General features: G+C 47.2%; 57 protein-coding genes and 3 tRNA genes (2 of these 60 running past the window's edge). 31 read left to right on the top strand and 29 right to left on the bottom strand.

Annotated features, from left to right (window positions below; translation table 11 throughout):
* From MHM89_RS05710 to MHM89_RS05740, 7 genes are all read left to right on the top strand, one after another.
* A protein-coding gene (locus tag MHM89_RS05710; RefSeq protein ID WP_152441604.1) for a hypothetical protein crosses the window boundary here: on the top strand, nucleotides 1-562 show its 3' portion. 29 nt of this gene lie to the left of the window's left edge; 562 of the gene's 591 nt are visible here — the last part of the coding sequence; the start codon falls outside the window, past its left edge; the stop codon is at nucleotides 560-562.
* A 240-nt stretch (nucleotides 563-802) separates the two neighbouring features.
* A complete protein-coding gene (locus MHM89_RS05715; protein WP_239408328.1) occupies nucleotides 803-1,390 on the top strand; it encodes a hypothetical protein in 588 nt (195 codons plus the stop codon).
* Nucleotides 1,391-1,597: 207 nt separating this feature from the next.
* A complete protein-coding gene (locus tag MHM89_RS05720; RefSeq protein WP_239408329.1) occupies nucleotides 1,598-2,182 on the top strand; it encodes a hypothetical protein in 585 nt (194 codons plus the stop codon).
* Between the two features lie 10 nt (nucleotides 2,183-2,192).
* Complete coding sequence (locus MHM89_RS05725; protein WP_239408330.1) at nucleotides 2,193-2,786, top strand: hypothetical protein; 594 nt, start codon at nucleotides 2,193-2,195, stop codon at nucleotides 2,784-2,786.
* A gap of 400 nt (nucleotides 2,787-3,186) precedes the next feature.
* Entirely contained in the window at nucleotides 3,187-3,807 is a 621-nt protein-coding gene (locus MHM89_RS05730) for a hypothetical protein (RefSeq protein ID WP_022944450.1), read from the top strand.
* A gap of 149 nt (nucleotides 3,808-3,956) precedes the next feature.
* On the top strand, nucleotides 3,957-4,787 hold the full coding sequence (locus MHM89_RS05735; protein WP_151174078.1) for an Imm49 family immunity protein: 831 nt from the start codon (nucleotides 3,957-3,959) through the stop codon (nucleotides 4,785-4,787).
* A 155-nt stretch (nucleotides 4,788-4,942) separates the two neighbouring features.
* On the top strand, nucleotides 4,943-5,275 hold the full coding sequence (locus MHM89_RS05740) for a carboxypeptidase-like regulatory domain-containing protein (protein WP_022944452.1): 333 nt from the start codon (nucleotides 4,943-4,945) through the stop codon (nucleotides 5,273-5,275).
* A 24-nt stretch (nucleotides 5,276-5,299) separates the two neighbouring features.
* Here MHM89_RS05740 and MHM89_RS05745 read toward each other — a convergent pair whose 3' ends face one another.
* The 5 genes from MHM89_RS05745 to MHM89_RS05765 all read right to left on the bottom strand — a co-directional run bounded on the left by MHM89_RS05745 (nucleotide 5,300) and on the right by MHM89_RS05765 (nucleotide 9,847).
* Nucleotides 5,300-6,676: an aldehyde dehydrogenase family protein gene (locus MHM89_RS05745; protein WP_239408331.1), complete on the bottom strand. Its 1,377-nt coding sequence runs from the start codon at nucleotides 6,674-6,676 to the stop codon at nucleotides 5,300-5,302.
* A gap of 17 nt (nucleotides 6,677-6,693) precedes the next feature.
* Entirely contained in the window at nucleotides 6,694-8,706 is a 2,013-nt protein-coding gene (locus tag MHM89_RS05750) for a TonB-dependent receptor (protein ID WP_239408332.1), read from the bottom strand.
* Between the two features lie 64 nt (nucleotides 8,707-8,770).
* Nucleotides 8,771-9,049, bottom strand: a complete 279-nt coding sequence (locus tag MHM89_RS05755; protein ID WP_239408333.1) for a hypothetical protein — start codon at nucleotides 9,047-9,049, stop codon at nucleotides 8,771-8,773.
* Nucleotides 9,050-9,137: 88 nt separating this feature from the next.
* Entirely contained in the window at nucleotides 9,138-9,389 is a 252-nt protein-coding gene (locus tag MHM89_RS05760; protein ID WP_022944456.1) for a hypothetical protein, read from the bottom strand.
* A gap of 53 nt (nucleotides 9,390-9,442) precedes the next feature.
* Nucleotides 9,443-9,847, bottom strand: coding sequence for a DUF1761 domain-containing protein (locus tag MHM89_RS05765; RefSeq protein WP_022944457.1), 405 nt, complete (start codon nucleotides 9,845-9,847; stop codon nucleotides 9,443-9,445).
* A 176-nt stretch (nucleotides 9,848-10,023) separates the two neighbouring features.
* Here MHM89_RS05765 and MHM89_RS05770 point away from each other — a divergent pair, with 176 nt between their 5' ends.
* Complete coding sequence (locus tag MHM89_RS05770; RefSeq protein ID WP_239408334.1) at nucleotides 10,024-12,051, top strand: TonB-dependent receptor; 2,028 nt, start codon at nucleotides 10,024-10,026, stop codon at nucleotides 12,049-12,051.
* Nucleotides 12,052-12,112: 61 nt separating this feature from the next.
* Here the strand turns inward: MHM89_RS05770 and MHM89_RS05775 are convergent, their stop codons facing one another.
* From MHM89_RS05775 to MHM89_RS05790, 4 genes are all read right to left on the bottom strand, one after another.
* Nucleotides 12,113-12,637: a response regulator gene (locus MHM89_RS05775; protein ID WP_239408335.1), complete on the bottom strand. Its 525-nt coding sequence runs from the start codon at nucleotides 12,635-12,637 to the stop codon at nucleotides 12,113-12,115.
* Complete coding sequence (locus MHM89_RS05780) at nucleotides 12,618-13,895, bottom strand: ATP-binding protein (RefSeq protein WP_239408336.1); 1,278 nt, start codon at nucleotides 13,893-13,895, stop codon at nucleotides 12,618-12,620. The genes MHM89_RS05775 and MHM89_RS05780 overlap by 20 nt, the downstream gene beginning before the upstream one ends.
* Nucleotides 13,896-13,982: 87 nt before the next feature.
* Nucleotides 13,983-14,390: a nuclear transport factor 2 family protein gene (locus tag MHM89_RS05785; RefSeq protein ID WP_022944460.1), complete on the bottom strand. Its 408-nt coding sequence runs from the start codon at nucleotides 14,388-14,390 to the stop codon at nucleotides 13,983-13,985.
* A complete protein-coding gene (locus MHM89_RS05790; protein WP_239408337.1) occupies nucleotides 14,377-15,684 on the bottom strand; it encodes an amidohydrolase family protein in 1,308 nt (435 codons plus the stop codon). The genes MHM89_RS05785 and MHM89_RS05790 overlap by 14 nt, the downstream gene beginning before the upstream one ends.
* Nucleotides 15,685-15,846: 162 nt before the next feature.
* Here MHM89_RS05790 and MHM89_RS05795 point away from each other — a divergent pair, with 162 nt between their 5' ends.
* Together MHM89_RS05795 and MHM89_RS05800 are read left to right on the top strand one after the other, a co-directional pair.
* A complete protein-coding gene (locus MHM89_RS05795; RefSeq protein WP_026111037.1) occupies nucleotides 15,847-16,917 on the top strand; it encodes a ketoacyl-ACP synthase III in 1,071 nt (356 codons plus the stop codon).
* 95 nt (nucleotides 16,918-17,012) lie between these two features.
* Nucleotides 17,013-17,390 carry an STAS/SEC14 domain-containing protein gene (locus MHM89_RS05800; protein ID WP_239408338.1) on the top strand — a complete coding sequence of 126 codons (378 nt, stop codon included), beginning with the start codon at nucleotides 17,013-17,015 and terminating at the stop codon, nucleotides 17,388-17,390.
* Nucleotides 17,391-17,429: 39 nt separating this feature from the next.
* On the opposite strand, the gene MHM89_RS05805 is transcribed toward MHM89_RS05800, so the two are convergent.
* Nucleotides 17,430-18,800 carry a leucyl aminopeptidase family protein gene (locus tag MHM89_RS05805; RefSeq protein WP_138587516.1) on the bottom strand — a complete coding sequence of 457 codons (1,371 nt, stop codon included), beginning with the start codon at nucleotides 18,798-18,800 and terminating at the stop codon, nucleotides 17,430-17,432.
* A 72-nt stretch (nucleotides 18,801-18,872) separates the two neighbouring features.
* On the opposite strand from MHM89_RS05805, the gene thpR reads away from it, so the two are divergent.
* Nucleotides 18,873-19,406 (top strand): RNA 2',3'-cyclic phosphodiesterase, encoded by a 534-nt coding sequence (gene thpR / locus MHM89_RS05810; RefSeq protein ID WP_239408339.1) that lies wholly within the window; start codon nucleotides 18,873-18,875, stop codon nucleotides 19,404-19,406.
* 124 nt (nucleotides 19,407-19,530) lie between these two features.
* On the top strand, nucleotides 19,531-20,676 hold the full coding sequence (locus MHM89_RS05815; protein WP_239408340.1) for a glycosyl hydrolase family 28-related protein: 1,146 nt from the start codon (nucleotides 19,531-19,533) through the stop codon (nucleotides 20,674-20,676).
* A 36-nt stretch (nucleotides 20,677-20,712) separates the two neighbouring features.
* On the opposite strand, the gene MHM89_RS05820 is transcribed toward MHM89_RS05815, so the two are convergent.
* Entirely contained in the window at nucleotides 20,713-21,114 is a 402-nt protein-coding gene (locus MHM89_RS05820) for a hypothetical protein (RefSeq protein WP_239408341.1), read from the bottom strand.
* A gap of 204 nt (nucleotides 21,115-21,318) precedes the next feature.
* On the opposite strand from MHM89_RS05820, the gene MHM89_RS05825 reads away from it, so the two are divergent.
* The gene (locus MHM89_RS05825; RefSeq protein WP_045979007.1) at nucleotides 21,319-23,901 is read left to right on the top strand and encodes a TonB-dependent receptor; all 2,583 of its coding nucleotides are present in this window, start codon (nucleotides 21,319-21,321) and stop codon (nucleotides 23,899-23,901) included.
* Nucleotides 23,902-24,009: 108 nt separating this feature from the next.
* Nucleotides 24,010-25,500 carry a sulfotransferase gene (locus MHM89_RS05830; protein WP_239408342.1) on the top strand — a complete coding sequence of 497 codons (1,491 nt, stop codon included), beginning with the start codon at nucleotides 24,010-24,012 and terminating at the stop codon, nucleotides 25,498-25,500.
* Here MHM89_RS05830 and MHM89_RS05835 read toward each other — a convergent pair.
* Nucleotides 25,433-26,338 carry an alpha/beta fold hydrolase gene (locus MHM89_RS05835; RefSeq protein WP_022944470.1) on the bottom strand — a complete coding sequence of 302 codons (906 nt, stop codon included), beginning with the start codon at nucleotides 26,336-26,338 and terminating at the stop codon, nucleotides 25,433-25,435. The two genes, MHM89_RS05830 and MHM89_RS05835, sit on opposite strands and share 68 nt — an antisense overlap.
* A 250-nt stretch (nucleotides 26,339-26,588) precedes the next feature.
* Here MHM89_RS05835 and rlmF point away from each other — a divergent pair, with 250 nt between their 5' ends.
* Nucleotides 26,589-27,497, top strand: a complete 909-nt coding sequence (gene rlmF / locus MHM89_RS05840; RefSeq protein ID WP_138587522.1) for a 23S rRNA (adenine(1618)-N(6))-methyltransferase RlmF — start codon at nucleotides 26,589-26,591, stop codon at nucleotides 27,495-27,497.
* Here rlmF and MHM89_RS05845 read toward each other — a convergent pair.
* The 10 genes from MHM89_RS05845 to MHM89_RS05890 form a co-directional block, all read right to left on the bottom strand.
* A complete protein-coding gene (locus MHM89_RS05845) occupies nucleotides 27,467-28,084 on the bottom strand; it encodes a thymidine kinase (RefSeq protein ID WP_053910801.1) in 618 nt (205 codons plus the stop codon). The two genes, rlmF and MHM89_RS05845, sit on opposite strands and share 31 nt — an antisense overlap.
* A gap of 88 nt (nucleotides 28,085-28,172) precedes the next feature.
* Nucleotides 28,173-28,859, bottom strand: coding sequence for a hypothetical protein (locus MHM89_RS05850; protein WP_239408343.1), 687 nt, complete (start codon nucleotides 28,857-28,859; stop codon nucleotides 28,173-28,175).
* A 143-nt stretch (nucleotides 28,860-29,002) separates the two neighbouring features.
* The gene (locus tag MHM89_RS05855; protein WP_040643080.1) at nucleotides 29,003-29,470 is read right to left on the bottom strand and encodes a methylated-DNA--[protein]-cysteine S-methyltransferase; all 468 of its coding nucleotides are present in this window, start codon (nucleotides 29,468-29,470) and stop codon (nucleotides 29,003-29,005) included.
* Nucleotides 29,471-29,472: 2 nt separating this feature from the next.
* A complete protein-coding gene (locus MHM89_RS05860) occupies nucleotides 29,473-30,822 on the bottom strand; it encodes an AlkA N-terminal domain-containing protein (protein ID WP_239408344.1) in 1,350 nt (449 codons plus the stop codon).
* Nucleotides 30,823-30,914: 92 nt separating this feature from the next.
* On the bottom strand, nucleotides 30,915-31,529 hold the full coding sequence (locus MHM89_RS05865) for a superoxide dismutase (protein ID WP_239408345.1): 615 nt from the start codon (nucleotides 31,527-31,529) through the stop codon (nucleotides 30,915-30,917).
* Nucleotides 31,530-31,542: 13 nt separating this feature from the next.
* Nucleotides 31,543-32,040 carry a hypothetical protein gene (locus tag MHM89_RS05870; protein ID WP_239408346.1) on the bottom strand — a complete coding sequence of 166 codons (498 nt, stop codon included), beginning with the start codon at nucleotides 32,038-32,040 and terminating at the stop codon, nucleotides 31,543-31,545.
* A gap of 100 nt (nucleotides 32,041-32,140) precedes the next feature.
* Entirely contained in the window at nucleotides 32,141-32,632 is a 492-nt protein-coding gene (locus tag MHM89_RS05875; RefSeq protein WP_022944477.1) for a GNAT family N-acetyltransferase, read from the bottom strand.
* Between the two features lie 31 nt (nucleotides 32,633-32,663).
* Nucleotides 32,664-34,904: an aminotransferase class V-fold PLP-dependent enzyme gene (locus tag MHM89_RS05880; RefSeq protein WP_239408347.1), complete on the bottom strand. Its 2,241-nt coding sequence runs from the start codon at nucleotides 34,902-34,904 to the stop codon at nucleotides 32,664-32,666.
* 187 nt (nucleotides 34,905-35,091) lie between these two features.
* Nucleotides 35,092-36,195 carry an AI-2E family transporter gene (locus MHM89_RS05885; protein ID WP_138548336.1) on the bottom strand — a complete coding sequence of 368 codons (1,104 nt, stop codon included), beginning with the start codon at nucleotides 36,193-36,195 and terminating at the stop codon, nucleotides 35,092-35,094.
* Between the two features lie 4 nt (nucleotides 36,196-36,199).
* Entirely contained in the window at nucleotides 36,200-36,418 is a 219-nt protein-coding gene (locus MHM89_RS05890) for a sulfurtransferase TusA family protein (RefSeq protein ID WP_239408488.1), read from the bottom strand.
* 187 nt (nucleotides 36,419-36,605) lie between these two features.
* Between MHM89_RS05890 and MHM89_RS05895 the strand changes: the two genes are divergently transcribed.
* The 5 genes from MHM89_RS05895 (at nucleotide 36,606) to MHM89_RS05915 (ending at nucleotide 40,247) form a co-directional block, all read left to right on the top strand.
* Nucleotides 36,606-37,274 (top strand): hypothetical protein, encoded by a 669-nt coding sequence (locus tag MHM89_RS05895; RefSeq protein WP_239408348.1) that lies wholly within the window; start codon nucleotides 36,606-36,608, stop codon nucleotides 37,272-37,274.
* A 1-nt stretch (nucleotide 37,275) separates the two neighbouring features.
* Nucleotides 37,276-38,721, top strand: a complete 1,446-nt coding sequence (locus MHM89_RS05900) for a M48 family metalloprotease (protein WP_239408349.1) — start codon at nucleotides 37,276-37,278, stop codon at nucleotides 38,719-38,721.
* A gap of 178 nt (nucleotides 38,722-38,899) precedes the next feature.
* Entirely contained in the window at nucleotides 38,900-39,247 is a 348-nt protein-coding gene (gene arsC, locus MHM89_RS05905) for an arsenate reductase (glutaredoxin) (RefSeq protein WP_045979065.1), read from the top strand.
* Nucleotides 39,248-39,799 carry an NAD(P)H:quinone oxidoreductase gene (gene wrbA, locus MHM89_RS05910; protein WP_022944483.1) on the top strand — a complete coding sequence of 184 codons (552 nt, stop codon included), beginning with the start codon at nucleotides 39,248-39,250 and terminating at the stop codon, nucleotides 39,797-39,799.
* Nucleotides 39,792-40,247, top strand: coding sequence for a DUF2069 domain-containing protein (locus tag MHM89_RS05915; RefSeq protein ID WP_045978995.1), 456 nt, complete (start codon nucleotides 39,792-39,794; stop codon nucleotides 40,245-40,247). The genes wrbA and MHM89_RS05915 overlap by 8 nt, the downstream gene beginning before the upstream one ends.
* A gap of 67 nt (nucleotides 40,248-40,314) precedes the next feature.
* On the opposite strand, the gene MHM89_RS05920 is transcribed toward MHM89_RS05915, so the two are convergent.
* A complete protein-coding gene (locus tag MHM89_RS05920) occupies nucleotides 40,315-41,652 on the bottom strand; it encodes an ankyrin repeat domain-containing protein (RefSeq protein ID WP_239408350.1) in 1,338 nt (445 codons plus the stop codon).
* 108 nt (nucleotides 41,653-41,760) lie between these two features.
* Here MHM89_RS05920 and MHM89_RS05925 point away from each other — a divergent pair, with 108 nt between their 5' ends.
* On the top strand, nucleotides 41,761-41,949 hold the full coding sequence (locus tag MHM89_RS05925; RefSeq protein ID WP_022944486.1) for a DUF2897 family protein: 189 nt from the start codon (nucleotides 41,761-41,763) through the stop codon (nucleotides 41,947-41,949).
* On the opposite strand, the gene MHM89_RS05930 is transcribed toward MHM89_RS05925, so the two are convergent.
* On the bottom strand, nucleotides 41,946-43,310 hold the full coding sequence (locus MHM89_RS05930) for a YjiH family protein (protein ID WP_026111042.1): 1,365 nt from the start codon (nucleotides 43,308-43,310) through the stop codon (nucleotides 41,946-41,948). The two genes, MHM89_RS05925 and MHM89_RS05930, sit on opposite strands and share 4 nt — an antisense overlap.
* A gap of 106 nt (nucleotides 43,311-43,416) precedes the next feature.
* Nucleotides 43,417-44,475: an outer membrane protein assembly factor BamC gene (gene bamC / locus MHM89_RS05935; RefSeq protein ID WP_053910813.1), complete on the bottom strand. Its 1,059-nt coding sequence runs from the start codon at nucleotides 44,473-44,475 to the stop codon at nucleotides 43,417-43,419.
* 344 nt (nucleotides 44,476-44,819) lie between these two features.
* Here bamC and MHM89_RS05940 point away from each other — a divergent pair, with 344 nt between their 5' ends.
* Together MHM89_RS05940 and bcp are read left to right on the top strand one after the other, a co-directional pair.
* Nucleotides 44,820-45,353: an ACT domain-containing protein gene (locus MHM89_RS05940; RefSeq protein WP_045978992.1), complete on the top strand. Its 534-nt coding sequence runs from the start codon at nucleotides 44,820-44,822 to the stop codon at nucleotides 45,351-45,353.
* A gap of 9 nt (nucleotides 45,354-45,362) precedes the next feature.
* Nucleotides 45,363-45,839, top strand: a complete 477-nt coding sequence (bcp, locus tag MHM89_RS05945) for a thioredoxin-dependent thiol peroxidase (protein WP_151174049.1) — start codon at nucleotides 45,363-45,365, stop codon at nucleotides 45,837-45,839.
* A gap of 71 nt (nucleotides 45,840-45,910) precedes the next feature.
* Here the strand turns inward: bcp and queE are convergent, their stop codons facing one another.
* Entirely contained in the window at nucleotides 45,911-46,576 is a 666-nt protein-coding gene (gene queE / locus MHM89_RS05950) for a 7-carboxy-7-deazaguanine synthase QueE (protein WP_022944491.1), read from the bottom strand.
* Nucleotides 46,577-46,669: 93 nt separating this feature from the next.
* Between queE and queC the strand changes: the two genes are divergently transcribed.
* The 3 genes from queC to MHM89_RS05965 all read left to right on the top strand — a co-directional run bounded on the left by queC (nucleotide 46,670) and on the right by MHM89_RS05965 (nucleotide 49,076).
* On the top strand, nucleotides 46,670-47,377 hold the full coding sequence (gene queC, locus MHM89_RS05955; protein WP_268743718.1) for a 7-cyano-7-deazaguanine synthase QueC: 708 nt from the start codon (nucleotides 46,670-46,672) through the stop codon (nucleotides 47,375-47,377).
* 99 nt (nucleotides 47,378-47,476) lie between these two features.
* The gene (locus MHM89_RS05960) at nucleotides 47,477-47,707 is read left to right on the top strand and encodes a hypothetical protein (protein WP_022944493.1); all 231 of its coding nucleotides are present in this window, start codon (nucleotides 47,477-47,479) and stop codon (nucleotides 47,705-47,707) included.
* Nucleotides 47,708-47,729: 22 nt separating this feature from the next.
* A complete protein-coding gene (locus MHM89_RS05965) occupies nucleotides 47,730-49,076 on the top strand; it encodes a diguanylate cyclase (protein ID WP_239408351.1) in 1,347 nt (448 codons plus the stop codon).
* Here MHM89_RS05965 and MHM89_RS05970 read toward each other — a convergent pair whose 3' ends face one another.
* From MHM89_RS05970 to MHM89_RS05980, 3 genes are all read right to left on the bottom strand, one after another.
* A complete protein-coding gene (locus MHM89_RS05970) occupies nucleotides 49,077-49,799 on the bottom strand; it encodes a transporter substrate-binding domain-containing protein (RefSeq protein ID WP_151174045.1) in 723 nt (240 codons plus the stop codon).
* 122 nt (nucleotides 49,800-49,921) lie between these two features.
* Nucleotides 49,922-51,928 (bottom strand): excinuclease ABC subunit UvrB, encoded by a 2,007-nt coding sequence (uvrB, locus tag MHM89_RS05975; RefSeq protein ID WP_022944495.1) that lies wholly within the window; start codon nucleotides 51,926-51,928, stop codon nucleotides 49,922-49,924.
* Between the two features lie 12 nt (nucleotides 51,929-51,940).
* On the bottom strand, nucleotides 51,941-53,311 hold the full coding sequence (locus MHM89_RS05980; protein ID WP_239408352.1) for an MATE family efflux transporter: 1,371 nt from the start codon (nucleotides 53,309-53,311) through the stop codon (nucleotides 51,941-51,943).
* A 719-nt stretch (nucleotides 53,312-54,030) separates the two neighbouring features.
* Here MHM89_RS05980 and MHM89_RS05985 point away from each other — a divergent pair.
* The 5 genes from MHM89_RS05985 to MHM89_RS06005 all read left to right on the top strand — a co-directional run.
* Nucleotides 54,031-54,107 (top strand) — tRNA-Asn (locus MHM89_RS05985).
* Nucleotides 54,108-54,134: 27 nt separating this feature from the next.
* Nucleotides 54,135-54,211, top strand: a tRNA-Asn gene (locus MHM89_RS05990).
* A gap of 20 nt (nucleotides 54,212-54,231) precedes the next feature.
* Nucleotides 54,232-54,308 (top strand) — tRNA-Asn (locus MHM89_RS05995).
* Between the two features lie 292 nt (nucleotides 54,309-54,600).
* Complete coding sequence (locus MHM89_RS06000; RefSeq protein WP_138548324.1) at nucleotides 54,601-56,535, top strand: EAL domain-containing protein; 1,935 nt, start codon at nucleotides 54,601-54,603, stop codon at nucleotides 56,533-56,535.
* Nucleotides 56,536-56,757: 222 nt separating this feature from the next.
* Nucleotides 56,758-57,671: the 5' portion of a TonB-dependent receptor gene (locus MHM89_RS06005; protein ID WP_239408489.1), read on the top strand. The gene runs 1,180 nt beyond the window's last position; the window shows 914 of its 2,094 coding nt (coding positions 1-914); it begins with the start codon at nucleotides 56,758-56,760; the stop codon falls past the right edge of the window.

Consider the following 57,671-nt stretch of genomic DNA (forward strand, 5'->3'; position numbering starts at 1 on the left):
ACTATTACCAGCCACCTTAAGCGCAGCAGGGCCACGCTGGGATCACTCTATCAAGATTGACGATCCTAAGCTCACCGCCGAGGTGGCCGCACGGCAATGCCATAAAAGTTTGATCAACGCCCCAGAGCTTTTAGAAGATTGGTGCGAAAAAGCCTATGAGATGGGTTACTGGAGCGCTCTTCAGCTTATCGGCTTGCATACTGGAGATGGTAGCCGCTATATCGCGGAAGCGAGAAAACATGCTGCACAAGGCTCTCCTGGAGGCATTATCGCGCTTGCTTATGCCTATAAATTAGGACGTTTTATTGATAGAGATCTCCAAAAATCTATTGTGTTGTTTAAACGATATTTAAATGAATACGGTGATGTCGAGAGTGAGAAAATGAGAGTGGGTAGCACCCATGAGGAGCTGCTTGCTATTTATAAAGAGCTCGGAAATTCGGAAAAAGTCGCTGAGCATAAGCGTTATCTTGAGCAAAGCAAATACGCTGAAGCTAAAAAAGCCATGTTTAAAAGGCAGCTTGAAGACGCCGGTATTTCTTTGGGCAAGCAAAACCAGTAGTCGTGTCAATAGAGCAAGAAAGCTGCCTTTACTCACGTAAGCTGTATTTTCATTACTAATATTGCCTCAAGTAATTTCCAATAACATTTATCATAAAAACGCGTGGTCGACTTCCGTGTGATTATAGAAAGCATAATTGGCTTGTCGATGAAATAGGTTCAGGCGTATAGATTATAATGACGGCTTAGCTTGCTTTAGCAAAAGCTATTGTGAAGGACAATCGGATGAAGGAGCTCAACCATGATAAAGGCAATAGCGATGCTGTTAGCATTAATATCTAGCACTTTAATCGCTGCGGGCCCTCGCTGGGATCACTCTATTAAGATTGACGACCCCAAGCTTACCGTCAAAGAAGCTGCGCAGCAGTGCCACAAAAGTTTGATAAATGCACCAGAACTCTTAGAAGCATGGTGTGAAAAAGCCTATGAGATGGGTTACTGGTCTGCTCTGGTACCTATAAGTTTGCATACAGGTGACGGTACTAGGCTGGTAGCAAAGGCCAATGAAAGACTAAAAAATAAAGAGCCAAAAGCATACACAGTGTTGGCTTGGCTCTATGGCTCAGGGCAGTTTGTAGAGGAAGATATTGAACGCGCAATATCTTTAAATAGAGAGCTGCTAAATCTAGCTCATGCCGGAGTTACACCAGCAATAAGAACCTCTGCCCATAAAGAGTTAGCCGATTTATATCAGCTACAGGAAAATTGGCCTGCGGTAATCAAACACGCTAGCTACGTCAAAAAGCACAGCCGCTTTAAGTTTGATATTGATGCTGCTCAAAGACAAATAGCCAAAGCGCAAAAACATACCCAACCAAGCACTCAATGACAATGTAATTTATCGCAGTACTTACTCATACTTAGGTAGTATCCTCGCTTGATTTTTGTAAACAAGAGTCAAGCGAATCACTCCATATTTATTCATAACCGAACAGTATGTTGGAGGCTCAAAGAAATAAGTGGACAGGAAAAGCGTAAGATATAAGTTGTACACTTTATCGTTATCTATTGGTTACTAAGACAATAAGGCTTTCACATGGTAGTAAACGCTCCTTGGGTAACAGTACCCTTGCTCTTTATTTCGTGTTTAGCGCAAGCAAATTGGCAAGAACCTGACGCCAATGACCCAACACTCACAGCCGACAAACTCATGAGACTATGCGATAAAAGCTTTTATTACCGTCCTGACAGGGTGCTTTTTTGGTGTGAAAAAGCAGCCGAGGCTGGATTTGCACAGGCACTGCTTAATATTGGTTACCACACCAAAGATGGTTCGCGTTACATTGAAGAGTTAAATAAGCGTATTAAGGCAGGTGACTCCGTTGCCCTACTTTCACTCGCTTGGCTTTATGAAAGTGGTACGTTTGTTCGGCGCGACGAGAGTCGCTCCTTAGCTCTTTATAATGATTACCTAGAAGGTATTGATCCTTCACAGCCATGGTATGGGCAGACTCATCTGGATTTAGCCAAAATATATCAAAAACAAAACAATTGGCCTCTCACTCTAAAACACGCAAGTGTTGCGGCCAAGTATATAAACGATAGTAACAAACGAGAGTATGCAGCCTCTATTATTGAAGCAGCTAAAGCTAAAATACGCAGTCAAAAAGATACCAACTAAGGCCTGTAGAATGTCACCTTCACTAGTTCTCTTTATTATTTTGTTCGCGTTATATACGCATATAGCTATGGCAGCGGGCCCTCGCTGGGATCACTCTATTAAGATTGACGACCCCAAGCTCACCGTCGAAGTGGCCGCACAGCAGTGCCACAAAAGTTTGATAAATGCACCAGAGCTTTTAGAAGCATGGTGTGAAAAAGCCTATGAGATGGGTTACTGGTCGGCTTTGGTACCTATAAGTTTGCATACAGGTGACGGTACTAGGCTGGTAGCAGAGGCCAAAGAAAGGCTAAAAAATAAAGAACCTGGCGCTTATACTACGTTGGCTTGGCTTTATGGGTCAGGCCAATTTGTGAAAAAGGATATCGCTAAAGCAATAGCACTTCGTGAGGAGTTACTGGTCTTAGATAAAAGTTTTACCCCTAATCAAATTGCCTTGAACCATATGAAGTTGGCAGATTTATATATACAAGATAGAAACTGGAAGAAAGTAGCTATCCACGCTGAACATGTTCTAAAGCATACCCAATCAAACTTTCAGAAAAAGTATGCTAAGAGACAGCTGGAATCTGCTGAGCGGCATTTGTCCTCAAACGAGCTCTAACTTTTTATGAAGCACTTTCCCCTGCTAGTGTGGCGTGATAAACGCTTAGCTAGCAGGATACACTTAGTTTAACAGCTAAAATAATACGCATTTCATTATTTCAGGCGCTAAATTAAGCATTCACAAAGAGATAACCTAAACACGACTTATCACTGAGCGTTTATATAGTAGTCACCCAAATAGTAAATCTATAAGTCTGCTCTATCGTCATAAGTATATAGCTTGTATTTGCCCGTGCACTCAGAGCCAAACCTTACATTACCTCACCCATTATTTGCGCTAGATCAAAGTCTTTGCTGAGCAAAGTCTTCAGCGGGTCTGGACCTGATATAGATCAAATTTTTACTGGTCGTATTTGCTAAAGTTTGACCAATACATATAAGAACTCCAAGGACAGATAATGGCGCACTCAGACTTTCATACCCCAGTTGAACCTATGCCGCAGGCTACCGTAACTCCTATTGGCCAAAGTAGTGGCGAGCCTTCCCTGAGTGAGCAACTGCACCTTTACAAGCAACTGCTACAAGAAAAAGAGCGGCAAATTAAGCAGCTAGAACAAGCTCATGCCCCTTTAGTTCAGCAGATAAACCAAGCGGAATCATTAAATAAAAAAGCCCTTGCGCATATGGATAAAATGGCAGAGCAGATGCAGCAAGTGCAAATGCAGGCCAAACGCGATGTGCAAATTGAAATGGCCGAGCTTGAACAGCAACTCGAGGAAGCGAGCACCAGTAAGCATGTAATGAAGCATCATTGCCGTGACTTACAAGAGCGCAACAAAGAATTACATGAATTACTTAAAGCGTCGAACAGTCAAGTTGATGAACTACAAAGCCGATTAGATAGCCAAAGTATTGATGTAAAAAACCTGCGTGAAGAAAAAGTAAAACTGAGCATGCAAGTTATTGAACAAAGTGAACAGCTTAAACGCTGCGAACGGCAATTAAACGAGGCACTGCACGGTTATTACTCGGGTGTAATGAATAAGAATAAAAAACTCAGTAAAAACTTACCAAGATAGCTAACACGCCCCCGATAAAGGCTCTTGCGGTCATTACCTACTTGATGGCTAAAAGAGCCTTTGCTATTTAAAGTACAGTTGCGCTACTGCGATGGTGTTGTTTACAATAGTGGCTTAAGGATAAGTTCACCCCCGAACAAGGATATGTCATGCTAAACATTGAGCGCCCTACTACAATTTCTGAAATTGACGAGAAGATAAACACCAGCCGCAAAAAGTACCAAGACACCCTTAACTTCGTGCATGTGCAGCGCGATAACCTGATGTGGCTCGCTAATCACGCGCTCACTTTAGCGCAGTATCTTTCATATGAGCAAAGCCCAGAGCACAACGCAGAGGCGAAACAAGCCATTGCTCACTGTGCGCAGGCCTATGCATTATTATTTAGCCTCGCGAACGACCCTGAACGTGTTGTGGAGCTAGAATTTAACGGTGAACAGCACGACACCCAGTACAACGGCGTCGGCCTAGTTGAACAAGGCCGGATCAATGCACAGAATTGGCAAGAAGCCGTCTTTTGTGCGCTCACAGTACGCGACCACGATGCCCTTTCCTCACTGTTAGCGTTTGATTTGTCTCACCTAAGAGAAAGCCGTGCCGTGTGCCCGGAGGTTGAGCTTATGTTGGCCGAGCTGCTGCAAAAAGTGTTGTTGGGAGAAGAGGTCTCGCAACCAGAAATCATCGCTCTGAGCCAGCAAATTGCCGCCGACACTAACCCGCTAGTGCAACATTGCACCAATGCAAAATTAAGCCTGATTAATAATGCCTTGATCAGTAAAGCAACTGATCTAGATGAGACCTTCCTAGGTGCATTAAATCATTATTGGCAATACCAAGGTCAGCACCTTTACGCCGACCATGCCCACACTAACTTCTACATGCCTATTGAGCTTTTAGGCACAGCCTGTTTAGTGCAAGACCAAGGCCGCAGTGTAGATATTGATACCGATTTTATGCCACGTTTTTATATTGTTAGTTAGCGTATATTTTTTTGGATTTATCTCAACTGCGTTGACTATATCGCTGTGAGTAAGCTACAGTGCGCAGCTGTATCTAAAATTAAACCATTAACGAAGAGATCCCTGAAAGTTCGTACGAACCTACTAGGAAGTGAAGCCACAGTTAAGGAAAATCCATGAAAAAGCTATCTGTCCTTGCCCTGAGTTTAATGCTTGCAGCGTGTCAAAATACCCAAGCGCCAGCACCTGCTGAGCCACAGACTAATACCGAGCCAAAAGAGCAAGTCGTTGAGGTAGTCAAGCCTGAGATCACGCAGTTAACCGTGAATACCACCCCTTCGGATTCACGCGTAAGAATTATGAATATTCGTCCGAAATACCACGATGGGATAGAGCTGCAACCTGGTGAATATGAGGTTGAAGTGAGTAAACCCGGCTACGAAACCTTCCGCGAATGGGTCATGGTAGAGAATAACACCGTGATTGATATCGAAATTAAACAGCTATAAATATGCTTAGGAGGGGTAACCCTCCTATTTTTTTAAGTAAAGCCAAGTCACTATTTTTAATAACCAAGGCGAGCGATGTAACAACAACTTCGCTCGCGGCCACCAATGGGGTGTTTTGAGAACCGAGCGCGCATGGGAAAAAGTATAAAACCCCTCAATACCATGATACTGGCCAAATCCCGATGCTCCTACCCCACCGAAAGGTAAATCAGTTGCGCTGACTTGCATGAGGGTGTCATTCACCGCCAACGTACCACTTTGTACTTGCGCACTCACTTTTTGCCAATGGGCCCGCTTGGTCGCGAACAAATACAATGCCAATGGTTTGGGCTGCACTTTTAACGCTGCACAGGCGTCTTCAATATGCTCATAAGTTTGGATAGGCAGTAACGGCCCAAAGATCTCCTCTTGGCAAACACGCATGCTATCATCGACATTTAAAAGCAGGGTTAACACATGTTGATCCCCCCCATTGATGAGCTCCAATGCCTTGGCTCCTTTGCTGAGGGCATCCTCTTTTAACGCCCTTAAGCGATTAGCCTGAGCCTGATTAATCACCTTCGTTGGGAGATGGCCTAACTGCGCCACCTCGGCTTTGATGTAAGTGATAAAAGAATCTAATTGTGAGGTATGTAAAAGGACAAAATCTGGAGCTACGCATATCTGCCCAGCATTAGTCGATTTACCAAAGGCAATCTGAGTTGCCGCATGATTGACCTGCGCACAAGGCAACATCACCGCCGGCGACTTACCACCGAGCTCTAGGGTTACCGGTGTGAGATTCTCAGCAGCGCTGCGCATTACCTTTTTGCCGATTTGACCGGAGCCAGTAAACACGAGGTGATCCCAAGGCTTAGCGCTAAACTCAGCCCCTACTTGTGCATCTCCTTCAATGAATGCCACATAGCGCTTCAACTCAGAGCTAAGCAATGTTTTTAATACTTGATTCACAGCAGGGGTATATTCGCTCAATTTCACCACCACTCGATTACCCGCTGCGAGGGCAAAAGCAAGGGGCGATAACGCCAAATTCACTGGATAATTCCAAGGCGATACAACGCCCACCACGCCTTTGGCCTCATAATGTACGTGTAATGACGAGGGAAAGTGCGCAAAACCACCCTGGCGCTTTTCCGGTTTAGCCCATTTAGCGAGGTTTTTACGGCAGTAGTCCAATGCCTCTATCGTAGGAAGAATGTCGCTCACCAAGGTGTCAAAGCGCTCGCGATAGCCAAAATCTTCGCTGGCTGCTGCAATCAATGGCTCTTGTGCATCAAGTAGTGCATGCTTGAGCGCTAATAGCGCCTGCTTGCGTTGTACAAGACTCATTATTGGCTCTTGTTCATGGGCTTGTTTAAACTGCGAAAACACCTTATCAAGCACACACAACTGCTCGCTCACTAGAATATCCCTGCTCTTTAAAACTGATAAGTATAGGTTAGACTGGACTGACGTCCGTACCCGGGTACGCGGCCATCAAACACGCGCGCATCGAAGGTATCGTAATCTTTATCGGTAAGGTTTTCTACTTTTAAGCTCAGCCGTGTATGTTCATCCATCTGCCAATGCAGCGCTGCGCCGAGCAACACATACGCATCTTGATAAAAGCGCTTATCATTAGCACCGAATACTTCGACACTATCGCGCCACAGGGCATTCGCGCTGAGTGTCAATGTCTCAAGCTGCATATTCACCGCCACACTGGCAAAGCGCTTAAAGCTTGGGCTAATGGGATCATCAAATAGCTGGGTATAATTGATTTGCACATCACTATATTGGCCTAGTTGCGATTGAGCACTCATCTCAATACCTTGCATAGTGGTGCTGAATACATTCGCAAAGGTAAAAGCTTGCTGCTGCTCGTTGACCATCACCAAATCAATAAAATCCTCTAGGGCGTTATCAAACAGCACCACCTCACTTTTCCACTGTGTGCCTTGAGCTAACCACACCAACTCGGTTGTTTTGATCACTTCAGAGGATAAATTGGCATTACCTGAGGTGATATCATCGTTAGAGTAAAGCTCATTGGTGACCGGAGTACGAAACGACTCGCCGTATTGCGCTTTTAAAACATGGCGAATGTCGCCGCTGGGCAGCTCGTAAATAAGCGAGGCTCGTGGTGACCAACGTGCATCAATACCATTGACGTGATCATAGCGTGCCCCGAAAAAGGCAGTGAGCCCGAAATCCGGAAGCTGTTGTTTCACTTGCACATAGCCTGCTTGGGCATCAAAGCGATGCTCTAAATCACTGAACTCACGATAGCGACTCAGTACTCGCGAAGGGTTTTCATAATACTCACTATTGAGCTCAATAAAGCCTGATTGGTCATTGAAATAGCTGGTCACAACGCCGGCTTGAGTTTGTTCGTCTCGGCGCAGCTCAACACCTGCAAATAACACACTGTTGGCATGAAGCTGATGCTGATAATCGCTGACAAACTTAAGCTCAGAGCTTTGCCAGTTAGGACCAACAAAATACGGCATGTTTTCAGGTAGATTAAGGCCCTCTACTAAACCTTGCGCTTCAATATGATGCTCGGCATAACTCAACTGGGAGGACAAATCGTGGTCGCCTTGCAACCACTGATAGGCAACACTGGCGGCGTAATTATCACTGCGATGACGATTCTGAGGGCTGTACCCGCCTAAATTCAAAAACTCATTCAGCTCAGTACGCTGATAGCGCGCATTGATGGTTAAGCGCTCGGTACTAAACTGGGTATTGGCAAAAACAGAATACAGTGGGTCACGAACATTATCGGCAACATCGTAATCTTGACCATTGGTTTTTTCCACCGCGATATTCGCAGAGAATTGCCCTAGTGACGTCGCTTGATGCCACTGCCCTGTTAATTGCTGGCGAGCATTCTCACCTATGCCAACACTCAAGGCATTGTTATCGTCACTTAGGATAATATTCATCACCCCTAAAAACGCATTGCTGCCATACAATGCAGAGCCCGGACCGCGAATAAACTCTACTCTTTCAATTAACTGCGCCGGAATATAAGGTGTGTACACTGAGGCCTTACCGAAGGAAACTTCATTTAAGCGCTCACCGTTAATCATCACCAGAATATTGCCACTGTCCAAATGCACGCCGCGCGCATGCTCTTTTGGCACGGCCCCGACCCAGTCGCCCCGAGTCAGCTGCATGCCGGGCACATAATTCATTAATTGATAAGCATTGTGGACACCCAACTGGGCAATTTGTTGGCGGGTAAATAAGGTCACCGAAGAAGGGGCCAGAGATTGGCTTTCTGCACTTTTTGATGCGATATCTACTTGAACATCAAGCAGTTGTTCAAAGCTTAGAGAAAAGAGCTCATCGCTGCTCGCTTGTTCAGCCAAGGCTGGAAAGACAAACGAGCCTACGAGCGTAAAATAGAAACAAAAACGGAACATCGCACATACGGTGTAAATCACTCATAAATTAAATAATTACACCATATTTACATAAAAACAAATGTAGTTTCACGCCCAGGTGTGTTTATGAGGCGGAATGCGCCGCTTCAAGCTTACTGGCTTTACGCGCTTTAATGTATTTATAGATACCAATGAGTGACGCCGCTATCCAGAAAATTTCGATAACGAAGCTGGCCAAGTTAAAGTTATAACAAAGGCTTATTAGCAATAAAATGGCGCCTGATAGGTTCATTAGGTTGTAACCTAAGCCCGTTGCAGGCAGCTTATTCAACTGCAACAAAAAGAATGCACCTACCACTAAAAAGGTGCCCGACATGCCAATAACATCGAACAAAATATCCATTGTTTACTCCAGATGAAAACCAAACCGGGCGAGCTTAACAGTGGCCATTCATACACTTTAAGGACAAATGCCCGTATCTTTAGCTGGCTTATTTCATAAATACTTTTTGGCCGATCATTTTCAATGCGGGGGTGCCCCTGATCATAGTCTCTCGTGCGAAAACCTGCTGACATTGCGGACAGGTGGCGAGCTGCTCAGTGAAGTCCTCAGTTATGCGTTCGATAAAACATTTAATAAGCGCGCCCTTGCCGCCTTTGCGGTATTTGTAGAGTTTAGTGCGGCACTGCGAACAATGAATATTCACGGTGCGAACGGGGCCCTTTTTGTTCGGTTTAGCCATGCTCCCTCCCTTAAGACAACACAGCCTAGTCTACCATTGTCAGGCGCGATGCTCTAATGCCACAAGCCCAGAATAAGCCCCATCAAGGTAAACTGCACAGTATGGTATCCGGCATTAACTAAAAACAGCTTTAGAGGTCGCTGCTCGAAAACATAGCTAATCCCAAAGGACGTAGCCACCCACCCTAAACCCGCAGCAAAGCCTGCACCTACCGCAAACCCGAGCTCGGGCCGAGGGCCTAAAAATAACGCAAAGATAAAAGCAGCCAAAAGAGAGAGTATAAAGGCGATGGTAAAGACCTTTCCCATTGCCGCATTTTGCAAATCTATGTCCGTTAACCCGCACCCATCTAACCAAGCATTTTTAAACATCAGTGGTGAATACCACACGCCACCTAAGATAAACGTGGCAAGGGCTGCAATTAGCACCGCGATAAAATTAAAATCTGCAAAATTCATAGCGTGGCTCACAAATAATACACCCTACTAAGCGTAGCTCGCGAACACCGTACCAGCAAAATTCGTGCGTTGATCACTGGAGTGCGACATATTGCCGCACTGTGGCGGTTTGTTATTGCACCTCGTCCCTAAGCAATTGAAAATTCAGACATGCTTTTCAATTCTCAGTGGATATTATGAAGATAAAATCAGCCCTTGGCGCAACCATCACCGCACTTCTCGCAGTCAATAGTCAAGCCATGGAAGTGATCACCGTGCACTCGCAACACCATGATACAGGTGCCCGTTTAATGCAAATACCGGCACAAAATTTTGCAACCGACACGGCCGATTGGCTCGATGGTGTTGTTGGTGCGGGTGTAAACAAAAATGGCCCGATAACAGGGTTAGCGCAATACCGAGGTATGTTTGCCCAGCGCATTAATGTTGCCAGCAATGGCCTCAACTTTAGTGGTGCAGGCCCCAACTCAATGGATACACCGCTCAGTTACACCCCCGCCATCATCATTGCGAACATGGACATCTATCGTGGTATTGCCCCGGTCAGTGCCGGTATCGACACGCTTGGCGGGGCCATTGACGTAAACATGCGCCGCGCTGAGCTCGATAGCCCATTGACTGTAAATGGCCGCATCGATGCGCAAGATAATGGCTCAGGATTCAATGCGAGCCTCGCTGGGGGCGCTGGCAATAGCCAATTTGCTTGGCTTGCCTACGCAGATACGCGTAACAGTGATGAGCAAGACGCCAAGGAACGTGCAATTCCGAACAGTGATTACCAGCGTCACCAGTTTGGTGTGCTTACCACGTCGGCCCTAAATCAAGGGCACCTCTTCGCTAATATTCATCGTACCGATACCAAACAAAGCGGCACAGCCGCGCTGCCTATGGATATTGATTACATTGACACCACACGATTTGAGCTATCGGGTGAGCACGAAATCAGTGACACAACGCTATTATGGGGTGTGGGCTTTCAAGATGGCGAGCATGGTATGGATAACTACCAACAGCGCGCCCTCAGTACCGCGCAAAAAGCACGTTATACCTTGGCTTTAGGACGCAGTACCAGCCTCTTTGCCCACATACAAACAGGGGCTTGGCTATGGGGCTATGATGGCAGTATCAACCGTCATGATGCGGACGTCACTAATCCAAACAATGACGCGTTTTTCGTGGAAAACTTTAAAAATGTTGCTAATGACCGCCATAGCCTATTCACCGAGTACACTTTTAGCCACCGGAAGCTCAACACAACAGTAGGCGCACGATTGAAATACAATGTTGCCGATGCCGATAAGGTAAGCTCCACCATGGCCATGATGATGCCAGCGGTTGCAACCTTACAAACTCGTTTTAATAATGCAGACAAAAGCGTCACTGATACCACCTTCGATGTGGTCATCAATAATCGCTATACCTTAAATTCACACTCAGACCTCAGTTACGGTGTCGCTATCAAAGAGCGGGCTGCGAGCTATCAAGCGCGTTATTTATGGCTTCCCATGCAAGCAACTGGGGGCCTTGCGGATGGTAAAACCTATGTCGGTAATATCAACCTTAAACCTGAAACAGCGTACCAAGCGAATGTGGGTTGGTCATACACCAATGAGCGGCTCTCGATAAAGCCTCAGCTATTTTATCAACGTATTGATAATTACATCCAAGGCGCCCCCAGTGAAGATAGTGCAGTGAATATGGTGGCGATGATGATGTCTGGGCAAGGCGCGCTTCGCTTTAGTAATATTGATGCTCACCTTTACGGGGCTGATATGAGCGCCGAGTATCAACTCTCTCGTCAGTGGCAAGTTAATGCTCAGATTAGTTATGTGCGCGGTAAACGCAGCGATGAGGTGAATGACGATCTCTATCGTATCAGCCCACTTAACGGCCAATTGAGTGCCCATTACTATGCCAATGATTACCAAGTGGCTGCGCGTTGGCGCTTCGCCCAGTCGCAAACGCATGTGTCGCACTATAACAACGAGCTGAGCTCACCCGGCTATGGTGTCGTTGATGTGAGTGTAGATTATGATATCAACAGCCATTGGCAGTTCAATGCAGCGGTTAACAACCTGTTTGATCATAGCTATGCACCACACCTCAACGGCATAAACCGTGTTGATGGCCGGGAGTTAGATAAAGGGCAGCGTTTACAGGCACTGGGCCGTACTCTCCATCTAGGTGTCAGTTTCTCTTTGTGATAGCTACCAAAGGCCACGTTGTTATTGGCCTTTTTTCTTTTCTAAAGTCTCCTCAGCAAGATTAATTAGCCACCGGTTTTTTCTGCAACTTACGTTGCAAGGTCCGTCGGTGCATGTTGAGTTGACGCGCTGTTTGCGAAATGTTGCCATTGTTGCGCGTCAATACTGCTTGAATATGCTCCCACTCCAAACGCTCAGGAGACATGACCTCATCGTCGTTCGAAACGTGTGAATGCACAATATCATCCTCCAGAGTTGCCAGTAAAAGTGCCATAGACACAGGCTTAGCGAGGTAATCATCAGCGCCGAGCTTCACTGCTTTAACAGCAGTGGCAATACTGGCAAATCCAGTTAGCAATATGATTCGTGCACTCGGCAGCAAAGAGCGCAGCGGTGCAAGCAGTTGCAGTCCAGACTCATTATTTAAATTCATATCCAAAATAATGTGACTGGGGCGCAACTGTCGTGCTTGAAACAGGGCACTTTGCACACAATCAGCATGTGCCTGCGCTTGGGTGTGCGCTTCTAGGCGCCGCATGAGTGTTCGCGCAAAGGCCAGGTCATCTTCAATCAGTAACAGCTTCATAGCACCTCTTAGGAATAGTGATATCAATGCATGCACCGTGTTCATTGTTGGCCAATGCCAAAGTGCCACCAATGCGCTCTATCGTGGCGTTGGTTAGCCACAGCGCCACACCAAAACCATCACTGCTCGCTATCACTGCGCTGCCCAAGGAGGCCTGCATCTCAGCGCTAAACCCTCGGCCTTGGTCCTCAATTCGCCAATGAAGAGCAGAGTCAGAGTCGTGAATGGTAATCGTGATACGCTCTGCCCCAACCTCTTCGTTTGCCCGCACAGCATTGGCCAATACGTTAATCACAGCGGCACTCAACAATGGGTCACTAATAATTTCAATATGTTCACCTTGATGTGGTAGCTGGCAATGCAGTTGCTGAGACGGATAATTCAGCGTGAAGGCTTGGCGGATCTCATCAACGAGCTGTAATAGCGGCTGATAATGTGGCGCTCTTTCATGAGCATCACGCAGCTGCTGTGCCCGAGCACGAAACAAATCCAACTGCCGCTGACACTGCGTCAAAGGCACCGCCATATCATCAACCACAGGCTGTAACGTCGGACAGTCGGCGCTTAGCTCCCTTGCTTCATCATGCAACAGCGCCAAATTTGCAAGCGGTGTGGCTAATTGGTGGGTCGCTTGCGCTGCAGCGCTGCCCAAGGACACAAGCTGCTCAGCGCGAAGCTGCTCTTCTCGGCTTTGGGCAATAGCGCGCTGTTGTTTTGCCAAAGTGCGAGATAATGCGCTGACCAGAGTGGCGACCACAACGGCACTGAGTACGAAGTTTATCCACATGGCGATAAAATGGTGGCGCATTTGCATGCCATGCTCACCTTGATGATGCAATGGCATCATAATCACTAAGGCCGAGTAGGCAGCAATTGCAATCACGGTTAATAACACCGTTAAACGCCCAGGTAAGGTCACAGCAGCAATCATAACCGGCAACAGCAGCAACGACACAAAGGCATTGGTCGCCCCGCCACTGTGCATAAGCAGCAAGGTTAAGAACAGGATATCAGCTAATAATTGCCACACTACGGTGGCGGCGCCTACCGGTGCGCGACTATGGATGCGTCGTCGTAGCACCACCACACTCAGCAGCTGAAATAGCGACTCCACGGCGATGATGCTCAACAGCGGCAAAAGTGCTAACGCAAAATCAAGCACATAGTAAGCAATGAGCACCGCCAGTAACTGCAGTGCAATGGCGACACTGCGTAGCAATAACACACGGCGAATACTGGATTGTAGTAGCAGGTCCAAAATAACAGCGCTAAGAGGGGATGAATAACGAAAGTCTATCGTTATTGTGGCGCTGAGAAAAGCACTGAGTGGGAGACTACGGCGACGTTACCGGCTTAACTGGAAGGCCTCACAAGGCGTGCCTTGGTGGTAAACTAAACGCCAATCTTGGTTGCTATTTAGACACCATATCGACATCCTTACAGAGTAGTGCCATTGCCCTCCTTTGATGCGTCTGAGCGCACCTCGGTAAGAGAGCTGGGCGACATCAGCGCACAGCATACGCCCTTCAAAATCTTGATTGTGAAAGGTAGGTTTTCGTCCCTTGGCTTGCTCTTTTGGTAGCCGAGCAAGCACATTGTCCTTATCAAAGCGCCGGCCGTCGGCCGACACCTCGATAAAACGTTCATCAAGCAACTCATTTAATCGCGAGGCATTGCTGCGCACCTCCTCACTCATTAAAGTTCTTTCTAACTCAATCAGTTGCGCCAACGTTTGCGCTTTAATCTTGCTCATGATGTTTGATGACTTTCCCTTCTTTCATGACAAAGGTCACTGCGCTTAGTTGCGAAATATCCTTTAATGGCGACTGCGCAACAGCAATTACATCAGCGTAGTATCCGTTTTGTAATTTGCCAACTTCCTTGCTCATATTCAATAGCTTAGGTGCTTGTTCTAAACTAGTCGCCAACGCTTCACGGGGCGACATACCATACTCGACTAACAATGCAAATTCGCGGGCGTTATCTCCATGGCGGGATACCCCTGAGTCGGTACCAAACGCGATATTCACGCCTTCATCTAAAGCCCGTTGGAATGATGCTTTCACCACCGGGGCGACCTGCGTTATTTTGTCTACAATAGCCTGAGGAACCTTATCATTGTGCTTCACTTCCTCACTCACAGAGATCCCCGCTAACAATGTCGGCACTAAGTAAGCGCCCGTACTTTTAAACAGCGCCACAGTTTCGTCATTAGCATAAGAGCCGTGTTCGATAGAATCGACTCCGCTGCGAAGTGCAGCTGCAACCCCCTGGGCGCTGTGTGCGTGAGCTGTCACAGGGCGACCAAGGTTATGAGCGGTATCAACAATCGCCTTCATTTCCTCATCGGTCAGTTGCTGATTGAGCCCCGCTTGAGTGTTACTCAATACCCCGCCAGTGGCCGTGATTTTGATAACTTGTGCCCCGGCTTTTACAATCTCGCGCACCGCCCGTGTGCAATCATCGGCGCCATTGCACACGCCCATGCGTGGAGCAAACGCATCAAGTACCTCTTGTCTATACCCATGTAAATCACCGTGGCCGCCTGTTGGAGTCACCGCCTCACCTGCAGCAATAATACGTGGCCCCTGTATTACGCCATTTTCTACTGCTCGTTGCAGCGGAAAAATCACCTCGTTATAACTGCCCAAATCACGCACGGTAGTGAACCCCGCGTTGAGGGTATTGCCAAGAAATTGCGTAGCACGTAACGCCTGATCGGCCTCGACCTCCTTCAACCACCTTTCAGGGTCAGCCTGGGGATCACGTTCAAAACTAATATGCACGTGCAAATCTATCAGCCCCGGCATTACAAATTGCTCTTTAAGGTCAATAATATGCGCGTCGGCCAAGCCTAACGTCTGAGCACTAACATAGCCTTCATGAATGCCTTGGACACGTCCGTCTACTACTTCCAGGGTTTGCCGCTCGAGAACATCGGCATTGGCCGCAGGGAGTATTTTACCGGCATAAATCAATGTACTTTGCGCCCAAGCGCTAGCGCTTGATAACGCCAATAGTAAGCTTGCACATGTGATGAGTTTCATTGTTTTTCCTTGGTTATTATTTTCTTTTACCTGAACATACTTTGCCGGTGCAAACCAGTATAACTCGACCAAAACGCTGCATTTTGGTATAAAGTTGCCATAGCAAAGAGATCGGGCCAGATGAATAAACAAACGTCCGACGCAGCAACCTTAGGAATTTTTATGCACTATGCAGAGATCACTGGCTGGGGCAAATGTATCCCACCAGCACGCATTACTAACGATGACATTGCCACCGTGGTTGATACCTCAGATGAGTGGATCAGCTCTCGCACCGGTATTAAAGCCCGCCATATTAGCCACGTAAGCACTGCCGAGCTTGCAACCGTGGCCGCTCAACGCGCATTAGATTGTGCTGGCGTTGACGCCGAGCAGCTTGATCTCGTGCTGGTTGCCACTTGCACACCGAGTACCATGGTCGCCAACACAGCCTCGGAAGTACAACAACGCCTAGGTGCCAAAGGGGCCGCTACCTGTGACAGTAACGCCGCCTGCTCTGGTTTTTTATATGCGCTGCAAATGGCCACGGCTCAAATCCAGGCAGGCATGATTAAAACCGCTGTTGTAGTCGCCGCCGAGCGCATGCTGTGGTATGTCAATTGGGCCCTGCGTGACAGTGCGGTGTTATTTGGCGATGGCGCCGGTGCGGTGGTACTGCAAGCCAGTGAGCAACCATTAGGGTTACTCGCGAGCAAAAGTGGCTGTGACAGCAGCGACCGTTCAATTTTGCATATTAGTAACTTTGGCACCAACGTGAATAAATACCAGACCATTGGCGGGTCTGATTTAAACTTTGTTGGCCCGGAAATCTTCAAACGTGCCGTCAAAGGCATGAGTGTAGCCTGCGACGATGTGTTGAGTCAGGCACAACTTAGCCTCGATGACATCGATGTATTAGTACCACACCAAGCGAACTTACGAATTATCCAATCAATTCAACAGCGCTTAAAAGTAGACGATGACAAGGTGATGGTTAATATCGATGAATACGGCAATACCTCCGCAGCAACCATTGCCATTGCCTTGTGTGAGGCTGTAGAAAGAGGGATGGTCAAACCTGGCGCGAATATAATGTCAGCCGCCTTCGGCGCAGGCCTGACATGGGCAGCCAGTTACATAAAGTGGGGTGAGCGTGTAACTCCAGTGCGTGACAGTCAAGCGGCTTTACCTGAGTGCTCGCAAACTGGGTTAGAGCTCATTGCCGAGGCGGTAACGGCCTGCCAACAAGGGTAACGCGACTATGGGCTGCAATGGCGGCCCAATTACTTTAAAACTTTCATAAATACCGCTATGGTTACCTTGAGCGTAAGCTATATAGGAACAGTGTTATGGCTAAAGACGGTTTGAAAGTAGATATAGAGCGCCACCAGCAGCGCATCTATATCGCCTTAGTACTGACCGGTACGTTGAATCATGAGCATTATCAACTACTGACGCCATTATTCGCTTCGGCCTTGGCTGATATTGACGAGCCCATTGTCGATGTTTTCATCGACGCCAGTCAGCTAAGCGGTTTTACAACACGAGCTATGTGGGATGACTTCAAGTTAGGGGTTATTCATCGTAAGCAATTTAAACGCATAGCCTTGTACGGCCATAAACGGTGGCAAAGCTTCGCGGCAAGTGTTGCAAATTGGTTTGTTAGTGGCGAAGTTAAATATTTCGACGACCCCCGCGCGGCAATCGCCTGGTTATCTGAACATTAAAAAAGGCCGCTTACGCAGCCTTTAGTGTAACTTTTTTGCTTAGCTACCAAAGCGCTGTTGCAACATAGTGTATGCAGCACGAATACCAAAGGCCTCACCACCAACCGGGCGGCCTGGTAGTGCGCGCACATTCCACGCCATAACATCAAAGTGTACCCAAGGTGTTTCTTTAGCAACAAACTCTTGCAGGTAAAGCGCTGCGGTAATGGCGCCGCCAAATGGCCCTTGTGAGCAGTTGCTCATATCCGCCACGTCGCTTTTCAACAAGTTTTTATACTGAGCAAACAGTGGCATACGCCATACTGGATCTTGGCTTTGATAGCCAGCCTCTGTCAACGCCTGAGCGATGCCATCATCGCTACTGAAAAAACCGGGTAACTCGGTGCCAAGAGCAATTCGCATAGCGCCGGTGAGGGTGGCGAAATCGATAATAAGATCGGGGTTATCTTGCTGCGCTTCATCAAGCGCATCGCACAACACTAAGCGACCCTCGGCATCGGTATTGTCAATTTCAACGGTAATGCCTTTACGAGTTTTAACCACATCACCTGGGCGAAACGCATTACGTGATACCGCATTTTCGACTGCAGGAATTAACACCCGTAGCTGCACGTTTAACCCAGCTGCCATAATCATATTAGCAAGGCCCAATACATGCGCTGCACCGCCCATGTCTTTTTTCATTAAACGCATGCCCGCCGCAGGCTTTAAATCTAAACCGCCGGAGTCAAAGCATACGCCCTTGCCTACTAAAGTGATTTTAGGCGCTTTTTTATCGCCCCAGCGCAAATCAAGCAATCGCGGCTTGTTTTCACTGGCACGACCGACCAAATGAATGGTCGGATAGTTTTGCTCTAATAGCTCATCACCGATCCACTGTGAGAATTGGCCATCGTAACGCTCAGCTAAGTCGCTCATGACTTCACTTAAGTGTTGAGGCATCATATCCGCCGCAGGCGTATTAACAAGATCGCGCACTAAGTTTGTCGACTCAACACTGGCTACCAGCTCATTGAACAACGCCTTATCGGTTATGAGTAAACGCGCTTTCGGTGCATTCGTTTGTTTATAACCGGTGAATTGATAGCCACCGAGCGCAAAACCCAGGGCAATATCACGTTCGTTGGCGCAGTCAGTCAGTTGATAATCGCCCTCTGGCAACTTGTTCACACTGTCTCCAGCGGCCCACACACTTTGCTCATTATCGCTGACTAAGACTGCCAGTTTAGGTTCGCCATTGTCGGTATTTGGCACAACACATAGACCTTGACCTCCACCGAGTGAACGCAATACCCAAGTTCGGGTAAAGTCGTCCTGTTGCTCAGACCATGTCTCTAAGTTGTTTTGATTGATAACATAAAAAGGGATTGGCGCGTTATCCTTACGCGGCGTATTTACCAAAAGATTCATTGCAGACTCATCGTTGGTTGCTGATAATATTCAGCATATCAAGTTCGCCTTATAATTGGTATAGGATGAGTAATGGCGTCTTCACTTTCCAGCCGACGGTTGTTTTTTGCTCTGGGTTTAAGCAATGAGGCAAAGTCTTCACTCGCGCACTGGCTACAACACCATGTCATTGCCGATAAAGCCTTTACGCAACCACGAAACTGGCACTTAACCCTGTTATTTCTTGGCAATACCCCTTTGAATACGGAGGCTGCGCTGATTAAAGAAGTGAGAGCCCTGCAGCTTAGGAAGTTTAACTTAAAGGTGGCAGACATCGATTGGTGGCCCAGTAATGGCATTTTTCACCTTCGCCCCATCTCACCACCTGATGCGTTATTCACACTGCACAATGGCCTCAAAGAGATAGCACAAAAACATCATATTGAAGATCCGCACCGGCGCTATCGCCCCCACATCACCCTAGCAAGAAACTGCAAAGCGATGCCCACAGCTGCTCAACCGATGCCAGCTTTTGATATGCAAGTGCATAGTTTTACATTGTTTGAGTCGACCCGTGATGAGCAAGGCTTGGTCTATCGCCCGATTGAACATTTTACGCTGTATTAGCGTGCTTTTAAGCAAATACATTGAGACTCTAAGGATGGCACACTATGCTAAAGGTAACCGGTTCCCTACATCGCATTACCAGTCAGAACCACGACTTTGAATTATCTATTTTCAAGGATCCATCATGACGCGATTTATTTACTTTCTTTTACTTTTTTCTTTCGTTGCCCACGCAGAAAATGTGCATGTCGGCGATTTTGGCGCCACAGCCGATGATCAACAAGATGACAGCGTAGCGATACAAAGCGCCCTCGACTCACTGGCCAAAGGTGACACACTTATCTTTGCTGAGGGCACTTACGATGTGTGCACCACCTTAGTGTTGCAACACAGTGAGCAAATCACTTTGCGCTCTTTTACACAGAGTAAATTAAAAAAGTGTGCAAACTTTTCTGGAGAATACTTGCTTTACGTTAAACCAGCGCAAGACTTCACCCTGAGCTCGTTACATTTTCAAGGGCTCCATAACGGTCACCAAGTTAGCACCTGGGGCAAACAAGGTGTGTATATCGCCTCGGCTACAAACGTAAAAATTATCGGCAATGAGTTTAGCAACTTTGGTGATGCTGCTTTGCGCGTGACCTCTGGGCCTGAAGCCGATTATTTCACCACCAATACCCGCGAAGTCATGATCGCCAGCAACCGCTTTAGTCAGTGTCGGCAAGTGACAACAACACAAGCACAGACAAACTCTTACGTGGGAGGGGTGAATGATATTGTGGTGTTGGACAATGAATTTGAGAGTTGTACCCTTAAGCTTTCAACTCGTGCGCCAGCACAAACTGCGAATGTGTTGTTCAATACCTTTAAGGATATTAACAAGACCGCATTTGAGGTGAGCTACTACTCAGATTTGTGGGTCGCTCATAATCGCTTTATGAACATTGATGGGTTTGTTATGAACTTATACCCGAACTCTCAAGCTCCCCGACAAATCCCGTGGGATAACATTATGTTTGAGAAAAACTTTATTCATAACACTCGATTTGGTCTGCGCCTAAATAGCCTTGGCAGAGAGCAACTGCGTCCTGTGCACGCGTTGACCGTGCGCGATAACCGTTTTGAGCAAGTCCACTTCGCCGAGGAAACTAACTGGCGTGATATTGTGCGAACCTACAGCTACTCTGATCACGCTTCTTTCGATGGAGTACATATTTCTGGAAACGAATATGAACTCGCCCCGGACAGCGATTTTCTCTACATTGATCCCCTTAGTCGCAATGTGTATATCGACAACAACACAGCCCTCCCCACTCAGCCGGGCAGTTAGCTGAGCGCCGCCTAGTTGGGCACTCCAGTGTCTAAACTAGTCCTGAGGAGGGGAATTGTCGTCGCAGCGGGATGAATTCTTAGCTGGTGGTTTAGGGTGACTGAACGAGCTAGGTAACACCTCAACCCCTACCAGCTTGGCAATTTTAACAACAAGGGGGATGGTAATAGGTGCAAATGGCAGTATTGCAAACACGCCTAAACCCAGCCCCTTTAAAATATCTACAAACTGTTCATTCGCCACTTTGAGTTCATGCTTAGTGGCGTTACCACGCGTGTAGCGTCGGTAAATATCCAGCATCTCTTTTGTTTCTTGGCGTTCTTGCGCCAAGGCCCACTTCACCGTCACCATCGCGCGACGTAATTTCAATTTTTGTCGCCGCCGAGAAATAAGCAGCACGCGGATTGGAGCGCGATGGAATAAACGATAGATGCGCATAAGGTCTTCACTAAGTAGTTACTAAATGATTGTCACACAGATAACTCCTAGACGCTAGCACCATGCAATTTCTCCCACTTAGGTCTAATATTTTGTAACAAAAGTTATTGTTGTGTTGAATCTATTGTAAACAACATGTATAGATACCTTATACACAATGACAACAAAGAATCATAAATCTGTATACTAACTGGGGGATACAATATGAAGTTGAAATACAGAACTCTGCAAGCAGCCGTTCGCTGCGCACTTCTTTCCACATCAACGGTAGCGCTGCTACACACCGGTAATGCACTTGCTGAAGACGAGAGCAATGCTGAAAAAACGAAAAATATTGAAAAAATCGCCGTCGTAGGGTCTCGTGCTGCACCACGCTCTATCGGTAGTTCTCCTGTTCCGGTTGACATTATCGGCGGTGAAGAGCTCAGTAAGGTGGGTAATTCCGATATGTTAGAAGTGCTTAAAGGCACTGTTCCATCATTTAATGTACATAGTAACCCTATCAGTGACGCAGCAACGCTTGTGCGCCCTGCCAACTTGCGAGGTCTCCCCTCTGATAGCACACTAGTCTTACTCAATGGCAAACGCCGCCATCGCGCCTCGGTCATCGCATTTTTAGGCGGTGGTATTAACGATGGTGCACAAGGCCCTGATATTTCAGTGATCCCAAGCATCGCGCTGAAACAAGTAGAAGTATTGCGCGACGGTGCTGCGGCGCAGTACGGGTCGGATGCAATTGCTGGGGTAATGAACTTCGTGCTTAAAGATGCCAGCGAAGGGGGTACGTTTGAAGTACGTCATGGGCAATACTACGAAGGCGACGGTGATAGCACCCAAATTGCGGGTAACATTGGTTTACCGTTCACTGATAACGGCTTCGCTAACTTAAGCTTTCAATATAAAAATGCTGATGCGACAAGTCGCAGTACTCAGCGCGCTGACGCGATTGCGTTAACAGCGGCGGGCGTCCCGGATATTGACGACCCTGCACAAATTTGGGGTACCCCAGAGATTGAAGACGACATTTCCATTTTTGGTAATGTTGGCTTAGAGCTAACCAATGATGATGAGTTCTACATGTTCGGAAACTATTCTGAGCGTGATGTTCGTGGTGGCTTCTATTATCGTAACCCGCATACACGCCCAGGTGTGTACTCCAATGATGGCGGTGAAACGCTGCTGGTGGGTGATTTAACTGGCGATATGAGCGGCAACTGCCCAACCAATATCCAAATTGACGATAACGTACTGGACAACCCAGAGTACATTAATGGCGTTGCCAATAACCCTGATTGCTTTGCCTTTAATGAAATTCTTCCTGGTGGTTTTACGCCAAACTTCGGCGGTAATATCGTTGACACCTCATTCACGGCAGGTGTAAAAGGTGAGTTTAGCGATGGCTGGCTCAAAGGTTGGCTCTATGATGCCAGTGGCTCAGTGGGCTATAACGCCTCACGCTACTTCCTCTATGACACCGTAAATGCCTCTTTAGGTCCGCAAACACCGCGCGATTTCTCACCAGGTAAATACGAGCAGCTAGAGAAAACATTTAACTTCGATATCACCCGAACCTTTGATTGGGGCTTGTATTACGATGCCAACGTTGCCGGTGGTATTGAGTGGCGTGAAGAAACCTTCACCGTGATCGCTGGCGATGAAGATTCATTTGAAATCGGTCCGCTAACAGAGCAAGGCTTCAGTATTGGTTCTAACGGCTTCCCTGGCTTTAAGCCTTCACAAGCCGGTGAATTCACACGCCGCAACTATGCTGCCTATATTGATATCGAAACACCATTCACTGAGAACTTTTTAATGGGTTGGGCGCTGCGCTATGAAGATTACGACAGCTTTGGTTCAACAACTAACTACAAAGTAACCGGTCATTACACTATTAATGACATGTTCTCATTGCGTGGTTCATTAAGCACTGGTTTCCGTGCGCCTACTGTTGGGCAAGCAAACGTTAGTAACGTGCAAACGAACCTAAGCAGTGGCGTGTTGGTTGATTCGGCGCTATTACCACCAACTAACCCGATTGCGGTTCAACTCGGTGGTGAAGAACTACAGCCGGAAGAGTCTGATAGCTATACCTTCGGTGCGGTTTACCAAAACGGTGATTTCTATCTAACCATGGATTACTACAACATCGATGTAGAAGACCGTATCAGTCAATCAGAAAAAATCGTGCTTAGCGATGAAGATAAAGACATCTTAAAACAAGCAGGTGTGCCGAATGTCGACCAGCTTGCACAAGTCAGTTTCTTCACCAATGACTTCGACACCACCACTGAGGGTGTAGATATCGTAGCCAACTACAGCACTGATTTACTCGATGGTTTCTCAACCTTTAGCTTGGCGTACAACTGGAATGAAACTGAAGTGACCAGCTTCAGTGATATTACCGGCGACTTTAAAGTACAGCGCCTAGAGGAAGACCTACCTAATCATCGTGGTACAGCAACTTGGTCACAACAATGGGATTCATTCTCTGGCTTTGTGCGCGTGAATTACTTCGGTGAGTACCAAGGTGTTCATGTTGACTTCGACCAAACAGCAAAAATGGCCGATGCCGCAGTAACGGTTGATGCGGAGGTGACTTACTACCCCACCGAAGCCATCGGTCTATCTGTGGGTGCACAAAACATCTTCGACCAAGAGGCAGAGCCTTTAGATTTCGAGGACCGTACAGGTATTCCTAATAACAATTGGGGTGGCTTGTACTATGAAACCTCGCCGTTTGGTTTCAATGGTGGCTATTACTACGTAAAAGCGACTTATAGCTTCTAATAGAAGCGCATTAACCACACCACAGGCGGGCGTAAAGCCCGCCTTTTTTATGCTTGCGTCGACACAGGCCGCACGGTATGTTGAATTAAAAAGCTTTACCGAATCACTATGACTATTTTAGAGCGCGCGAATCAGCTGCTAAGTGAAAACAAACTGAAGGAAGCCGAGTTTCATTTTAAATCGGCGCTTGAAGCCGACCCGAATCAAGGCGAAGCACTGTTTGGTTTGGGTCGCATTGCCATCCGCTTAGAGAAGTACCCTCAGGCAGTCTATTTGCTACAAAAAGCCTGCCAAAGGCTTCCTAAAGTACTCGACCCTTTATTTGCGCTTGCCGATGCATTTGACGGCCTAGAGAAACGTAGTGATGCTTATGAAGTACTGCACTACTGCACCAAAATTGCTCCTCATAACGGCGAGTCCTTTTATCGCTTAGCCCTGCACCATCTTACCTATGGCTATATCAAAAAAGCTAAGCAGGCTCTGCTCAATGGCTTGGGCTGCCCCGATCACCCAGTCACCCCATACATATACTATGAGTTAAGCCAACTGAAAGGTAATAATGTCACTTCTAAACAGATTGCTCATATGCACACTCTGCTTAGCGCAAGCCGTAGCACGCAAGCCAAAGTGGTGCTGCATTACAGCTTGGCAAAAAGCTATCATAACAGTGGTGACAAAACTCAGGCCTTTGCTCACTATCGTTTAGCCAATGAAATGCAATATACCATGTGTACGCCTTTAGGCGAGGGCTTCGAGCAGTACATCAACACGCTCATAGCGCAGTTTTCAACAACCTTTATTGCTGAGCAACAAGACACCTTAAAGGCCAGCTTTATTCCGGTGTTTATTGTTGGCATGCCACGGACGGGTTCCACCCTGTTAGAGCAAATGTTGTGTCAGCACCCAAGCATAGCAAGCCTGGGTGAAAACGACGTTATTAGCGCCAAACTGATGGCTTATTTGAGCGCGGTCAATGAAGCTCCTTTCCCACAATGCATGGCCAATACGAACACCGATATTCGTAACCGACTGCGACAGATGTACGTTGATGAACTGACCAAGCATCAACTCGCTCACCGTGTCGTGATCAATAAACTCCCCGCTAACTTTCAGGCTCTCGGAGCTATTCAAGCACTGATGCCGAATGCCGTGTTTATCGATTTGAGACGTAATTTCCAGCCCATGGCTTGGTCGGTATTTTGTCATTACTTTGGCGCCAATGAGCCCTTTTTCTGCCATATGGACACCTTAGCTCGTTACTACGAAGGCTATGATAATTTGATGCAACACTGGCGAGACACATTGGGTGAGAACCTGATCACGATACATTACGAACAATTAGTGCAAGAACCTGAACAGTCGCTACGGAAAATATTCAGTAAACTAGAGTTAAGTTACACACAACAATGCTTGCGCTATTTTGAATCACATCACGCGGTGACGACCTTGAGTCGCCATCAAGTGCGTGAACCCGTCTATAAAGATGCGAACAAAGCTTACAAAGAATATGAGCAAGCCTTTAGCGAATGCTTTAGCCGTAGCGTGAAAACCAGGCCAGTACATCCTGAAACTGATCCCGCTGCGCTTGGGGATGAGTAAGCATGTCAATATGACCATAGTCATGATGATGGCCATGACTGCGCCCGTACAACTTAAATTCTTGGATGCCACAACCTGACTCTTGCATAAACTTCTTTATATCTATGGGTTGTGCCAGCGCTTTATCCTTCACCCCTGCGATGTGCAACGTTGGCGGTAACGCCAAGCGTTTAATGGCATGGCCATAATCAAAACCATCGTCGCTATCAATCCAAGGCCTTACCTTTGCCCACTGCATACTTTGATAGTGTGATTTAACGGTTTCGTCATCACTGCCCCACTTCAGTTTACGCGCAGGCAAATAGCCATATTTCTTCGCTTTTTTTGGTGCCAACCAATACCACACCAAATTGCCTTTAAGGAATTTACTAGGGTGACGGTTATACAATGAGCGCTTGGATCCAAAATATGCACAGGCACTGACTTTCTTTATGTACTCAGGAAAGCGAGCAAAGACACTGTTGAATAACACGCCGCCCCAAGAGTGAGCGACCCAAAAACGAGGAAATTCACCGGCATGCTCCGTTATTTTGCTCAAAAACGCTGGGATCTCATGACATATGGCCTCGGTTTGCCCATAACTGGCCCCAGGGCCTATTGATGGCTTACTTTCACCACGACCACATAAGTCGGCGACATAACATCGATATCCATGTTTAGCTAAAAAAGGCGCTAATCCTTTATTCGAATGCGTATAAAAAATCTTGCCATTTTCAACAGCACCATGCATAAAAAAGATGGCTGGACCTGTGGCGTTATCTTGCGCAATATAACGTAAATGCAGGGTTTGCTGCTCACTGTAATCAATATATACCGACTGTTGAATAATATCGCTCATACTTGATACTGCTTATTCTTTTTTACTCATCGTACCAGCATCAAATGTTATCAACAAGTAACATAATTCAGTCACTATTTAGCCACAACAGCTATGCTCGCGTGATGAATAGGCCAGAGGTGTCAAGAAAAGCAATGAAACTAAAGATGAGCAATATGAGCGCATGTAGCGCTCTTCGTCAGTCATAAAGCACTACAGCAACAGAGTGATTTTCTCTATAATGGTGCTTTTAGCCGAATAGAGTTTGCCCTTGCATCCGAAGAACCGTCACGCCAACGGTTATGATTTCGACGCCTTGTGTCGAAGCTTACCTAGCTTAGAGAACCACATTATTACTCGGCGCGATGGCCAGCCAAGTATCGATTTCAGCGACCCAAACGCGTTAAAAACACTCAACCAAGCACTGCTCAAACACCATTATCACATTGATATATGGGATTTACCCAGCGGCTTTTTATGCCCCCCGGTTCCCGGGCGAGCCGATTATGTGCACCACTTACACGACCTACTTGCTAACGACAGCGGCTTAGATGTCGCGCATCATAAAGTAAGAGTGTTGGATGTGGGGACCGGCGCATCGCTCATTTACCCTATCTTAGGTCATAAACTATTTAACTGGCAGTTTGTTGCCAGTGATATCGACCCCCAGTCTGTCAAGCTCGCTAAGCAGTTAGCACAACTCAATCAATTACCTATCAAGGTACAACAACAAAAACGTCCAAGTAGTTATTTTAACGGCATAGTTAAAGCCCAAGATACCTTAGTCGCCACCCTGTGCAACCCGCCTTTTCACGACAGCGAACAAAGCGCGCAGGCTGGGAGCGAGCGCAAATGGCGTAATCTTAAAGGCCAAACAAAGGGGGCGCACCTCAACTTTGGCGGTCGTGCCAATGAGCTGTGGTGCCAAGGTGGCGAACTTGGCTTTGTGCGCGATATGATTTTAGAAAGCAGCCATTATGCCGAGCAGGTACTGTGGTTTAGCTCATTGATTTCAAAAAAAGACAATCTCAGGGCCCTCAAAAACACCTTGCGTAAGGCTGGGGCCATCAATATTGAGGTGGTGAATATGGCCCAAGGGCAAAAAGTCAGCCGCTTTCTTGCTTGGAGCTTTATGCCACAGAGTGAACGTCAAGCACGCTTAGAGCAATTGCTTTGCTGAGTGGTACTCGGGTCATTGAGGGCTTGCTTATAATGTTTACGACACACGGAAACATAGCGCTCGTTACCACCAATTTGCACTTGGTCGCCACTGGCGACCACCGCTCCTTCGCTGTCATAGCGCAGTACGTGGTTGGCTTTGCGGCCGCAGTGGCATACGGTTTTTAGCTCCACCAGCTTATCAGCCCAGGCTAATAAATATTGTGAACCGACAAAGAGTTCACCAAGGAAGTCACTGCGTAGACCATAGCATAAAACGGGGATGCGCAACTGATCGACAACCTCGGTGAGCTGCCACACTTGCTGCTTCGACAAAAACTGGCTTTCATCCACCAACACACAGTTTACCGGCTGGATTTGGTGCTGCTGTTGGATAAGTGCAAACACATCAGACTCACCGTCAAAGACATAGGCATCGGCCTGCAAGCCAATTCGCGAGGCAACCTTACCAACACCTGATCGGTCGTCGATCGCGGCAGTCATAATCATAGGACGCATACCGCGCTCACGATAGTTAAAAGCCGATTGCAGTAAGGTTGTGGACTTTCCAGCATTCATCGCCGAGTAGTAGAAATAGAGTTGAGCCATAGTGATTGTTATCCATTTTTTTCGCGCGCCAAGCTTACACTAAGGCTTTATGAAAGTCATATCTCCTCTCAGAGAGCTTTAAACAACACTAATCGCGAATTTGTAGATAGCGTCGGTAAATAGCAGTGGTATCCAAGCCTTTTAGCGCATCCCATATACGTTCCACTCTGTGCGGATAGGCCTGGTAAAATTTTGGGGCGAAGATAAGATAGCCATAGTGCACATCAAAAGGCGGATAAAGTGGGCTCACCCCTTGGATATCGGCGGGCTCAACATATAGGTTCTGATTACCAACTTGGCAAAAATCCATCACTGCGTGTACACGCCTGTTGGCCAGTAGCCGGTATGCGTCTTGCTGCGAAAAAACAAAATGCACAAAAACTGGCTGATCGTTTAAGCGCTGGGCAATAGCGTAACCATGCGGCAAGGCAATCGCCACACCTTGCTGTTGCAAATAGTGTCTTCTTGGCCAGAACTCATGAAATTCACGATTGCCAATAAAACAACTTCCCACTTTACTCAGGGCACGATCTGTATCAACGTCATCATTAACCATAGGATAACGCAGCCGAGAGAGTCGTTGCTTTCGATAGCTGCCTATTAATGCTTGCGCTTCGCCCTTTTCAACCATATCTAAACAGCGCTTCCAAGGTCTGCGAATAAATGCAAAACGCACGTTCTCTAGACGTGACTGTAATTGTTGGATCACTTCTATGTTAGCACCGGGGTTGTGGGTAGGCACCTCTCGGGTTTGTCCCATGTAAAACGGCACCACCTCTTTGTCCTCATAACAAAGGGTTATTCGCAGATTGCTGTTAGCTGCCAATGCTACGCGGCAACAAACAACTGTTATAACCACCATGAAAAGGAAGAACCGGACCATTTAAGACCACTTAGCTGAATTGATTGTGTTTTAGTTTAGTCGTCGTAGTGGGCCTGTTCAAACGCTAGCAACCATTGTTTTTTGTCCACCCCACCGGCATAGCCAGTTAACGTGCCGTTACTGCCGATAACACGATGGCAAGGCACGATAATACTGATAGGGTTTTTACCATTCGCTGCGCCCACAGCGCGCACTGCATTAGGGTTATTTAATAACTTGGCAATATCACCGTAGCTGCATGTAGTTGCATAACCTACCGTCATCAATGCATTCCACACCTGATTTTGAAAATCAGTGCCGGCGACATCAATAGCCACATCAAATGTTTGCCGAGTACCATCAAAGTACTGCTGTAGCTGATAGAGTGCCTGATTTAGCTGGTCGTTGTTGCAACTAAGGCCACTTTGGGCACGGCCCATATCAAAGCCGACATAACACAGGCCATGATCGGTGGCTTGGATTAACAAGGCGCCTATCGGCGTCTCTAGCGTTGTTTGGTACATAGTCATAATTGTTGCCATAGCTGAAAGGTTAAATAAGAACGAAACGGTGCGCAGGCCTCGGGGTTTAGGCTCGGCAGGTGTTGCAGCGCTTTTTTGACCCCCAAGTCCCCCCCTAAATAGATATCAGGGTCGCTCAGACCACGCATTTTCGCATAGTTTACAGTCCAAGGGCCGATACCTTTTATGGTTAACCAAGCGTCTACATCGTCAATGCCATGGCTGCTCACATGCCGGGCTAAATCAATAAGCGCCTGTTTACGCCTTGCGGGCATTTTAAAAAAGCTAAGTTCACTTTGCGCCACTTGGTGAGCACTGGGAAAATAGCGCCCTTCATCACCGAGCGATGCCACCAAGGTTTTGCTTAACTGTCTTGCAGCACTAACGCTGACTTGTTGCCCTAACACCGCCCTGATGCCCGCTTCGAACGGCTCCCAAATGCCTGGCAGCCTGAGCCCTTGTTTAAGCGGCAGAGACTCCCCGAAAGCACGATGCAGTTGCTGATTTATCACCTCAGTATCGGCATCCAAATCTAAAACACGGCGAATGTTCGCCACTACAGCCTGTAAATAAGACCAATCCGTGAGGGTAATATCAACCCAAAAGCCTTGTTTGGCCCGGTCAAAAACAGCATTAAACTGGCCTTTACAGGATGCATACTCAAAGGTGCGACCATAGCTGTTGGCGTCAACCCACTCTACAGGGTCGACCGCCCGCTTTGCTAAAAACTGTTGCATAGAAGGCCAGTCATAAGGCGGGCGAAAACTTAAAAACAAATTAATATGCTGCTGCGTAGGCGACTTTCGGCTACGAATATCACTCGGAGTGAGCTTTAGAAGCTGTTTAAATGCATCATTGAAGCGCCGAACACTGTTAAAGCCTGAAGCGAATGCAATGTCAGTAATTTTTAGCTGTGTTTGCTGCAATAGCTGTTTGGCAAACTGGCACTGGACAAACTGGGCGTATTGGCCAGGTGCGATACCATAATGTCGTTTGAATAATTGACTTATATAACTTTGCGACACCCCTAGGCGCGCCGCCAGCGCGGGTAACCCTCCCTCACGCCATTGCCCTTGATCAATTAACTTTTTGCCACGCAGTGCGGTTGTTTGCGCGCCCAGCCAAGGATAACTGCCTGGACTGGCATCGGGGCGACAGCGCAAACAGGGTCGAAAGCCGGCTAAGGCTGCCTGATGTGCATGCTGATAATACTGCACGTTATGCTCTTTTGCCGCAGGGGCTGGGCAAATAGGCCGACAATAAATGCCGGTACTACGCACTGCAACGTAAAAGAGCCCATCAAAGCGCTTGTCACGGCTCATCCGGGCTGTTTGGCAGATATCTGGGGGATACATGCTCTACACTCACTTTACTTTAAGTCTTGTGATCAGCTTATCGTAAAATGCGCGAATACCTAGCCAGATTTTACACTCAATATAAAATTAACTTAGCGCCCTGTTGCTTGATGAAAAAGCGCCTCCACCGCTGGCCAATCGATGACCTCATAAAAGGCTTCAATATATTCTGGTCGGCGATTTTGGTACTGTAAGTAGTATGCATGCTCCCATACATCCAAACCTAGAATAGGCGTTAATCCATCCATTAGTGGGCTATCTTGATTGGCACTGTTGACCACTTGAAGTCGATGACTACTATCAACCACCAGCCATGCCCAACCACTTCCAAACTGCGTTAACGCCGCCTGCGTAAACTGCTTCTTAAATGCCTCCCAGCTCCCTATGTCACTTTTGATAGCCTGAGCTAACGCACCTTGTGGCTCAGTGCCACCTGAGGGGCTCATCACTTGCCAAAACAAACTGTGATTGGCATGCCCACCGACGTGATCACGGACCGCCGGTCTCAGTGCCTCATCTATCGTAGCGATGTTACGCAACAACCAATGTGCCCCTTTGCCCTCATATTCGCTGTCTTTCAAGGCGTCATTGGCCTTATTGATGTAGGTTTGGTGATGTAAAGTATGATGAATTTCCATGGTACGGCCATCAATATGAGGCTCCAGGTCATCATAGCCGTAAGCTAATTCTGGAAGTTGAAATGCCATCGTCACTCCTTATTTAGTGAAAAGTGGGGTGTGTAACACTGTGCTGATTAAGCGCGTGTTGTAGTTGCTTATGAGTTTCAGGGTTGGGGCCATAGAGCTTGGCGAAGTGCATCAGTTGCGCATAGGTTTTATCACTATGGATAGCGCCAATGTGCATGACACTTGGATCAGAGTGCTGACGCAACGCCAGCATATTGGCATGCACTTGAGTAAGCGTGTGTGCAGCGCCACTTAGGTTACCAAGGCGAATGAAAGTATCTGCGAGGTTATGGGCGGCCACTACCATAGCAGGGCTACATTGCGCCAATGCTTGGCAACGCACACCCTCATCTTTTAACGTTAAAAATTGCGCCATCAAGCGATAGCTAAGTTGGTAAGCAACAGTGTATTTATCTCTGGCGAGGTGCCACTGCTTAGCGTTGAATGCGTGATTACCGGCTTGAATATCGACTTGCCAAGGGGTGAGTGCGGATTGCACCCAAGGCAAGTCAGTTAATGGAGATTGGCTCATTCTGATTTACATTCACGTCACTGTGGGTCATATCACTACCTTAAACACAGATAAACGTTAATGCAAATCATTTTTATTTATAGCTGTTAATTTACTAACCTCATTGCGCAAACTGGTGCAGCTGCTCACCATCTAAGCGATAGATAATCCACTCACCTTGTGCTTGCGCGCCGATACTCTCATAGAAGTCAATCGCTGGCTTGTTCCAATCGAGCACCACCCACTCAAAACGGCCACAGTCTTTTTCAATCGCGCGACGGGCAAGAAATTGCATCAATGCCTTGCCTGCACCTCGACCTCGCTTATCTTCGCTAACATATAAGTCCTCAAGGTACAGGCCATTGCGGCCCAACCAAGTAGAATAATTGAAAAAGTACACTGCAAAGCCGATTGGCTCAGCATCAGGCGCCTCACTATCAAAGCAAATCACACTATGGGCGGTCGCTCCTTCACCGAACAATGTGCGCTCAATGTCCTGCTCCGTGGCAGTGACCGCGTCCGGCTCTTTCTCATAAATAGCGAGTTGATTGATAAAATGATAGATAAGCGGCACATCATTGATCACCGCATCGCGGATAAACACTTGACTCATAAAGGTTCCTTGGACTGTGAATACCCTTCCATCATACAAGTGCGAGCCCACCTTGCAAGTTATACACGTGCTCAAAACCTAAGGCTTTTAAGTTACTGATAGCCTGCCCAGAGCGATTCCCTGTACGGCAGATCAATACATAGTGTTTACTTTTGTCCAGCTGTTGCGTCAACAATGCATTCGCGAGCCGACTAAGTGGGATATTAATAAGCTGTTCTGGCGCTAACGTAAATAGGCTGCGAATATCCGTTGCTCCGTGTTCATAGGGTTCACGTACATCAAGTACTACAGTACTGTCGCTGTGCTCATGCAGTAACTGCTGCAACTGCTGTGCGCTCAGCTGTGCCCCACTTGCCTTGACGGGGGCTAGGCTAAAGCCACATAAGGCGCCGCTTTGCTCACCTTGGCGCTGATCTAATTGATCTTTACGCAAAGCAAACTGCTCATGGTCTACCTCCCCTTGTAATAAGGCTGCCAACAGCTCACTAGCTTGGCACTGTGCCTGCCAGGTCATGGCAAAGCACTGTTCGTAATCGTGCGCTGGGCAAATAACCGTGTTTTGTTCAAGTAATTGACTGAGTAATGTCAGCGACTGCGCCATTTGCTCGCAACTGGCATCGTCGAATTGAGTACTGCCCAGGCCACCCCAAACAAGCAAATCGCCACAGAAACAGGCTTCAATATGCTCGTTTTGAGAAAGTAAATAACTGACACTGTCACTGCTGTGCCCTGGCGTGGTAACACGGCTTAATTGGTGTGAACCAAGAGCAATAGCCTCACCATGAGACCACCCAAGCTCGCCACTTGCATCGACTTCTAGGCGCTGCGCCAACAGCGAGCGCGCGGAGTCTTTATCTTGATGTCGGTGAGTTTCTAGTACGGCTTTGACCCGCAGTTGCTGCTGCTTTACTAACCGAGTCAGGCGAGGCACCAATTCAACAATGGGGTCGACTATCACTGCGTCATTATTGTCAGCGACAAATAGCCAACAACAACTGCCTTGATGGCGCAATTGTGTGAGCCCCAATGCACAGACCTCTTGCTCTGGCTGATGAGCATCAGAGACAATGAGACAATGATTACTAAGCACTGGTTTTAACGCACAAATACGCTCACAGGCCAAAGCGATATCCGCAGCGCTGGCAGCTGGGCCAAAGGACATGCGAATGGCATTTTCGCTTTGCCAGTCGCTGACACCCATGGCATCAAGTACGAAACTGCGCGATGCGCCAGAGCTACAAGCTGAGCCACCACTAACGCGGATCCCCGCAGCATCGAACAAATCCATCACCTCTTTTGAGGTCAAGCTATTCACGCAAAAGTTCAGTGTCGTCGGCACCGTTGATGCTAAAGGCGCATTAAAGGTGATATCACCAAAGGTTTGCTCTAAGGCACTAATAAGTTGGTCGCGGTATTGATGCAAGGTGCACACAGGTTTGAACACCGCTTGCTTAGAATCTAGCAGTAGTTCAAATAGTTCATACAAACCGGCGATACCGGGTAGGTTCTCTGTTCCTGAGCGCATACCACTTTCTTGACCCCCTCCGGCGATGAATGGGGTATAGGGGCTATTTTCGCGAATATACAAAAAGCCTATTCCCTTAGGTGCGTAGAGTTTATGCCCGGAAAAAGGGGCATAATCAATTGTGGTATCACTTAAGGCCAACGCCTGTTTACCAAGAGCTTGAACGCAGTCGACCATCCAAGACACTTGCGGATTATGCGCTCGGATCACTTTCTCGAGTGCACCTAAGTCTTGATATACGCCGGTTTCATTATTCACCGCCATGGTACATATCATTAATGCTTGGCCCACGTGCTCTGCAATAAATTGGCTATCTAGCAAGCCATCTTTGTCCACCGGAATCGCCAAAACTTTTGCCCCAAGCCCTAATACTTCGTTCCAGTGCTTCAGGGTATTTGGCACGGCCTTGTGCTCAGTCGCCCCATACAGCAATACACTGTGCTCGGTGGCTTTATGACGGTTTGCCAGCAGCGTGGATACCACTGCCGTTTGAATTCCTTCGGTCGCACCTGAGGTGAAAAGAATATCGCCATTTTGCGCACCTATCACCTGGCGTGCCTTATTGCGCGTTTGCTCCAATAAATATTTCGCTTGCACACCGGTTATATGAGAGCTTGAAGGATTTCCAAAACACACTTGCATGGTATGTGACACCACATCAGCAATACACGGCAGCACCGGGGTGGTGGCATTGGCATCAAGATAAACCAGATCTTGGCTAGGCTGGGTGAAGAAACGCTGCGACATAAGACACTATATTACTATTAGCTATAACTTATAACCATTGTACACATAAGCACTCAACGCAGTAAGACTAATTTGTTCGAATAAACCGAGGTTTTATGAGTTTATCGTATAACTCATGCGGTAACAGGGGGAGCTTGTAAAGAGTAAAAGGAGATTGCTGCATAGAAGCAGCAATCTATCGATATTTTTAATCCTTGTTCATTTCCTCGACTAACGCTTTGGGCATGCTTTGATGGGGTTCATCAGCACTGCTAGACCACGCATTAATAAGCGCACGTACCAGTGACGCCAGTGGGATTGCGAAAAAGACCCCCCAAAAACCCCATAGGCCACCAAAAAACAGCACCGCGACGATAATAAAGACCGGATTCAAGTCCACTGCTTCTGAAAAGAGTAAGGGCACCAACACGTTACCATCAAGTGCTTGAATAATGCCGTAGGCCACGAGCACTGACCAAAACTCGCTACCGAGTCCAAACTGAAACAACGCGACGGCAGCCACAGGAATAGTCACCAACGCCGCACCAATAAAGGGAATAAGAACTGAAAAGCCCACTAACACACCCAGCAGCGCCGCATACCGCAGGTCGAAAATGGTAAACACCACAAACGACACACCACCAACAATCACAATCTCAAACACTTTACCTCGGATATAGTTCATAATTTGCTGGTTCATTTCTATCCACACCTGATGGATTAAACGGCGTTGTTTTGGCAGCAGCGAACTCATGCTTTGGACCAGCTGCGCCTTATCCTTGAGCATGAAAAATATCAGTAGTGGCACTAATATCAAATAAATCAGCCATGCGGCCACATCTTTAAGTGAGGTTAAAGAAAATGACACCAAGGTTTGCCCAAGCTCCACCGCTTTAGACTCAACACTGCTGACCACCGAACGGACCTGTTCGGGCGAAATGAGAGTTGGGTAGTCTATGGGCAAGTGCAACAAATAATGTTTTCCTTGCTCAAGCATGGTTGGCGCCTCTTGTACTAGATTACTGGTTTGTTGCCACAACACGGGCCCAATCCCAAATAAGCTGCCAATAACTAACGAGCAAAATAAGGCCATCACCACCACCGTGGCCAAGAGTCGTGATAGACCCAAGCGCTGCAAGCGGGCCACTGGCCAGTCTAAAAGGTACGCCACCACCACTGCGACCAACGCAGGCATCAACAAGTTTCCGAAGAAGTAGAGAATGGCAAACGCTGCAACGAGCAACAGCAGTAGGGTGACAGAGTGAGGGTCAGAAAACTTTCTTTGATACCACGAACGCACGTATTCGAACACGAATTTAAATCTCCACTATGAGGCGGTAAAACGATGGTTGACGCTGCAACGCATAGCTCAGCCCTTGTTTTTTCAAGTACCGTTCAATATCGGTAAATTCTTGAGTGTTGGTATTCAACAATAATAATAAACAACGATGGTCACCCTGAGCACGCTTTAGCGCGAGTTTAAACTGCACAAACTGCTGCGGACACCGTAACGACCGTAAATCAACTTCCACCATTATATTCACATTACCTTGCTTGGCGCTTAACACTTGTTATCGTTGCCAATATGTCGCTGAGATTAAGCGTAAAAAGAAATAGTTAGTAGATGATACCGATTCCTTAATCATACCGTAAAAAAGCTTAAAAGGTTTACGACATTCGTTTATGCTTAATACTATAAGGCGAAAATGAAGGAAGCGTGTCATGGCGACGTCGCATAACAAAGCTAGGCTGCCTGCCAATCCGACCTTAAAGGAAATCAATTGGTATAAAAAACAGCTTAACTGGGGTGAACTGCCGCCTTTTTACCATATGGTGTCACAAAGCCTCAGTGAGTCCGAAAACCTGCTAGAGCACGGGTTTGATACAGCTATCAAGCGCTTACTCGATAAACGAAATTGGAACCTGAAGACACTCGGTGGGCAGGAAGATCATAATGGTATTATCCACTGCGATAACAAGCCGCGTATCGGTTTACATCAAAGCTTTACCGAGCGGGGCTTTGAGCTCAGTGCTTATGCTTATGCTGGCGACGAAAAAATTCGTCATTACGAGCGTGATAATGCCAAAATGGAATTCGATGTGTGGGATCCGGCGACTATGGAGCATGTGATCCGCATCGGCCAGTTGCACAAATTCATCGCATTTTTCTTTGATAATGGTGATGACGCCGATAAAGCTCTGATCATTCATGCCCATAAAGTCGTGCATGACACGGTTGAATTGTTACGTCGCGAATTGAACGTTCAAGCCTACAACGGAGTCTCAATAAAAGAGTTCTACAAAATGTGCGAAAAGCACCACAACGCTGGCGGTAGTGAGTTCGCACTGGCTAGGTTGATGGAGCCAGATGATTATAACCACAAGGAATAATATGCCTTTTAAACGTATCTTGTTGTCCTGTGCCTTAGTGAGCACAACGTTTATGCCAGTAAAGGCACAAAATACCTTTGAACTGCCAGATTTAGGCACCTCGGCTTTGCAGGTGCTGCCCATTGAAAAAGAGCGGGCTATTGGCGATGTGATGATGATGCAAATTCGCGGTTCATCGCCGGTCATCGACGACCCCGTGCTTGATGAATACCTCACTACGCTTGGCAATAAGCTTGTCTCCCACGCCGACGATGTGCGTTTTCCATTTTCTTTTTTCTGGATAAACAACAAAGATATTAACGCATTTGCTTTCTATGGCGGGCACGTTGGCGTTCATACCGGGCTAATCGCTCAAGCAGATAACGAGAGTCAATTGGCGTCTGTGCTCGGGCATGAAATTGCGCACGTGACTCAGCGTCACCTGGCAAGGCGTTTACAGCAACAAAAAGATAACTCTGGGGTTACTATTGCCGGGCTGATTGCCGGTATACTAGCGACCGTTGTTGCCCCCGATGCCGGCATGGCCATTATTTCCGGAACCCAGACACAAAGCGCACTGAGCCAACTCAGTCATAGCCGGGGGGCTGAGCAAGAGGCCGATCGAATCGGCATGCGCACCTTATACGAAGCTGGATTTGACCCTCATGCTTCTGGCGAGTTTTTAACAAAACTGGCCGCGCAAATTCGTTACCGCCAAAAGCCGCCGGTATTTATTCTTACCCACCCATTACCACAAAGCCGGATCAGTGATGTCCGCTTGCGTGCACAGCAATATGAAAAGCGTCAATATGGCCAAAGCTTAGAGTTCTACCTTGCGAAAAGCCGCATTCTGGCCCGCTATGGTTATGACTCACAACAAGCGCAAGAGCAGTTTAATAAACTATTGCGGGAGAACGCCTATGGCGACAAGTCAGCATTGCACTACGGACTGGCGCTGACCTTAATCGACCAGAAAAAATTCGACCAAGCATGGCAATACCTCGCGCCCTTGTTGGAACGCGCCCCGAGTAATCTTTTTTATTTGGATACGCTAACCGATTACTATGTTGGCAAGGGCGAGCCCGACAAAGCCCTTGAGCATTTGCGCCCATTTCATCAATTGCGGCCAAACAACCAAGTTATAACCTTAAACTACGCCCACGCTGCAATTGAAGCCGAGGACTATGCGCTGGCCACTGAACTGCTGCGTAGTTTTACCTTGGAAAAACCAGACCACTTTTTGGCTAAGCAGCTGCTTACCACTACCTACCGACGCCAAGACGACAAAGCAGCCTACCATGAGGCTAATGCGGATTTAATGGCTCAGGTGGGGGCGTATATGAAAGCCGCTGATGAAGTTCAAAAAGCCCTTAATCATATTGAACCGAATGAAGCGATTAAACATAAACGACTGAAAGCATTGTTAGGGCAATACCGGCAAATGCAAAAAGAGCTCGCTCGTTTATAACGCATATGCCCACCTCGGTGGCGCAAATTGAAGCAACAATGTGTGCGCCTCTATCAACGGACGCACGTATCTTTTACACTATAGGTATAAATTTATCGGCCCCGCCTGCACTGCCAAGGCCAATATGGTTGTGGCCAGCTCACAGCAATCAAGGGCAAAACATCCGCAAGAGGAAGCTATGTCTATCGTTATTTATCACAATCCACGTTGTTCTAAATCACGCCAAACTTTGGCCCTGATCGAGGAAAAAGGCGTAGAGCCAGAAGTTATCAAGTATTTAGACGATACCCCCAGCGTAGAGCAACTAAACACACTGGTACAACAATTAGGCTTTAGCTCTGCCCGCGAATTAATGCGTACCAAAGAAGACACGTACAAAGAGCTTGATTTAAAAAACCAGCATGACGAACAGGCGCTGTTAAATGCCATGCATCACAATCCAAAGCTTATCGAACGTCCTATTGTTGTAAATGGCAATAAAGCCGTTCTTGGACGTCCTCCTGAAAATGTCTTGGAGCTGCTGTAAATGGCACCTATTTTAGTGCTGTACCATTCTCGCGGTGGCAGTGTTCGTGCATTGGCCGAGGAACTTGCCGACAGCATTGAAGCACAAGGCGTTGATACACTGATACGCTGCGTCAGTGAGGATGGGTCGCACCCTCAAGTAGACTTAGTCGAGCTCAGCCAATGTTCTGCATTGGCTTTTGGCACTCCGACTCGCTTTGGCATGATGGCCTCGCAAGCAAAAGCAATGTGGGAGCAAACCAGCGAGATGTGGCTTAAAGGCGAACTCATTGATAAGCCAGCCTGTGTGTTTACTTCTTCAAGTAGCATGCATGGAGGCAATGAGGCGACGTTGCTTAACCTGGCCACGCCGCTCCTGCACCATGGCATGTTATTGGTGGGGGTGCCTTATGACGTTCCGGCATTGAGTAGCACCACCTCAGGGGGCGCGCCTTACGGGGCAAGCCATGTATCTGGGGCGCACAATAACGCTCAATTGAGCAACGATGAAAAACAGATATGCCAAGCTCTGGGCAAGCGCTTAGCAACGTTAACGAGAAAGCTTAATGACTGATATTGCAAAAAAACCGATCACTAAACGCTACCAGCTTTTGGCGTTGACCGGCTACATTGGCCTGCTAATTCTAATGCCGCTGTGGATGTTTGTCTTGGTACCACGCACTGACTATTCACTGGCATTTACGTTTGGTTTGTATATTCTACCATTGTTACTGCCATTGAAAGGCATTATTCAAGACAAACCTTACACCTATGCTTGGGCCAACTTTGTGGTCATGATTTATTTTATTCATGGTTTTACCTTGTTGTGGGTCAGCCCTGACGAGCGCCTTTGGGTCATTCTTGAGTTAATACTCTCAAGTATGATGTTTGTAGGTTGTACTTATTATGCCCGACATCGCGGTCAAGAACTGGGACTAAAAGTAGGTAAGCTTAAAGATGACCTAGCCCAGGAGAAGGCGGCACAAGAATATCATCGCCAAAACCACCACAAAGATAGTTAGTAAGCTCGCAAACATGCCAGAGCACTGCGCCTCGGCATGTTTGCACAAGAACGACCTGAAAGTGCCTCTACCCCGCCAGCTGGCTTAAAAACGCCAACGCAACGACCGATAACAGACCTAATTGAGCCACCAAGGATAATACCGAGCCCATGCGAATGACCCCTAAACCAAAGGGGTGTTTCAGCTGTGGATACAACGCACAGCGCTTTAAGCTAATAGCAAAAAATATCGCCACCATGGAAAACATCGTCAATGCGATGGTGAGCTCGCTTTTATGCTCAATGCTCTCATCAAAAAAGAAAAACAGCTGCAGCGGTAGCAACATCACCACCAAAGCGTGCAATACATGCACCTTGGCAACACGCATGTACTGCCCCTGTGGTGAAAGCTCTTTAATTCCAAATTCACGTTCCATTAGGCGCACCAGCTCTTTTCGGTTGCGCTCTACGGCGTAACGATAACAACTGAGCCCAGCGTTATTTTTAGCGTGAAAGTTAGCCCCGGCGCGCAACAACAACTTCAAACATGCGCTGTTATCGGCTGCCACGGCATAGTGCAAAGCAGTATTGCCCTGCTCATCTTTAGCATCCATCGAGGCATCGCTGAGGATGGCTTCAAGCACCGCTACAAAGCCTTTCTCAGCGGCCAGCATCAGTGCGCTTTGTCCTTGCTCGTTATATTCGCTGCCTTTCGCACCTTGCTCAACAAAGCGCATAGCCAAGCTTTGTTTAGCATGCTCACTTTGTAAGTGTGCCAATAGCGCTTGCTCGAGCAGATGCTGCAAATTATCGTCGGTCGATAGATGCTGCAATAAGGTGAAGAAGTCTTTACCTTGCACCAATTCGGCTTTGGCGGCATCGAGCACGGTGCCTTTATCCGCTGCGCACTGTGGTAAAAACGCTGAGAACTTAGATCGAAAGTCTACTTCCTGCCAGACCAGCATAATGTCCGCACTGGAGAGCAGCGCGCCGCGAGCTAGCAACTGCTCCAACAGCGAAAAATAGCGCTGCTCAAATAACAATTGCGCCAATGACATCGGCGACTCTAGCGCCAATTGGGCATTTACATCGGCATATTGGCTCAAACGTTCAAGCAAAAACTCGCTTATTTGCTCGTTGGTGTATTCATTATTTAGAAAATACTCTCGCGCGGCGTTAATATATTGATGGGCCTGCTCATCAAAGTCACTGATATGCTGGAAAGTACACTCGTCAAATGGGTCTCTTGGCGCCAACCATACCAAGTAATAAATAGGCGGTAACACCGTGGTGCTGACATTGTCTTCGATTTTAGTACTACACGCCGGCCACGCCTCAAGGGCGTCTAAAATAAATGCGCCGTTTTGCTCAATAAGCCCCTTGAGTAATAACGGATAGTGTTCAGGCCAAATTAGTACCTTTTCCATTGCTTGGGAAAACTCCACTAAATGTTTGTTAATGTTGCATGGCAACGGTGGTGTCAGTTATAAAGGGCACAGCCTTACCCTTCACTTAATACATGAGCGAACAGTGCAATGCAAACTTGGCAAGTTATTCTAATTATCGTCGCCGTTTTTGGCTTCGTCGGGAGCAATATAGCGCTGCTCAAATACTCCGCCAAACTGGATATGAAACGCCTAAATCAAGACCCTGTTGAGAAAGCGAGACAGCGCCTGAAAGAAAAGCAGCGCAGTGCCCAAGATGAGCACTGCGACAAAGACTAAGCCACTAGCCAGTTTGCCATTAGCGTGATCACCGGTAAGGTGATCAGCGTTCGCAATATAAAAATAATAAATAGCTCAACTATATTTACCGGTATTTTACTACCCAATAGTAAGGCCCCCACCTCTGACATGTAAATCAGCTGCGTGACACTCATTGCGGCTATGATAAAACGCGTCACTTCACTGTCAATATTCGATGCCGCTAGAATCGACGGTATAAACATATCAGCAAAGCCAACAACGATGGTTTCCGATGCTTTGACGGCCTCGGGGATCCCTAATAACTCAAGGTAAGGAATAAAAGGCTTACCTAGCCACGTAAAGACCGGGGTGTATTCAGAAATGATCAAAGCAAACGTACCCACCGCCATCACCACAGGCAACACGGCAAAAACCATGTCTAATGCGTTGTGCACACCTTCTTGTACCGTGCCCTTAACCCCTTTAGCATGGCGCGCCTTGTGCAAGGCCATATCCAAAGACTGACGCCAAAGGTTTTTCTGCGCCGAGTGCGACTCATCATCTTGATTTTGAGTACTGCCGTCCACGTAGGTGTTCTTTTTCAAGCTCAGTGGTGGAATACGTGGGAGAATGAGCGCGCATACCACACCAGCGACACATACCGTCAGGTAAAACGGCGCAAATAAGTGTTCTAATCGTACCTGCCCAATCACCACAAAACAGAAGGTAATCGACACTGCTGAGAACGTAGTGCCAATAATAGCGGCCTCACGCTGGGTGTAATGCTTGTCCTCGTATTGGCGCGCAGTCATCAAAATACCGACACTGCCATCCCCTAACCAGGATGCCGCGCAGTTTACCGCGCTGCGCCCTGGCACGCCAAAGAGCGGCTGCATAATTTTCGTAAACAGCGTGCCCACCAATTCTAATAACCCAAAATTAAGTAACAATGGCAACAAAAAACCAGCCAAGATAAACACCGTGAGCAATAGCGGCAGCAGCTCATTCATAACAAATGCGCCGGTGTTCTCGGAATGAATCGCCACTGGACCTAATTCAAAATAGGTCATCACAATAAACACCATGCCCAAAAGGCGTACCACCAACCACACGGGCGTCACAACAAACAGATGCCGGATTAATGTGTTATCAAACAACGACCGAGGTTGCACGGTACTCATAAGTAATGAGAGCAACCCGGTTCCACAGATAATTATTAGCAATAAGGTACTGGCTATTGGCGCTAACCACACACGCAGCATATCAGCCAATATCGCCACAGTGATTTTTATCTCCCCTTCCCAAGGAATGGGCACCATAAACAAAAATACCCCTATCAAGGAGGGGATAATAAAGGTCAGCAAAGTGCTGGCCATTGAACGGGGTTGGCTTGTTGTCATAATCGTTACTTGTTCATTGTTATTATTGGCCCATTTACTGGGCTCTATACATGAAAAAAGGAAAAGAGCACGACACTCTTTTCCTTCATGGCCTGCTTATCAGGCGTTATATTTGAATTCCTCGGGTTCGCAGCGCTTGCACCAACGCTTGTTGCAAGTCGTTCATGGTGCCGGGTTGCAATACTTCACCCTCTTTATCCATCCAGGTAATGCTGGTGCCACCCTCGCGCGTAGTGCTCATCAAAATTTGATACTGCCCATCTTCAAGCGGTAGCTGCATGGCTTCCTCGCCCCAGATAGAGTCCCAAACGCTGGCTTCTGGCTTGGTGTAATCTGCAATGATTCGCCCTGAATCTACATCCACCTCGACAATGGTGAATTGCAGCCGCTCCAAGAAACCTGCAAAGCGTTCAAACACGACATTGTAAGCTTGCTCTGTGACCAGTGCCGCATTGCCTTTGTTGTCAAAACCCATATCCAGAGAAATGATCCCTTGGCGCTGGCGCAGCTCTACTTTCAATTGACGATAGCGATAATCAAACTCCGAAATGACCGCGTTGAGCGCGCGGGTTTCAAGACGCTGTTGTAATAGTGGCGTCAGGGGTACATCGTCTGAGCGATAGTCCACCATTTCGGCGCGCAAAGCGGCAGTGCGCTGATGGTCTTTCTCCTCGATGATGAACTTGTAACGCTGCTCAGCGACTATCTCGTCATCCCATAACCACCCTTCTTCAACTCGCACGATTGAAAACCAATCGGTTTCCACGGTGCCGATTAACTTATCCGCACTCACAGCTTGTGTGTTGTAGTCAGATAAAACGCCCTCAATTGCGTGCCAAATAAATTCATCAAGATCTTCGATGCCTTCGTTTTTGTCAAAATATACACGGGCCAGCTTTTCGTTTTCATCCAGCCAACTGCCCTCAGCAAGCGGCATTATTTGCATTGGCGGCTTTGTTGCTTTGGCCTGTTCGCTATTATCGTAACGGGCAACATCCATTTTATAGGTTGGGTCTTGGCGCGGTGCATCAAGCCCTTCAGGGGCCACCACCGGTTCATTGGTACGGTAATTACGTGGATGATGTGCTTCGCTGGTAAAAATACCGCATCCGCTTAAACTGACTAAGGCACTTAACATCAATGCTTTAGGGATCCAATACTGCACGTTGTCTATCTCCTATGCTCACCTTTTTTTATTCTACGGACTTTGAGTCGGTGAGACGTAATTGGTTCAGTGTCAGGTTAAAACTTGGTGCACTTACAACTGATCCATTGACCATTGCAAGCGGTATTAAGCAGAGTATCGACACTCGCCACCGCTCATCTAAATCAGCGGTATGGCAAAAATTTTCACTATGGTACTTTTACATTGCTGTAAAAACAAGAAAGACGCCGTGCAAATGCGAATAAACTCGGTCACGGCTAAAAGTTGCGCGTAACACCGCTGGTTGTGCTAAACTGCGCGGCCATCTAAAGGTTTTCGTTTTCTCTTAGCAAGGGTCGAACAACATGGCTGAATTAGCCAAACAACAACTAGTGATCACCGCCATAGGTGAAGATCAACCCGGTGTAGTCAGCGCACTAACGCAATTAGTCAGTGACTGTAACTGTAATATCACCGATAGCCGAATCGCTATTTTAGGCAATGAGCTTACTTTCATTATGTTGCTGTGCGGCGACATGGCGGCCATCAGTCGCGTAGAGCATACCCTGCCAGCCACGGGCATGGAGCTGGGCTTATTAACAATGATGAAGCGCACTTCAAGTCATAATGCAGAGCAATATGGTGGCGGTTACAATCTCGAATATCACGGCGTTGATACCCCAGGTACGCTGAGCCAAGTAACAGGCTATTTTGCCGAGTACGGTATTAGCATCTGTTCATTAAAATCAGACACCTTCGATAAAGAAGAACAGGCATACATGCGCTGCGAGCTTGAATTTAACGTACCGCAAGAATTAGATATAGACGCGTTTAAAGTATCATTTGAGGCGTTATCGCAACGCCTTGAAATTGATTACATTTTCAGACGAATAAGATAAGGAATCACTATGAATACCTTACAAGCAGGCGATAAAGCCCCTCTTTTCAACCTTCAAGACCAAGACGGTAACTCTGTCAGCTTAGAAGCACTCCTAAAAGAGCACCAGGTGTTAGTTTATTTTTACCCTAAAGCGCTTACTCCTGGGTGTACTGTGCAAGCCGAGCAATTGCGCGATCACAAAGCGGCTCTTAGCGAGCACAATACGGTTGCTGTCGGGATCAGCCCCGATCCGGTTAAAAAGCTGAAAAACTTTGAAACTAAAAAAGAGCTAAACTTCCAGTTGCTTAGCGATGAAGACCACAAAGTTGCCGAGGATTTCGGGGTGTGGGGCTTGAAAAAGTTTATGGGTAAAGAATACGACGGCATCCATCGTATTAGCTTCCTTATTGGCCAAGATGGCAATATCAAACACGTATTCAACAAGTTTAAAACTAAAGAACACCACCAAGTGGTGCTCGATTATTTGCAAGAGCATAACGCGTAACGCAAAAAGCCCACGGTATGTGGGCTTTTTCATAACCTCAGTATGCTGCAGCACTCAGCTCGTGAGCGAAGTTAATTAATACCAATGTATTTATGGACTTGTACTGATAAACGCCAGTTTTTCTGAATGCAGGTATCAATCGCCAGCTTGGTAGCTTTCGCTTTTTGGCTAATTGGCTGTAGGTACACAAGCTTAGGTGCCACACCTGTTTGCGCAAATAGGGCCTCGAGCTCATCCACGTGTTTTTGCATCGCTACTGGGTGCTTAATTTCATCGGCGCGTTGCATGGCACTGGCCAGCACATCATATCCACCACGCATATTAATTTTCGGCGACACTGTCACCCAAGTTTGCGCCGGGGCCTTTATGGCAAAAGTACCGCTGGTTTCTATTTGCGTGGAATACCCATGTTCATGTAATAGTTCACACAGTGGGTTTAAATCAAACAAGCAAGGCTCGCCGCCAGTGATCACGACATGTTTGGCAAGATAACCGCGCTGTTGAAATAACGCGAGTACGTCTTCGGCGCTGGCATGGGCCCAATGTTGAGAATCCGCTTTTTTCTCCACTGTTTGCTCAAGGCTTACAACGTAGCTATCACTTGCATCCCATGTCTGTTTGGTATCACACCACGCACACCCGACAGGACACCCTTGCAGGCGCACAAAAATAGACGGTGTACCAGTGTAACTGGCTTCCCCTTGGATGGTTTCAAAAATCTCATTAATTTGGTACAAAAAACTTACCTACTGCTCATACTTTACATTAGCGTGTGACATTTACAGCCCCGTATTCGGGAATAATTGTGATCCACTCTCAAACCCTGTAGTATACCGCGCCCGAATGCAAACCTCTATGATAAAAGGCTAGAAGGCACCATGGCAGAAAAAGTTGTAGTTATTTATTCCGGCGGCATGGACTCATTCACTGTGCTGAATAAAGCACGCATGCAGGGGCACGAAGTGTATGCGCTCTCCTTTAACTATGGTCAGCGCCATGTTAAAGAGCTTGAGGTTGCAAAAGCAGTCTGTGAGCGCCTTGGAGTGGATCATAAAATCGTTGATATTTCTGCCATAAATCAATTGATTGGTGGCTCGTCTCTGACCGACGACATCGATGTTCCCGAAGGACACTATGAAGAAGAAAGCATGAAAAGCACGATAGTGCCGAACCGCAATATGATTTTGTTGTCGCTCGCTGTCGGTTATGCTGTCTCACTTAAGGCCAATAAAGTCTATTACGGCGCTCACTCGGGCGATCATGCCATTTATCCAGATTGTCGTCCTGAATTTGTGAAGAAAATGGATGATGTGTGTCGTATTGCTAATTACGACGAAGTCGAAATTGTCTGCCCCTACTTAGATAGCAGTAAGATTGATATTCTCCGTGACGGCTTGGCCATGGATTTGGACTACAGTCAAACATGGACCTGCTACAACGGCCGTGAACAAGCCTGTGGCAAATGCGGTGCTTGCCAAGAGCGCTTAGAAGCGTTTGCGGAAAATAACGCAACGGATCCTCTCCCCTACGAGTCTTAACCCTGCTTGTTGGCCACTGATGATTGTAAAATTGTCAGTGGTCATACTGAATTTTCCCGTTATACTGAACAGTAGATCAAATTAATAGGGAATTATTTCATGTACATAGCGCTGATGTTGGTGGTAGCCGCCCTTGTTATTGTCGCCACGGTGATGGTGGTGGATGTTCGTAATAAACAAAAAGCGCTGAACGCACGTGCTGGCCGCGAAAATGAGCAGCTCACAACCATGAGCAAGGAGCTTTCCCAACTCAAAGAACGTGTACAAATATTAGAAAAAGTCGTGACGGATAAGGGATTTAGCGTCGAACAAGAAATAAATAACCTATAATGCACCCAGTTGTGTGCTATTTGTGGCTGCCGCTACCATGAGCGTCAAGCGTTTATACCTTTATATCTTTGCGAGCCTAGCGTATTTTTGCGTGGCTGGCTTTGGTATTCACCTACTCACTTCGGCATATTATGAAAAACAAAAAGCAGAGAGTGAGCAACACCTGCGCGAGCAAACGGCACTTGTCCGCAACAAAATAGAAACCACCATTTTCAAAGATGTATTCGCCGCTGAAAGCTTGGCGACTGTGGTCGCTCTAAACCCTGAGCTGGCCATTGCTAATTGGCATACCATCGCCGCTAAGACCCTAGAACAATCGCAATTGGTGCGCAATTTAGGGCTTGCTCCCAATGACACCATCAGCCACGTATTCCCATTAGAAGGAAATCAACGCGCCATTGGTTTTAACTTCAAATCCAGCCCAGAGCAATATGCCACCGTGGTTAAAGCACGACAAAGTAAAAAGGTGGTCATTGCCGGCCCTTTAGAGCTAGTGCAAGGCGGCCAAGCGATCATCGCACGTTTCCCTCTTTTTGATGACTACCCCGTCAACGCCCATTATTGGGGCACTCTCAGTGTGGTCATGGATTTAGCCACACTGTATAAACAGGTCGGTATCAAAGATACTGAGCACTTGCATATCGCTTTGCGTGGGGTGAATGCATCGGGTGCCGAGGGCCAGGTGTTTTATGGCGATGCGAGCATCTTCAGTAATGCTGACAGCACCGCCACCATCCAACTTCCTAATGGCCGCTGGCAACTTGCGGCCCGCTATAGCATCCCCAGCAACCACGGTGACAATGCCCAACTACTCGGCGCCATCAGTATCGCGGCTGCCATTATACTGTATTTCTCTATCGCGATACTGGTGCGGGCATACCACCTCACTAAAACAATGTCTTTGCAGGATGAGCTAACCAAGCTGGCAAACCGGCGATATATCATGCAACGCCTTAATGCCTTGGTAAATGACCCACAGCAAGAAAAGAAGTTTGCCATCATCAGTATTGATTTAAATGAGTTTAAACAAGTAAACGATAACTTCGGTCATGCGGTGGGAGATGCGCTGCTAGTTCACGTTGCCCGAGAACTAGAAACTGCACTACGCGACGCGGATGTGGTTGCCCGCCTTGGCGGCGACGAGTTTTTAGTGCTTTTATATCGTATAAATGATCCGGATACGGTCGCACAAATTGTCGAAAAAGTGCGTCGCCATATAGAAAGCACTCCCCTCGCTCATGGCGATTTGTTTATCTACCCTTCACTAAGCTGCGGTTACAGTTGCCATACCGAACAAACACTGGATATTGAAGCTCTGCTAAACGAAGCAGATAAACGTATGTATAGCGACAAAGCGCAGCAAAAATAATCAGTGGTTGATGAGCTCAGCCAAAGCCGCATCCATTTTAGCTATAAAATCATATTTAAAGGGGTAGTTGCCGCGTTCGTCCCGCGCATAGCCGATGTGGGCTGAGCGTGTCATTAACACATGCTGCACAGTCAAATTCTTCGCCTTTATAGCAAGTTCAGGCTGTCGCTGCACTATTAGCTCTAATTCATACTCGCTTGAACGGCGGTCATTCACATAACACTCAATTCGTTGCTTTAGTAGCTTAAACAAGTTTGAACGGGTATTGGCATTACGCCATACTCGCACATCGCCGCGCTGCTGGGCTGCACGCACGGCATGGTCAAAAATCAAGTACCCAGCGTTGACACCAATATTAACCGCTGGGCCCGCTTTGCCAGCTAATGCTGCCGGTAAATCAGTGTCATTGTGGCACAGTGCGACCACTGTTTCTTGCTCAAGTGGCAGCGAATACATATCGATAAAGGGACGTTTATCAAGGTGTTTATAGGGCGGTAATATCGCAAACGCAGCGCCCTGCTCAAGCTGCTGCAGTGCCCGTTTCCAGGGCATTGGCTTTAATACCACCTCATAGTCTGTCAGTGATTTAGCAGCGCTTTGCACCAATGCAACGTAATCGCCTTGCAAAGTGCCTTGGCGAACATAAGTGTAAGGCGGATAGCTTTGATCAACCAGTATTTCAACGCGTTGCGACTGCGCAAAAACCGGCGCCACCCAGCACATAACAGCGCAGCCGAGAAGTGAAAAACACGCTTTTAAAATCAACGTGCGCCAACCGCCTTTGCAGGAATAATATCCTTAGTTTATAGCCTCCAACGAGCTAATATGCAAGGAGCCGATGGCCACTAGCTATGAATAAGCTGCTGCTGCAGTTCGTGCACTTGGTCGCGTACTTTGGCCGCTTTTTCAAATTCCAAATCACGAGCAAATTCGTGCATTTGTGCTTCTAGGCGACTAATCTCTTTGGCTATTTCACTGGCATCCATTGTCGTGCCGGCCTTTTTCGATGCCGGTTTAAGGCGTGCCTGCGCCGCTTTGTTTTGTACCTCTTCGCCGGTATCCATCACATCGGTAATGCGTTTTTTCAGCGCTTGCGGGGTGATCCCATGCGCTTCGTTATGGGCTATTTGTTTTTCTCTACGGCGGTTGGTTTCGTCCATGGCTTGACGCATTGAGCGAGTGATCACATCACCATATAAAATAGCACGGCCGTTAATATGGCGGGCTGCACGGCCAATGGTCTGAATAAGCGAGCGCGCTGAACGTAAAAAGCCTTCTTTATCGGCATCTAAAATAGCGACCAATGACACTTCCGGCATGTCTAACCCCTCTCGCAGCAGGTTGATGCCAACGAGCACATCAAATACCCCTGCCCGTAAATCGCGAATGATTTCCATGCGCTCTACGGTATCAATATCGGAGTGTAAATAGCGCACCTTCACATCATGATCGCTAAGATAATCAGTGAGGTCTTCCGCCATTCGCTTAGTTAGGGTGGTCACTAAAACCCGCTCGTTCACTTCGACACGTTTGTATATTTCAGAGAGCAAATCGTCCACCTGAGTGGCCACGGGACGCACTTCTATTTGCGGGTCGACCAAGCCAGTAGGACGGATCACCTGTTCAGCAACTTCGCCTGCGGATTTGTCTAGCTCATAATCCCCTGGGGTGGCAGATACATAGATAGTCTGGGGCATAATGGCCTCAAACTCTTCAAACTTAAGCGGCCGATTGTCCATTGCCGAGGGCAACCTAAAGCCATACTCAACAAGATTTTCTTTGCGCGATCGGTCGCCGCGATACATAGCCCCCACTTGTGACACGGTAACGTGAGACTCATCGATGATCATCAAAGCATCATCCGGGAGATAGTCCAGTAAGGTTGGCGGTGGCTCGCCTGGCGCCCGACCCGACAAGTAACGGCTGTAGTTTTCAATGCCACTGCAATAGCCAAGCTCTTGCATCATTTCAATATCGTACTGGGTGCGTTGTGCAATACGCTGCTCTTCAATCAGCCGGTTGTCATCAAGCAAGCGTTGGCGGCGGCTTTTCAATTCGGTTTTGATATTCTCAATAGCCGCTAATATTTTCTCACGGGGTGTAACATAGTGTGTTTTTGGGTAGATGGTGGCGCGCACGAGGTTTTTTTCCACATGACCGGTGAGCGGATCAAATAAGCTTAAGCGCTCTATTTCATCATCAAACATCTCGACGCGCACGGCAATATCATCGGACTCAGCGGGGAAAATATCAATCACCTCGCCACGCACGCGATAGGTGCCCCGGCTGAAATCCATATCATTACGGGTGTATTGCAACTCAGCTAAACGCCGCAGCATATCACGTTGGTCTATGGTATCTCCGACCTTCAATAGCAGCATCATTTTCATGTAGGAATCAGGATCGCCAAGACCGTAAATGGCAGAAACGGAAGCCACAATCACCACATCGCGCCGCTCTAATAAGGCTTTGGTGGCCGACAACCGCATTTGCTCAATATGCTCATTAATGGAGGCGTCTTTTTCGATAAAGGTGTCGCTTGCAACTACATAGGCTTCTGGCTGGTAGTAGTCGTAGTATGAGACGAAATATTCCACAGCATTATTGGGAAAGAACTCTTTCATTTCACCATACAGCTGCGCCGCCAGCGTTTTATTGTGCGCCATGATAATAGTCGGGCGATTAAGCTCAGCCATAATATTAGCCATGGTAAAGGTCTTGCCGGTTCCTGTCGCGCCGAGCAAAGTTTGGTGAGCCAGTCCCGCTTCTAACCCTTCGACCAACTGGGCAATGGCACTAGGTTGGTCGCCACTTGGCGAGTAACCAGATACCAATTCGAACATATCTTTCACTAACAAGACTCCTTATTGTTGGCTGTGGCGTTTAAGCTCATGTGTGAACCATAAGTACGCAACGACGGCTGTAAACAGATTACCCATTGCCGCGCCAATAAATAAACCGGTTAAGTCGGCGATTAAACTGCCAACATAGGCAATCGGCACATAAAAGACAAACAATCGAATTACGCTCAAAACGAGTGCATTCATTGGCCTGTGCAAGGCATTGAACGAGGAGTTAGTTAAAATAATAACGCCTTGTAAGCCATACGATAGCGGTAAAATGTAAATAAATAAGCTGATCAGCTCCCGCACTTGGCTCTCACTGGCAAAAGCAAGTGCTATCCAATGACCCACAGCTAACAGTAATAAGTAGATGAGAAATTGCCAAATAAGGACAAACTGCAAGGTCTTTTGGTATGCCTCGCGCACCCGCTCTATTTTTCCGGCTCCAAAGTTTTGGCTGATAAACGGCGGTAATGTCATTGACAACGCCAACACCACCAACGATGCTATCGACTCTATCCGGCTGCCGACACCGAACGCAGCCACCGCTGGTGCTCCAAAGGTAGCGACGATAGCAGTCATAACGGCCATCGCTAAAGGCGTTAGCATATTCGCACCCGCTGCAGGAAAGCCTATTTTTAAGATCTTCCGTGTTGCCCCATAAAAACTCTGACTGCGGCACTGACTGCTCAGTAGTTTACGACGCACAATGAGAATATGCAGCACCAAAATAACGCCAACAACCCAAGAGATTGCACTGGCAATGGCCGCGCCTTGAACACCTAATGCCGGAATTGGGCCCCAGCCGAAAATCAATATAGGATCAAGTATGGCATTGATAAGTCCAGAGCCGCCCATGATCAGGCTAGGTGTCTTAGTATCGCCATTCGCGCGCAAAATAGCATTGCCAATCATGGGCGTGACTAATAGCACACTGGCTAGAAACCAAATATGCATATATTGGTCGATGATGGGTAGCAACTGTGCTTGGGCCCCTAGAAGCTTAAACAACGGCTCGCTAAAGAGATAACCTGCTACCGATAGTAAGAGCACGAGTATCGCTGAAACAATGAGCGCAACCGTGCCATCAAAACGAGCTTGAGCATGCTCACCCGCTCCCAATGCTTTAGCTATCACCGCTGAGGTCCCAATCCCTAGACCAATAGCGAGGCTAATAACAGTGAATGTCACAGGGAAGGTAAAGCTAATTGCCGCTAAAGGTTGTGTACCTAGCATACTAATAAAAAATGTATCAACTAGGTTAAACATCATTAGAAAGATCATGCCAAAAATCATCGGCACAGTCATTTTCGTTAAAGTCGGTACAATGGCAGCATGAAGAAGCTGAGAGGGTTGCGCATGATCAGAAGAATGAGTTTCGGCTGTAGCCATATCGACGCTTATTGCTGCTAATTCCAAATCCCCATTCTAAAGCATCAAAGCATCCCTCGCTACGCCTAAATGGTGCATAAAAAATGATCTTTTTCTAAATTTGGCTGACTTGTTTGTGCAAAAGCATGTAAAAAACAAATTATTTACAGCATGTATACATTTTGGGGATGAAATGACTTTTTTTTACACAGTAAGATGAATACATCGTCAATTCAGATTATAACAAACGCTCTTTAAGTAACGCCAAAGAATATAAGAGCAAATCATTGATTTTAAATAAAAATATTTTTTATCCTTTTCCCCTTGCATTCTTACTCGCTCTCTGTCGATACCGATAGCTACTGCCCTTGCCCTATTCATAAACAGACTTATCCACAGATTTCGTGGATAAGTTACGCCACCCCTTTAATTATAAGGGGTTAAGCTAATTTGCTCGTTTTTTACTGAGTTTACGTTCATCTTCGGGTTGTTTGCGCTATGAGTCATGAAAGTATAAGTTACTGACAGACTCGATTATTTCCCTTTGTCAGTGTAATTACTGATGAAATCGCTCTGCGACAGGCGCAACGCAGCCCCAAATAGAGGCTGTTTTGCGCGCTAAGCAGTCAATTTGAGTGAAAAAGCGCCGAACAGTCTACTTTTTTTATTTTTAGAGTTTTTATTGGTTGACACTTTAGGGCGCGGTCATTAATATTTCGCCCCGTTGAAAGGCAGGCGCTTCCCCCTTAGCTCAGTTGGTTAGAGCGACGGACTGTTAATCCGCAGGTCCCCCGTTCGAGTCGGGGAGGGGGAGCCAAATCTTTCAGCAAAATAAGGTAATTGTTCCCCCTTAGCTCAGTTGGTTAGAGCGACGGACTGTTAATCCGCAGGTCCCCCGTTCGAGTCGGGGAGGGGGAGCCACTACTTACCTTTGAAATTGTTCCCCCTTAGCTCAGTTGGTTAGAGCGACGGACTGTTAATCCGCAGGTCCCCCGTTCGAGTCGGGGAGGGGGAGCCAATTTTCACCCATCTCCTCTTTCTAGACAAACTCATCTTTGTAAACTACTCTTTGTACTGTGTTTTTTCTCAAGCCGTGCTATATTATTGCGCCATTAGTCAATGATTTATAACAACTCATTGCACCAAGGTTGTATGTAATAACGGTTAAATTACACTAGTAGAGATTAGGCCGCTGTGATAATTCGCCGTCTCACATGGCACGCTCGCGCATGTGAATGGACTCTTTGCCAAAGTTCAGTCGCGATTAGGATTTATCGTTTAGCTGGTTAAATAATAAGGATAAAGCTAAGTTGAAACGGTTCACCCTCTTACAATTTTCTTTATGGCTACTGGCATTGTGTGCCGGTATTATCGCTAATGTGATGGTTTTTCACTCTTACAGTGTGGAAAAGCAAGAACACATGCAGGTAAGCTTGCAGCGGTATTTAGATAGCCATCCGCAAATTACTGTCGCCGATGCTCCCGCTATGGCAGAGCAATTGTTTGCCACCATGAACTTGAAAAACCTATGGCTAAGAGATGCTGAGGGTGAAGTATTGGCAAACAAAACACACCGCCAGAATAGCGCACTACTTTCACAAGTGGCTCAGTCTCAGTTCAACAGTGTCCGCAGCCAGTACGCGGTCAGCAGTAATGGTGAGCTGCGCATAGAGTTTATTGCCGATCTAGACGATGTAGCGAAAACATTTGAAGTTGGGTTACTTTATTTTGTATTAGTCATATCCCTGCTCGCACTGTTGCCTATTGCTAGTTTAAAAACGGCGTTTGTGGGATACCGCCGGCATGTGGCTGATATGATTTCAGCGATAATCGACCAATTCGTCAGCAATGGCGTGGTGCCAGATACCAGCAGCCGTGCATTCTCTGACGATAGCCAAAAGCAACGATTAGCCAGTCAAATCTCCCCTGCCCTCAATCGCCTATCAACGTACTTAGGCTCGCAACTCGACAATATTGCCAGCTCGGCAGTGGAAATAAAAAAAGAGGCCTATAAAGACGTAGTCACCGAACTGGGTAATCGCAACATGTTCGTAGAGTATTACGAACGTCACATTGAACACGTTCAAGGTGATTGTTTTGGCTGTATCGCCCTGGTACGAGGCACCGAATTGCAGCACATCAACCAGCGCAGCGGTTATCAGCAAGGTGATGAGTACATTCGCAGTATTGCTGAGATGCTCAGCGCCGTGGTCGGCAGTTATCGTGGCAGCAGCGTATTTCGCCTTAACAGCTCAGATTTTGCCGTGGTGTTACCCAATATTCCGCTAAAAGAAGCGGAGCGCTTTGCTAATAATGTTCAGTCTAAGCTAAACCAGTACCAGAAAATCCATGATCTAACCTCTGTCGCTTACACCGGCATTGTGCCCTACGAGCAAAATAAACCCCTAGGCGAGCTACTGGCGAATGTTGATGTGGCGATGAATATTGCCCAGAGCAAACAAAATAACGCTTGGCACATTCAACGCCAAGAGGATATGAGTGCTAGCAGCAATCAAGGGTCGCAAAATTGGCGCAAAATGATCAACGATTTACTCGATAAGCAAAGCGTGACCTTAGTGATCCAAGCCATTATGCCGCTAGGCAAAAGCAACAATGCCTACTCAGAGATTCAGGCGCGATTTCGCGATGAGGAAGAGCATATCTTACCGACCTCTTCGTTTATGGCGATGGCCGATCAGTTAGGAAAATCGGTTGAACTGGATCAGATGATCATCGAACATGCTTTTCGGGCGATGAAAAGTAAGAACCTCAATGCGCAGTATTTTGGACTCAATGTGTCAGCCGCAAGCGCCCATGATGATAAATTTGTGATCTGGCTTGAACGTCGACTGATGAAAGAAGGCGAATTGGCAGCTCGTCTCATCTTTGAGATTTCAGAGCTAGGACTGCAACAAAACATCGGCGCAAGCAAACGCTTTATAACCATGCTGCATCGCGCAGGCGCCCGTATTACCGTAGAGAAGTTTGGCGTAGGGCTAACGTCATTTAAGTTTTTCCGAGAGTTAAAACCAGACTTTATCAAAATGGATGCCAGCTACACGCGCGGCCTAGAAGACGATAAGAATAACCAGTACTTCATGCGATTAATGGTTGATTTAGCGCACCGTATTGGCGTTAAAGTATTCGCCGAAGGCGTTGAAAGCCAAGAAGAGAAGCATATTATCGAGCAGCTTTGTCTTGATGGTGCACAAGGCTACTACATTGAAAAACCTCGGGAGCTGTAATACAGCTCCTTTCCTACACTTACCCCAGCCTCTAAGAGCAGACATGCTACATCGCGTGGTAAAGCAAGTTTGCTCTGCCCGCTGTGCATAAGTTACCGCGACTAAATGCATATGGTCGGATGACATCTTTCCATCTTGTTATCATTAGTGATATTAATTATCATTCGCCCCTCCATTTTAGTACAACAAGGACAATACGTGCGCTTTCCCTTTTCTCTAATTATGCTTGCTCTCAGTGGCAACGTCATCGCCAAACAAAATAACAATGAAAACTTAGAACATATTATTGTGACTGGTAGCCGTGTCATAGAAAATATTGATGAAGTGCCAGCATCGGTGACGGTGATCACGCGAGAACAAATTGAGGCTCAGCTTAAGGTTAATCCAGAATTACAAAACCTTTTGCAAATGATGGTGCCAGGCATGGCGCCAAGCACAAATAGTTCTAGTAACACCGGGCAAACGTTGCGCGGCAGAGCGCCCTTAGTGATGATTGACGGTGTCCCTCAGTCCACGCCGCTGCGTAATGGCTCTTTGGGCATTCGCACACTCGACCCAAGCGTTATTGAACGCATTGAAGTCATCAAAGGGGCCACCTCAGTATATGGCAATGGCGCTGCAGGCGGAGTGATCAATTACATTACCAAAAAACCGACAACGGCTGATGATTTTAGCGCAGAGCTTGATGTGTCAACACGATTCAGTGCCGTCAAAGCGGATGAAACCTTAGGTGCACGCATCGAGGGCTCGGTCAGTGGCCGGGCAAACAAGTTTTCTTATTTAGCGACAATCAGCTATGAAGAAAATGGCGTACAGCGCGACGCCGAAGGCGATATTCTTGGCTTGCAATACGGACTCAGTGACGTACAAACGCACAATTACTTCACCAAATTAGGTTACGACTTTGATGCAGATAAGGCCCTCGCCTTTACTTACAACTATTATAAGTCGCAACAAAAAACAGATTTAGGCGATGTCTTTGGTAACGTCAATTCTGGCGATAAATCCTACGCGATTCATGTGCCGCCAGCACAGCAAAAGCAAGGTCGTCCTCAAGGCCCAAGTGGCAACACCAATGCCATGCTTAAGTACACCGATAACGCTATCTTCGCGCACACCGCACTGACTCTAGACTT

This window comes from Pseudoalteromonas sp. CNC9-20, assembly GCF_022347875.1.
Taxonomy (GTDB): Bacteria; Pseudomonadota; Gammaproteobacteria; order Enterobacterales; family Alteromonadaceae; genus Pseudoalteromonas; species Pseudoalteromonas ruthenica.

Coding starts and splice junctions, on each gene's coding strand:
- MHM89_RS05715 (WP_239408328.1), top strand. CDS start 803: ATGATAAAGGCAATAGCGATGCTGTTAGCATTAATATCTAGCACTTTA.
- MHM89_RS05720 (WP_239408329.1), top strand. CDS start 1,598: ATGGTAGTAAACGCTCCTTGGGTAACAGTACCCTTGCTCTTTATTTCG.
- MHM89_RS05725 (WP_239408330.1), top strand. CDS start 2,193: ATGTCACCTTCACTAGTTCTCTTTATTATTTTGTTCGCGTTATATACG.
- MHM89_RS05730 (WP_022944450.1), top strand. CDS start 3,187: ATGGCGCACTCAGACTTTCATACCCCAGTTGAACCTATGCCGCAGGCT.
- MHM89_RS05735 (WP_151174078.1), top strand. CDS start 3,957: ATGCTAAACATTGAGCGCCCTACTACAATTTCTGAAATTGACGAGAAG.
- MHM89_RS05740 (WP_022944452.1), top strand. CDS start 4,943: ATGAAAAAGCTATCTGTCCTTGCCCTGAGTTTAATGCTTGCAGCGTGT.
- MHM89_RS05755 (WP_239408333.1), bottom strand. CDS start 9,049: ATGGATATTTTGTTCGATGTTATTGGCATGTCGGGCACCTTTTTAGTG.
- MHM89_RS05760 (WP_022944456.1), bottom strand. CDS start 9,389: ATGGCTAAACCGAACAAAAAGGGCCCCGTTCGCACCGTGAATATTCAT.
- MHM89_RS05765 (WP_022944457.1), bottom strand. CDS start 9,847: ATGAATTTTGCAGATTTTAATTTTATCGCGGTGCTAATTGCAGCCCTT.
- MHM89_RS05770 (WP_239408334.1), top strand. CDS start 10,024: ATGAAGATAAAATCAGCCCTTGGCGCAACCATCACCGCACTTCTCGCA.
- MHM89_RS05775 (WP_239408335.1), bottom strand. CDS start 12,637: ATGAAGCTGTTACTGATTGAAGATGACCTGGCCTTTGCGCGAACACTC.
- MHM89_RS05785 (WP_022944460.1), bottom strand. CDS start 14,390: ATGAGCAAGATTAAAGCGCAAACGTTGGCGCAACTGATTGAGTTAGAA.
- MHM89_RS05790 (WP_239408337.1), bottom strand. CDS start 15,684: ATGAAACTCATCACATGTGCAAGCTTACTATTGGCGTTATCAAGCGCT.
- MHM89_RS05795 (WP_026111037.1), top strand. CDS start 15,847: ATGCACTATGCAGAGATCACTGGCTGGGGCAAATGTATCCCACCAGCA.
- MHM89_RS05800 (WP_239408338.1), top strand. CDS start 17,013: ATGGCTAAAGACGGTTTGAAAGTAGATATAGAGCGCCACCAGCAGCGC.
- MHM89_RS05805 (WP_138587516.1), bottom strand. CDS start 18,800: ATGAATCTTTTGGTAAATACGCCGCGTAAGGATAACGCGCCAATCCCT.
- thpR (WP_239408339.1), top strand. CDS start 18,873: ATGGCGTCTTCACTTTCCAGCCGACGGTTGTTTTTTGCTCTGGGTTTA.
- MHM89_RS05815 (WP_239408340.1), top strand. CDS start 19,531: ATGACGCGATTTATTTACTTTCTTTTACTTTTTTCTTTCGTTGCCCAC.
- MHM89_RS05820 (WP_239408341.1), bottom strand. CDS start 21,114: ATGCGCATCTATCGTTTATTCCATCGCGCTCCAATCCGCGTGCTGCTT.
- MHM89_RS05825 (WP_045979007.1), top strand. CDS start 21,319: ATGAAGTTGAAATACAGAACTCTGCAAGCAGCCGTTCGCTGCGCACTT.
- MHM89_RS05830 (WP_239408342.1), top strand. CDS start 24,010: ATGACTATTTTAGAGCGCGCGAATCAGCTGCTAAGTGAAAACAAACTG.
- MHM89_RS05835 (WP_022944470.1), bottom strand. CDS start 26,338: ATGAGCGATATTATTCAACAGTCGGTATATATTGATTACAGTGAGCAG.
- MHM89_RS05845 (WP_053910801.1), bottom strand. CDS start 28,084: ATGGCTCAACTCTATTTCTACTACTCGGCGATGAATGCTGGAAAGTCC.
- MHM89_RS05855 (WP_040643080.1), bottom strand. CDS start 29,470: ATGTACCAAACAACGCTAGAGACGCCGATAGGCGCCTTGTTAATCCAA.
- MHM89_RS05860 (WP_239408344.1), bottom strand. CDS start 30,822: ATGTATCCCCCAGATATCTGCCAAACAGCCCGGATGAGCCGTGACAAG.
- MHM89_RS05865 (WP_239408345.1), bottom strand. CDS start 31,529: ATGGCATTTCAACTTCCAGAATTAGCTTACGGCTATGATGACCTGGAG.
- MHM89_RS05870 (WP_239408346.1), bottom strand. CDS start 32,040: ATGAGCCAATCTCCATTAACTGACTTGCCTTGGGTGCAATCCGCACTC.
- MHM89_RS05875 (WP_022944477.1), bottom strand. CDS start 32,632: ATGAGTCAAGTGTTTATCCGCGATGCGGTGATCAATGATGTGCCGCTT.
- MHM89_RS05880 (WP_239408347.1), bottom strand. CDS start 34,904: ATGTCGCAGCGTTTCTTCACCCAGCCTAGCCAAGATCTGGTTTATCTT.
- MHM89_RS05890 (WP_239408488.1), bottom strand. CDS start 36,418: ATGGTGGAAGTTGATTTACGGTCGTTACGGTGTCCGCAGCAGTTTGTG.
- MHM89_RS05895 (WP_239408348.1), top strand. CDS start 36,606: ATGGCGACGTCGCATAACAAAGCTAGGCTGCCTGCCAATCCGACCTTA.
- MHM89_RS05900 (WP_239408349.1), top strand. CDS start 37,276: ATGCCTTTTAAACGTATCTTGTTGTCCTGTGCCTTAGTGAGCACAACG.
- arsC (WP_045979065.1), top strand. CDS start 38,900: ATGTCTATCGTTATTTATCACAATCCACGTTGTTCTAAATCACGCCAA.
- wrbA (WP_022944483.1), top strand. CDS start 39,248: ATGGCACCTATTTTAGTGCTGTACCATTCTCGCGGTGGCAGTGTTCGT.
- MHM89_RS05915 (WP_045978995.1), top strand. CDS start 39,792: ATGACTGATATTGCAAAAAAACCGATCACTAAACGCTACCAGCTTTTG.
- MHM89_RS05920 (WP_239408350.1), bottom strand. CDS start 41,652: ATGGAAAAGGTACTAATTTGGCCTGAACACTATCCGTTATTACTCAAG.
- MHM89_RS05925 (WP_022944486.1), top strand. CDS start 41,761: ATGCAAACTTGGCAAGTTATTCTAATTATCGTCGCCGTTTTTGGCTTC.
- MHM89_RS05930 (WP_026111042.1), bottom strand. CDS start 43,310: ATGACAACAAGCCAACCCCGTTCAATGGCCAGCACTTTGCTGACCTTT.
- MHM89_RS05940 (WP_045978992.1), top strand. CDS start 44,820: ATGGCTGAATTAGCCAAACAACAACTAGTGATCACCGCCATAGGTGAA.
- bcp (WP_151174049.1), top strand. CDS start 45,363: ATGAATACCTTACAAGCAGGCGATAAAGCCCCTCTTTTCAACCTTCAA.
- MHM89_RS05960 (WP_022944493.1), top strand. CDS start 47,477: ATGTACATAGCGCTGATGTTGGTGGTAGCCGCCCTTGTTATTGTCGCC.
- MHM89_RS05970 (WP_151174045.1), bottom strand. CDS start 49,799: ATGTGCTGGGTGGCGCCGGTTTTTGCGCAGTCGCAACGCGTTGAAATA.
- MHM89_RS05980 (WP_239408352.1), bottom strand. CDS start 53,311: ATGGCTACAGCCGAAACTCATTCTTCTGATCATGCGCAACCCTCTCAG.